Genomic DNA, 51,567 nt, shown 5'->3' with positions numbered 1-51,567 from the left:
GCATAAAGAGTAAAATAATATTTATGCTAAGTTATTTTATAATGTACGCCTGAGTTTTTTGCGCTTACGATGATTCAGCGACCATGATTCAAATGGCTTAATTGAAAGCTGTTTTGATAAGATATTAAGCTCAATATTAACAATATCAGGTTCATTATCTAATATTACATTAGCATAGTGAGAAATGTTTTTTCTTTCATTGAAATCAAATGAGCAGTATAGCTTAAAGAAAGAGTCTAATTCTGCACCAATACTTTGTATTAATAAGGCATATTCATTTGAAAATGTAGAAAAATTTGAAGTAGATAACTCTACATAATTAAATGTAGTCATTAATTTTTTCTCAAGCATTAAGTAGTATCCCCAAAAATTGTTTAGAAAATCTTGTCTACGCATCCTATTTATTCCATTCATTAAACTGATTTTTTTATGAAATTCATATATGGAATTATTTTATTGCATTCAATATGGTCTGTATCATTGGCAGATTGAATAGAATATATGAAGTAATAAGGGCTAGAAAAATACCTACTGCAGAAGAAATCAAGGTTTTGTTTTCTTCATAGCGTGTAAATGAGAGTATGAATTCAGAAATACCCTGAAAAATATCAGTTAGAATCAATAAGATAAGTGCAATAATAAGTATATACACAAGATTTCTGTATTCTTGTGTATCTGTAACATCATTTGGAAATTGTCCTGCTATTAATACAAAAGTATTTAGAATTAATACAAGTAAATTTAGTATTCTAATCATTTAATTGCCTCCTTTCGCAACTTTACTATTATATAGCTACACCATATTGATCAAAAATCCATATTTGACCAGTTTCAATCATTTTTGTTAAATATTTTTGCTTTACTTCCTCTAAAAACTCAGTAATAGCATCCGGATGATTTTTCAAAAACAATTGTATATGATTTTCAATATACTCTATTCTAACATTTGCATCATTTAAATCATTTGGACATCTTTTCATTTTCTCATCAATACTATCAAATCCTTTAAACTCTTCAAGTAGGCGTTCTTCCGTCATCTCTATATATTCTGGATTTATATCTATGCCAACACCCCTACGATTCGTCTGCTGACATACTCTTAAACATGTCCCTGAACCGACAAAAGGATCCACAACTACATCATTTTCTTTACTTGAAGCCAATATCATTCGTTCATACAATCCTTCTGGCTTCTGTGTAGGATGTTTTTTTCGATTTTTGTTACAATAATGCATATGAGAAAATTCCCAAACATTTCCAGGATTCGCACCTCGCATATTATTTACCGATCGATAATATTTTTGCGGAACTCGTATTGCATCTAAATCAAATACAAACTTTTTTGCATTTTTTGTAAACATTAAAATATCATCATGTCTCGGACTAAACCCCTTTGTTTTACCAATTCCTTGTGTATAATACCATGTAATCCAGCTATTAAATGTCATGCCCAATTCTTGTTCCAAGATAATATATATATAAGAAATATATTTCATTCCCATGAATATATATATTGTACCATCAGGCTTTAAAACCCTCTTCGCCTCTTTTAGCCAAAGGCGACTAAACTCAAGATAATCTTCAAACTTTAGTTTATCCTGGCTAGTTCCATAATCTTTATTTAAATTATACGGAGGATCTGTTACTATAAGATTTACAGACTCATTTTCCATTTTCTGGAGTTCTGCAATGGCATCTCCACAGATTGCTTCTATTCTTTTATCCATTTATTTTTCTTTGCCTCATTATAAAAATCTTCTATAGTTCTTTTTGAACTATGTAAATATTTACTATCCAACAATTGACACATTTCCCATGTTGTTCTGTATTGATATGTAATATAATGGATATCTTTTATCTGTATTTGTCCAGTTCCTAATGCTGGATTATAGTTAATATCTGCATCACTAATAAATTTCAAATCATATGCGTTATAATCAACAATTTCCATGATTCCATCCATTAATTTTGTTTTTTCGTTTCTTTGAACATATACTTTATGTTTAATTGAAAGAATTACAAACATAAAATCTGGATCTTTTACATATGCAGTTCTAATTCTACTAAAACTTGTAATATTAGGTCCCTTTCCGCTATTAGGAATATCATCTGCTGTAGCCTTAACATCAACATTTCCAGTAATAACTCTATTACATTTCTTGAACTGCAATATGATATCTGCCATTCCTAAACGTTCTTGTGCCTCAACATTTATAAGCTGAAATGGATTATTCATATCATCACGAATACCTGCAAATACTTCCCCCGCCCATGCTTCAATCATTGGGCCTGCAATTTTGTTTATATTTTCTAATGGCAATCCCATTCTAAGATTTGTGTTAATAACAATTCGATTATCTCCCTTTTGTCTCTGCCTATCCAAAATTTGTGTTATCTGTTCAATAACAAATTCACTATCTTCTTTATATGATTCTGACTCTACAGGTACTTTAAAGTTCATATCTTCGTATTTCATTTTCTACCTCTTCTGATGTTCAAATACTGTTCTTATAATTGTATTGAATAACATTTTTTACTGAATTATTCTTTATAATATTACCATGTATTCTTTATTTCAGCAAGCCTATACCATTCTCTATCAGCAGTGAAGAATAAATTTTTGTAATCATCTACAATATCTCATTTTTTTACAATATTTTTCTATTTCAACATTTCCACATTGATTTCATGCCTTTATCCACAGTCACAAGATATAGTTTCCCATATTTTATATGGATTTTTTTATTTATTTTAAAACTTTTTCTGCACCTACCGCAGATACACTGTTTTTACTGGTACTTTCAATATTGGCTTTGGAATCAGTTCATTCAATAAGATTCCTGTATCAGCATTTTTTATCTGGAATAACTAAGAAATCTTTAAATGCTTTTTATCATGCATGTTCTTATGCTAAAAGAGAATTTTATTGTTTATAATACTAGCAATCTGAAATAGTAGAAATATTGTGGGGGGGGGCTTTTTAATAACTTAAAAGTGGCATAAATAAATGATTTGAGTGGGGCAGCAGAACAATTTTATAAAATGTAATGAGAAGGAACCCGTTAGAAATTGGTGCGATCACGAAAGATGAGTACAATGAATGAAGGTTATAATTATCCGGCGAAGGTATAAGAAACTGGATAATTGCATATTTTAATAATGGAGATAAGGGGAAAGGAAAAGGTTTTTCTTGAAATCATGAAACAATCGTGTTATATTATTAGTAGAAAAGATGCCACCGATAGACGGTTGGCCCAGTAAATTATAAGTGAAAATAGCCGCTCAGTTTACCAGACCGGGGCGGCTATTTCTGTGTCTTATCAGTATCCTTACCAAGGGAATATCCTAATCCAAAGCTTACCACTGCGATAAAATCAATAATACTCATTGGCTCAGCCCTCCTTTCGTCAGATTCCCAAATGGGTTTCTATGTAATCGGAGGGTCACAGTCCCTCCGGAGAGGGCCAACCGCCTACCGTTATGGTGGCATCCAATAAAATTCTAACATATCGTATCGCTTTTTTCAATTATACTTTTAAAATCCGCACGATCTGCACAATTCCAAAATGCAAGGGGAGATGGAACATTACATTTCTTTGGATTCCCAGAGATATTTTGCGCCATCTAACAGTGTAATAAGTGCTTTTAGCATAGCTGTGAAATCTTCCTGCAATTCGTTGATCTCATCTTGAAATAAAGCGACGTCTTTGGGTATAATCTCCTGACTGTCGAAAGAGAAGATGTTTTGCTCCAGATCAAGAAGTCGCTGGTACAGTAATTCGACTTCATCAACTAAAGGAAGGATCGTCTCCTTTTTCCCGACAACACAGATACGGTCGTATAAGCAGCTTCTTGTATAAAAGATTTTCTTAGGAAGTCCGCTTGCTTTGATACGGGCTTCGATTTCTTTGCGCTCATATGGTGATGGGCGAAAACTGATTGTTTGGTTTTTATGCACATTGCTCATAGTCATTCATCCTGAATCAAATGGTGTGATTTATCATTTTGCGTGTTGTCTGTTCATGACCAGATACAACTCGTCGTGAATAGTAAAACAAGTAGATCATATCGAATAGCCAGTAGCAGAAATTGCTACTATTTTGCTACTAAAAATCTGCAAAATAGTGTGTAACAGCAGGAATATGCAACAAAAATCAGAACATTTACCGCAAAATACGAAAGAATATTACGGGATGACTAAACCCCCGGGACGAGTTTGAATAATTTTTAAAAGCTCGCAAAGCCTAGTAAAATTGGCATTTGCGAGCTTGATTTTTGCCTTGTGGTACTATTTTGGTACTAAACAGTAATTATTAGATTAGTCAGTCAATATTTGGATTGATCCAAATTGACGAACGATACTGGGATTTTCTTCTGGATATTCTTTTAACAGTATTTTGTAGCCAGAATCAAAATAGGCTGCAGGGAATAGACTACTAACTGTTAGAAATTCATTTGTACCAAGCCATTTAAATCCTAATTTTGAAGGTATTTTCGCAATGCCAATTATAAGATCACTATAATCAATGGGATATGTATTGGTTTTACGAAGCATATATGCATGTTGTGCATGAGGTCGTAAGAAATATGATGGAAGAGATTTTCTTAAATCAACTAAACGCGACTTTTTGCCTTCGTATACTCCTTTGTATTCAGAAACAGTTATTGCGTCTGTGGCTACAAGAAGAATATATGAGTACTCATTTGGGGTTTTGTAAAAATAAACATACTCATGAGAATTTATTACTTCAGATTTAGCTTGGTGAAGTGCAAACCATAGGGCAACCCAAACATTATCCACTACGTCAATATGAGATGTTTTGATTCCGTAATGCTGTAGTAGAGGTTCTAAAATTTTGCGATCATATTGTTTAAAAGATTTAATGTTTCTTTGAATGAAATTCATCTTTTGGTTATAGCTTGCGGTGATTGAATCAAAACGTGTGCGACCTCTGTATAAGGAAGGTGTGAGCGAACCATTGAAAAGGTCTGTTTGTCCACGTAAGAATACATTGTGTTCCAAATTATTCATATACTTGCCATAGCCAATAAATTGTGTTAAGTCATGAACAGTTTCGATAGTGTAGATGTTAATTGATTCACCACATGATAATATTATCGGTTCAAAAGTAATGTTTGAAGGCGTTTTTTTCTCAAAATTTAGTACTTTGTAGAGCATAGTTAAATCTCCTTTCTTATGCCTGAGGCCATGTAATTTTCCATTCAAAATATTCATTTGGAGAAATCTCTCCGTTATTTAATTTCGTTTTTATTTCACACCATTCCGAAAGGAAATCATTTACCAATCCATATTCAAAAGTTAATGCGACAGGTGAGCCTGCACTTTCATAATCATCTTCATTGTAAGTTGGTCTGGCATCCTCGGAAGGTTTAGCTGGAGTCATTGCAGTCAGATGAATCAGGTTGCCGGGAGCTGTGTACTCTGGGAATCTTGTTCCTTTTCCACGGGCAGGAAGTGATGAGGCACTTTCTTCAGGTCTGTTACTTTATGCATCATACCAGCTCCATTTCATCTTCCATTTTTACAAATCCATATTTTTCATACAATGGCCGCCCCATATCTGTTGCCTCTAAGGCTATCTGCGACACGCCCTGTTCCCTCGCATCATTTACCAGTAAATCCAATGTATGAAATGCAATCCCCTGTCTCCGATATTCCGATGCTGTATACATATTCATAATATAAGCCTTTTTACCTGTTGGATTATGGTAGGTCGGCATAACCTGATAAAAACTCAATCCACCAGCTCCGATAAACTTTCCGTTATCATACACCAAATATGCAATATGCTCACCGCTTTCCAACGCACGCCTATAATAGGCATATGATTCTTCCTCAACAACAGACATATCCTCATCATCTGACAACTTATTTGCTGCACGAAGGACAATTATTCTTGTTCTTACCAATTCATCTATATCTTCCATTGTTGCTCTTTTACATTTAAATCTTTCTACCATCCTACACCTCTACCAGCAAAGACTCTCCTTTTGAATAATCTCCACTTATCCATTGCCATTGTTCAGAAAGTTCTATTTTCTCGTTTTCTTGTACAGTTGGCACACTATGGCACTTACCTGTCTTTATTTGCATATTCTGATTCATGTGGTGATACACAAAATCAAGTTCCCCATTACATAAAACCGATCCAATCAACGAACCTTTTAATATATCTCCACCGCTATATTCAGTCCACAATAGATTTCCATTCTGATGATATGTAAAGTTGGTCTGTTCACCAACCTCACCGTTTTCAGAATTCATTTTGGGAATAAATTTTCTTCCATCATAATTTATATCTGTCGAGATTTTATGAAGTTCCTTTTCCATAACCTCATACGCAAGTATTACTCCATTTTCTACAGGATAACGCTCATGCATTACAGTCACAAATCCGAGCTTTTCATAAAGGGCTGCCACCGGAAGTGACGCATCCAGATATGTCTTATCAAATTTTTCGCCAATCTGTTCTTCAATATTTTTCATAATAAAAGTGCCATATCCCTTTTTCTGGTGTTCCGGAAGGACATAAACTCTTGTAATGTGATCATCCACAAAACAACCTGTTGCTACGATTGTTCCATCTATTTTTAGTACACTTACATAACCATTTTTAATATCCTTTTCTATAGCATCCTCTCTAATCATTTTTTCATCCAATCTATATCTTAAAGTTCCATCAACCCGTTTTCGTCAAAGTAATAAATATTCTCTTTCTTATGTCCATACTTTGAATCTGGAAATGCTATGTGCGGTTCAAATGTAAAATATTTTACATCAGCAAGTTTGGTCATATTACCTTTTTCAATGTAAACTCTATCACCTTTGGTTTTTACAATGGAATGCCCCAGATTGCCCATAAAATCAAGATTCACAAATCCATTTTCTACGATGTACCTATTCATATGATAGTACAATTCCTCAAAGGTTGTTTCCTTCGTGGCAAAACGCAATAATTCTATATGTAATTTTTCTTCCATCTGCAGACCGCTTTTCCATTCCGGATTTTCAATCAGCCCTATATCCTCTACAACCTTACCATTTCCCACAATAATAGTTCTCGCATAATCTCCCCAGATATTCCCCATCTGCGGACTTAAATCAATGGTTATTATATCGTTGTTTCCTATAACTCTATTCGAAGTTACATACTACTTACCAGATACAGAAACAGTTGTTTCATCTCCTGCAAATACAAATGCACCAACATCCCAATACCAGAACGAATCTGCACCCAACTCTAACAGTTTTTCCTCACAAAACTTTCGGATCTCAAGTAAATTCATTCCCGGCTTGATAATTTTTTTAATGTATTCTATAGTCTGTTTCGCTACCAGCTGTATCCGACTGTAAGACTGCCTTTCTATCTGCAGATACTTTTCAATCAATTTAGGCTGAATCAACGGATACGTCCAGTTTTGGGGCAACTCATCCATAAGCTCAACCTTCTCTATCTCACTTTCCAGCTGGCCTGAAAATTCCGTTATTTCCGCAAAACATAATAATCCAAATGTTTCCTCACCGGTCTCATTTACACTATTCTTACCCTTGACGGAATAAACGCATATTGGCTTAATATCAAACTGTATGGCACCTGTTTCTTCCTGAAGTTCTCTCTTAGCAGTTTCCAAAATATCCTCTCCAGTTTCTCTATGCCCTCCCGGCACTTCATATGTATCTCTTTCTTTATGCTTGCAAAATACCCACTTGCCGTTACTCTGTGAAATAATTACTGCAAATTTCAATAGTTCGTCATTAACTGTATCATAAAATCTTACTTCCACCATATTTCCTCTCCATGTACATATCTATAATATTTCATTCTCAATAAAATCCGCAATTCCCTCTTCATCATTTGAACCAATTACAATATCCGCTCTCTCTTTTACCTCATCAATCGCATTCCCCATTGCAACACCTGTTCCACATAATTCAAGCATTCCGATATCTGCATAATCATCTCCAAATGCAATAATTGAATCTGTACTAAATCCACATACTTCCGTAATCTTCATAATTGCGTTTTCTTTCGTCACATTCTTTTTTGTAAACTTGTACCAAAATCCATCAGAGAAACGAATACAATCACAATCAGAGAGACTTCGAGCCAGCTTATCTGCCTTATCTTGATTAAATATCTCAACACACATTTTTAATGAACATTCGTTAAAATCTGAAAAATCTGTATAAATACTATCTCCCCAACTCTTATCTAACTTCTTAGGATCTATTTTATAATTCCAATAATGTGCATCTATTGTGTCTATCGTAATTTCGCAATCATTTCCACAAATATTTCTTGCCATGTCAATCATCACATTCGTTTCTTCTTCGGAAAATTCTGCCCTATAAATATATTCTGTTTTGTATTTTACTAATGCACCTCCACTCGATATTAAAATATCGGGCATCAATTCATTTAAAAATACCAAAGAGTTTTGCTCACTTCTGGAGGTGGAAACACCTATCAATATATCATTTCCCCTGCATTTTTTTAGAGCTGATAATGTTCTGGTTGATATTGTTTTGTCACTCTGTAATAAAGTTCCGTCTAAATCAAATAAAAGAAGTTTGCATTTCTTCATATCATTTTTTCCTTTTCATTCTTCTGAATAATTACATTTGCATCAATTACTCTCCCCACAAATAGAGCCAAACTAGAGCCATTTGATAAAACAAATGCCGGAAACCCGCATGAATACAGGCTTTCGGCATTTCTGTCCGTTATTCAAACTCTACAAAGACTAACGCTTTTTGTTTAGGAATTATTCTCTGTAATGTTTCTCGTTCTTTTGATTATTTGATATATCCATATTATCCTGCCTATACGAGCTAATGTTATCATTTTGTTATCGGCATTGATAACACCTACTCGATAACTGTGGATAATAACTATATGTAGCATGTCAAATTATAAGCTATTTTGCTTAGAGATTCAACACAAAACTGAAATTTTACTTTTCCTTATATTCATCTGGTATTGCTATTTGAAATTTTTCACACAACAGCATCACATCATGCACATCATTTTTATCGTGTTCATATCCCAAATGAAGCATTACCTGACTCAATGGTTCAATACAAGAAACAGTTATATCTCCAACTTTTCCAATACCGGAAAAAGTTTTTGATGGAAATATATCTCCCTCATAAACAATTCCGTCATCTGTAAATTCAAAACAATGTAAATCAATGATTCTTTGTTTATCATCTTTCCAGACAGTATGACCATCCGTTGTATAATCAGTATTTACTTCCTCAAATCCATGCTGCTTAATCACATAAATATAATCATGATAATGTTTCAGTTCAACAAACAAATCAATATCATTGTGTATTCTTGATTCTCTTTTAAGAAGTGCATCAACACCCCATCCGCCATCTAAATATACTTTAATTTCGTTTTGCAAAGCATATTTTATAATTTCACATGCATCTTCTGTACGTACCATAATCTATCCTCCAAATTCAAATCTTTGTATGCTTTCCAACTCACTAAAAGCCTGAAATTTGTCAGTCTTTCATCCTTTTTGTTATCAATCACCAATTAGCTGTAATCCATTAGGATTTAGCTGATATATTTTATCGCACACCTCTTCAATATACTTTCTATCGTGAGAAATGCTAATGACAGCCCCCGGAAATTCTCGGAGCATTTTTCTTATTACCGGACCGGACAATGGTGAAAAATTTCTTGTCGGTTCATCCAGAATAAGAACATTTGCACCACTTAAGCTCATCCTCAAGAGAAGCACTTTCGCCTTTTGTCCGCCTGATAACTCCCGAATCGGATGCTCCATTTCATCTGGTGTGTATTTAAGTGAACCAAGGTATGTTCTAATTCTTGTACGCTCTTCTTTATCTCCTGTTTTATCAAGGTAATCAACCGGTGTAACATCCAAATCCAGCAGGTCTTCATAAGTTTGAGGCATATATTCTGCTTTAATGTCATTCCGATTTAGGAGTTCTTCCGCTATCTTTTTTAGAAGAGTCGTTTTTCCTGCCCCGTTGGCTCCTATCATACAGATTTTTTCTGAACCTTTTATTTTTAAATGAATTCCTTCTGCTAAAATTCTTTTGCCATCCGGAGTCACAAGCTTTGAAAGTTCATATTCTATGACCGTTTTTCCTGCGGGAATGTGTGAGTTTTCATCCCCTAATTTGACAAAGATTGCTTCTTCCTGTTCCGGCATCTGAGTCATATTTTCATCTTCTTTTTCAAATCTTCGTTCCATTGCCTTAACCGTATGCATTTTGTCCTTTAAGTTTTTGGCAACAGACGGTGCTTGTCTGGTACAACTTCTTAATGCACCTTGTACACTCTGCATAACTCTTTGATATTTTTCATCGCGAATCTTTTTCTCCCTACGGTCACTCAGTGCCCGCTGTTTTTGGATTTCAAATTTATGAAGCCGTTCTTCCACATAGCGTCTATAGGGAAGCTTTGCCACGGTATATCTCGCCTTTGTTTTTCGTATAATCTGCTCGATATGTATCACCATGTTGGCAGTACGCTCTATCAGCGTTTCATCGTGTGAAATAAAAAGCACAATGTGCTTCCAGTCATTTATGATTTTTTCCAGTAATGTAAGCGTCGCAATGTCGATGTCATTGGAAGGTTCGTCCAACAACAGCACAGAAACATCGCGAATGAAAAGCCTCATAAGTTGTGTCTTGACTTTTTCGCCTCCTGAAAGACTACCCATTGTCTGGTTACTGTAGAAAAAATCATTTTTCATTCCAAATTTTCCCGCAATAACAGACAATTCTTTAGGCGTTTTCTCCCAGAATATTTCCTCTTCAGAAAAATATTCGTATATTGTTTTTTCCTTATCTTCATCGAGCATCTCCTGCGGAAGATAACCAAGACGTTCGTGTCCCATTATCCTTTCCCCATCTGCTTCTATATAGTTTTCTACAAGCGACGGATTGTATATCCACTTCATTAATGTCGATTTCCCATTTCCCTCTTCTCCAATAATAACTGCCTTATCTCCATCATTTAGCACAAGGTTGAAATCATTAAGAATTATTCTCAGGTCTTTTTTATGTGTTAAATTTAATTTTTTTATCTGCAACATTAAAGTTTCTCCTTTTCGAAGTCTGAGCCAATTATTATTTTGAACACACAAAAACGAGTCTTTTTTGCATACGCAAAAATAGACTCGCTAAATAGACCCTTATTTCTTTTCCAAAAGGAAAACAAAGGAAATGCCTCTTGCGATAATCCAACTTAAGCGTACACAAAACAAACCTATTCTCTACAGGCTCAATAACTATATGTGTCTTACTTAAATCAAATTATCTATTAATCATTTCCTCACCTTACACAAAATGTGCCTTTCTTTCTTCTAATGGCAATACTATCATACTGTATTTTTTGTGTCAATACATTTCACCTTATGGAAGTGCAAATTAAAATTTTCACTTCCTAATTATACATCCAACCATTACGAAATTCAATCTTTCACAACCTCTTTACAACCACAACCACAGCACTCCAGCAAACGCAGGAGCACCATACCGTAAAACGCTTATGTGTAAATCAACTCCGTTCCTACAACTTCCCTCACACAAGCCTGAATATTATTCATTCTTCCAATCCATTCGTAGGGATTATCTTTCTTTAATTGTTCCGTCACATCTTGTCTGTCGGCATATTCCTTTACCAGTCGAAGAAACATATCCTCTGCTTGCTTATCGACTTCTGCAAGATAACTATGCAGCTTTCCGCTTGTCAGCAGGTTCATATATAACACTTTATAGTGTTCCTTTAAATGCCTTGCATGTCGTTTCCCCCATAAACCAATCGGCTCTATTTCTTCTTCGGCTGGTACTGTGATGTTCGGCAATAAATAATCACCCACCTGTCTATAAGTTCCGCCCATTTCTTCAAAAATTGTCTTTGTCATTTTCCTTTTCCTCCTGTGATTTTTGTCTATCGTGATCGTGTATTATCACGCTTGCGACCTTTAACTGTTCTTGCCTGCTCCAACAAATCATCTATCTGTTTGCGACCAAAAACCTTACGGAGCAGGCTGTAATCTTTATTTTCTGCTTTTAGGATTTTGTTTTCTTCGGTCAATCTTTCATTGACTTTCTCCAAACGCTGATTGGTGCGGTATAACTGTGCATTCGCTGTATTCAGCCTATGATAGTTGTCCCACCCCTCAAAGCAGCGGGCAAGCACCGTTTTGACAAGTTGCTTCAATTTCCTTACAACCGGCTCTGCCATTTTGGTTTTATATGCCTTTGCAGTCATAAATTTCTCTGGTTCTGGCAACTGATATTTCGGTGCAGTATCAAGCTCTATTTCAAGATTTGACAGCTCGTCTTTTGCCTTATCATAGTTCAATACTCGTTCCGACAACACATCAAATTCAATCTGTTTCTGCTCGATTTTCGCACCTAATGCCGCCACTTCTTTTTCTCTTTCCTGCTTTTTATAATCCAAAACAGAAAGATGTTTTTCGTGTGTGCCTAAATGTTCCCACTCAATCCCATAACGTTCCATCACCGCCGCAAGCTGTTCTTTTTCGGACTGTATCCATTGCGACCACTCCGTATCGCCACGACTGCCGCCCTTAAAACCTTGCGTTGCAAGAGCCTGCTTTAGTGACACTCTTGTATCAAGTCCACGCTTGCTGCCTGTGGTAAAAGGTACAAAATCTATGTGCAGATGTGGTGTAGCTTCATCCATATGCAGATGAGCCGAGAACACCCGAAGCTGTGGATTTCGCTCCTGAAAACCCTGATAGTATTCATCTAAAATCTGCTTTGCCAGTTCTCCGTTTTCCGTATCGGCGTTCATATTTCCCTTACCGCCCACCTGTAAAATGATTTCGTGGAACGGTTTTTCCTGCTTGGAACTTCGGATTTTTTCATAATAATCTTTTATCTTTCGGTCTGACCTTATCTGCTTGGCATTGTATCTTTCCAATGCTTCATCAAACAATTCGTGATAAACTGTCTTTATATTTTCATTGCAGTAGTCGATATTGAGATGAGTACGAGTTCCGTCTACATTTTCTGCTCGGAACTTTCGGCTATTGTGATTGACCGAGCCTTTACCGACCATTGCACTTATCGTTCTCTGCATTTTTTCATCTCCCATCTGTAAATTTCAACATTCTCAGGTTTTGTTACTTTTGTCAAAAGTAACGCAAAAGCACTTTTGACGGGTACACCCATCAAAAATGCGACCTGTAAACAGGTTTTGCGTTCTCCGAAGGCTCTCCGAGGGGTGAGCGTGTGCCGGTGGCACACACGCCTGCGAACCGACCGAGCCAGCAGGCGAGACCAAAGAGCCGCCTTTGAAAAGGCACTCTCTGCACACTCCCCTAAACTTTATCCGGTGTCAAAGTGTGACGATGGTGACAATGTTTTTCACAGCGTGCTGCTCTCAAAAACATTGACACCTTTGACACCGTTTGTCACGCCGTCTGCTCGGTTTCTTTCCAAAGTGAAACCTTTCTTCCGTCGTGTGTGCGGCTGTTCTGATAACGGATACCGTAATCACGAAACAGCCTGCTTGCGTTGATACTGAGCCTTAAAGAAAGTACATTCGGCTTTATATCCACCGCAAGCCTTTCGCAAAGTTCCGAAGCAGTTCCTTCCCATCTGTCACTTTCCGAAAAGAGCGTATCCGCTATCTTCTCAAGCAGAGGTTCGGGCGGTTCTTTCCACATCTCCGTTTCCGATTTTGCAAAGTTCCACACCAATCGCTCGCTGTCCCTTACAAGATGGATTTTCATATCCTGCTGGTCTCTGCCAGCAACATCAAGTGTGGCATTGTTGGAAGTACGCTTGTCCTTACTGAGAACAAATGCACCGTCTGCCGCACCCATCAGACCATTCGTGCCTGAAATCATATCGAATATATCTTCCGATTTTTGTTTGCGTGTATGATGAACAATAAGCATTGAAACCTTGTAACTGTCTGCCAACGCTTTCAGCCTTGCCACAACATCATAATCACTTGCGTAGCTGTAATCTGCTCCGCCTGCTTCACGCACACGCTTTAAGGTGTCTATGATAATCAAGCCTGTGTCTGGGTGTTCCCTCATAAACCCTCTTATCTGTTCTTCCAGTCCGCCATTGACCGTTTTACATTCCGTTGCGAAATACAGATTGCCTGTCTCCTTTGCACCGAACATCTGAAACAATCGCTTCTGCAAACGTGGGTAATCATCTTCAAGGGCAAAATAAAGCACCGTTGCCTTACGCACCTTATACTCCCAAAGCGGTGTGCCTGTGCTGATATGATAGGCAAGCTGTGCCATCATAAAGCTCTTTCCCACTTTCGGGGAACCTACGAAAAGGTAAGTTCCCCTTTGGAGCAGACCGTCGATAAGTGGTGTCTGAACCTCAAACACCGTATCATACAGCGTTGTCATTGATACTGTTTTCAGATAGGAAGGGTCTAACTGTCTGAGTATTTCCCTTTGCATTTCTTCAAAAGATTGCTCGTACCCCTTGAAATCCGTATCCTGATTGACTATACTATTGTCAGTACATTTGGAAAGTGACTGTTCCGCATCTGTTGCCGCAGATACATTTGGAATAGTCATTTCTTTTTTATTCTCCATTCGCATCCTCTCCTTTCAAACCGCCGAGAATAATGGAAATCAGTTCTATTACACTCAGCAGTTCATCATCCACACCTTTTCCTGCTTCAATCCTTTTCAGTTCCGCAAGGACTGTGGCAAATTCCGTTTTCAACGCCTTATACACTCTCGGATTGCCCTGTACCACCACATCCTGATTTAAGCAACGGCGGTAACAATACTCCTGTTTTGGCAATCCTGATAGAGCTACAGCTCTGTTAATGAGTTCGTTTTCTTCGGGCGATACTCGAAACCCTACTGTGATATTCCTCCAACGATTTTTGTTATCTCTGTTCTTAGCTGACATTTTCAAAATCTCCTTTCCCTAAATCATCTAATTTTTCTGCCATCTCAATCTGCTTTGACGGAAAGAGGTGTGCGTACTGATAAGTAATATCAATACTTTCGTGACCAACTCGGTCAGCAATCGCCACCGCAGAAAAGCCCATATCAATCAAGAGTGAAATGTGGCTGTGACGGAGATCGTGAATGCGGATACGCTTCACGCCTGCCGCCTTTGCCCCTCTGTCCATCTCGTGATGAAGATAGCTTTTCGTCACCGTAAAGATACGGTCTTTCTTCTTCAATCCGTAAAGCATACCGAGATATTCTTTCATTTCCTCACACAGAAACTTCGGCATTTTAATCGTGCGGTTGCTCTTTTTCGTTTTCGGAGAAGTAATCACATCCTGCCCTTTCAAACGCTGATAGGATTTATTGATTGTGACTGTTTCCTTATCAAAGTTGAAATCTGCCGGAGTCAAAGCTAACAGCTCGCCCTCTCGGATACCGCACCAGTAAAGCATTTCAAACGCATAAAAGGAAACAGGCTTGTCCATCATCTCAAAAGAGAATTTCTTGTATTCTTCCTTTGTCCAGAACAGCATTTCCTTGTGTTCCTCACGTCCCATATTTCCCACCTTTGCCGCAGGATTGGAACGCAGTTCATAGTAGCGGACAGCGTGATTGAAAATGGCGGACAACTGATTGTGCAGCGTTTTCAGATACGTCTGTGAATAAGGCTTTTTCTTCTCATCACGATAGGCAAGCATTTCATTCTGCCAAGTAATAATCTCCTTTGTGGAAATCTCGCTGATTTTCAGTTTCCCGAAATACGGAAGTATCTTTGTGCGTATGATATGCTCTTTGGTAAGCCACGTGTTTTCCTTCAAACGGTTCTTCACATCATTGATATAAAGCTCCGTAAAGGCTTCAAAACTCATATCAAGGTCTGAAGAAGTCTGCAATTTGAACATTCTTTCCCATTCCTGTGCTTCTCGTTTGGTAGCAAAGCCACGCTTGCATTTCTGCTTGCGTTCCCCTTTCCAGTTCACATACCTTGCCATCACATACCAAGTACCGTTATCTTCATTCTTAAATACCGGCATTTACATTTCCCCCTTTCCTGCTCCGTAGAGCCTTTCGTAAAAATACTGGCGATTTACACGCCCTGCAATCGTAATAAAGCCCTTTGCTTTCAATTCCTCATTTAATTGTCTGATGAGTTTATATGCATAAGGTTTTGATACGTTTAGTTCCTGAGCCACATCTTCGGCTCGGATAAATCTGTTTTCCATATCCTTTTTCTTCCTTTCTTAAAATAATTTTTTGCTTGCCGCTTTCTCCGTGTTAAAGTTCCAACAGGCACTCCTGCTTGTCGGCAGGCGCTGTGCTGTCCCAATGCACCGCAGTACATCAGGCGCTCGCTCGTATAGGGGTTCCCGAAAAGTCGGAGACTTTTGGGGAAGAGGAGGAGCAGTGCAGCGAATGAGCTTTTGTGCTTGCACACAAGCGAACGATACGGAACTTGCTCCGACGAGGTCTTGGCGGTTTGGCTTTTCGGACGGTCATTCAGTTGTCGCATTAAGCATATTTGTTTAATTCGTAATTTATTTTACTAAACATATTTGCTATTGTCAAGTGGTTGCAAAGAAAATATTAAACATTTTTGTTTCGGTTTTTCTTGACTTCCACTAAACATTTCTGCTATACTTATTTCACTAAATATAAAAGGAGCGTATCATTATGGCTATCAGCGAAAGAATACATTTTTTCAGACTAATGCGTGGTATGACACAAAAGTATCTCGGTACAGCAATCGGTTTTCCAGAAAAGAGTGCTGATGTGCGTTTGGCACAGTACGAAACTGGTACACGCAAACCGAAAGCAGACCTTACAAATGCATTGGCACAGGTGCTTGATGTTTCTCCACAGGCTCTTGATGTTCCTGACATAGACAGCTATATCGGTCTTATGCACACTCTGTTTACCCTTGAAGATATTTACGGTCTTACTGTCAGTGAAGCAGACGGAGAGGTATGCTTAAAGGTCAACAAGGACAAAGGCAGAGAAGCATATGAACTCCTCAAAATGCTGTATGCTTGGAAAGAACAGGCAGACAAGCTATCTTCCGAAGAAATCAACAGAGAAGAATACGATAACTGGCGTTACCATTATCCAGAGTTCGACACCACACAGCGTTGGGCAAAAGTTCCATCACAGGAATTAAGTGACGCTCTCGTGGAAGCATTCAAAGACCACTTGAAAGATAAATAAGCACCTACAGGACCTGCCACTGGCAGCTCCCTACAGATGCTTTGGCAACGACAAAAAAGCCCTTAACTATGGTTATTAACCACAGCTAAGGGCTTAGTTTATAATATGGAATTTGTTCAGAGCCAAGCTCCGAACTTTAGTCTGCAAGCCACCTGTTAATTGTTCCGTTACCCATAAACCACTGGATAACAAGAATAATGGCACTTGCTATGACTGTTATCAATTTGTTATCAAAAGACTAATCGAAATCGCTGAAACCCGCATAAACACTGGCTTTTTTAAGCAACTCGATTTATTCAAACTCTATCGTTCCAGGTGGCTTACTCGTCAGATCATAAAATACTCGATTGACTCCTTTCACCTCATTTATAATTCTACTCATTACTTTCTGAAGCACATCATATGGTATCTCGGCACTGTCCGCTGTCATGAAGTCTACCGTATTTACTGCTCTTAATGCTACTGCATAGTCATAAGTTCTCTCATCGCCCATTACACCTACTGAACGCATATTTGTGAGAGCGGCAAAATACTGTCCGATGCTGCGGTCAAGTCCTGCATTTGCGATTTCTTCGCGGTAGATTGCATCTGCCTCCTGAACTATCTTAACTTTCTCGGCTGTTACTTCACCGATAATTCTGATTCCAAGTCCCGGTCCTGGGAATGGCTGGCGGAATACAAGATTTTCAGGTATTCCAAGTTCAAGTCCTGCCTTGCGCACTTCGTCTTTGAAAAGATTTCTGAGTGGCTCTATTATTTCCTTGAAATCTACGAAATCAGGAAGTCCCCCTACATTGTGATGAGATTTGATTACTGCTGATTCTCCACCCAGTCCACTCTCTACCACATCAGGATAAATTGTTCCCTGTGCTAAGAAATCAACTGCTCCGATTTTCTTTGCTTCTTCTTCAAAGACACGTATAAATTCTTCACCAATGATTTTTCTTTTCTGCTCCGGTTCTGTTACACCTGCAAGCTTGTCATAATAACGCTGCTGTGCGTTTACTCTTATAAAGTTTAGGTCAAACTGACCGTTTGGTCCAAATACATTTTCTACTTCGTCACCTTCGTCTTTTCTGAGCAAACCGTGGTCTACAAATACACAAGTAAGTTGTTTTCCGATGGCTCTTGATAAAAGTCCTGCTGCCACCGATGAGTCTACTCCGCCTGATAATGCAAGTAAAACTTTTCCATCTCCTACTTTATTGCGTATTTCTTCTATTGATTCTTTTACAAATGAATCCATTCTCCATGTGCCTGCACATCCACATACTTCGCGCACAAAGTTGTAAATCATCTTTGTTCCGTTTTCTGTATGAAGAACTTCCGGATGGAACTGAATAGCATAGAGATTTTTGCTTACATTCTGTGCTGCTGCTATAGGACAATCGGCTGTCGAAGCTGTAACCTCAAATCCCGGTGCTGCTTCTGCAATTCTGTCAAAATGACTCATCCAGCATATGGATTTCTTTGGAAGATCTTTCTGAAGCACTGAATTGTCAGTAAAGTTAATCTCTGTCTTTCCGTATTCTCCGACCTCCGGAGTGATTACCTTGCCGCCAAGCACATGCATCATAAGCTGTGCACCATAGCAAAGTCCAAGTACAGGAATTCCAAGTTCAAATAATTCTTTTGAGTATGTTGGCGAATCTTCTTCATAACAACTATTTGGTCCACCTGTAAGAATAATTCCTTTAGGAGCCATCGCCTTGATTTCTTCAATTCCGGTACGATAAGAATATATTTCACAATATACATTGCATTCACGGACACGTCTTGCAACAAGCTGATTGTACTGCCCGCCAAAATCAATGACTATTACTTTTTCCTTATCCATTGATATTCATCCTGCCATTTATAAGTATTTTTTATAAATAGCTTTTCCTTTCCTTAATTTTCGTAAAACCCTTATTAACTATTATAAATTAGGCTCATAACAAAGACAAGAGTTAATTTTAATTTTCACATGACATTGGTAACAGTTCAGCTGCATAGCAGCGACTGACAGCTTGCTAGCAGGTTTACGGATGTAATAAATGAGGGGCTGAACTGTTACTGACATTGACTGTATATGTTATTGTTTACTTACAAACCTGACACTAGCCGTCAAAGTTATGCCAACAAAAACTCTCCAAAAATCAATGATACAGTACACTAATAAACAGCTTAAAATTACTATTTTAATATTCAATTTAAACTATCTGCCTAATTTTCTCCACCAGGCTAACATCTGCCGGCAACCATTCTACCTCATAAATCTGTTCCTTTTGAAGCCATCTTGCCGCCTCATGTTCTTTTAATTCAAGGTTTCCTGACACCACCTCACACCAAAAACATTGCATAGACAAATGAAATTTAGGATAATCATATTCTACGGTTTTTATGTAATCCCCTACTTTTATTTCCGTTGCAAGTTCCTCCATTATCTCTCTTTTTAATGCTTCCTGTGGTGTTTCTCCTTCCTCTACTTTTCCTCCCGGAAATTCCCAGCCTCCTTTAAATTCCCCATATCCTCTCTGCGTTGCAAATATTTTCTTTGGTGTATTTATATTGTCACATATTACTGCTGCAACTACATTTACTATCTTTTTATCTGTTTCCATAATCGATTTTCAATTCCTTTCCACAATTTAAATCATTTTTACATTCTTAATCCACAAAATACTCGTAAATATCCTCACGAACGGAATGTTCCAGCTTCATTTTAAAATTCATTATAGGAAGTTTCTGCCCCTTATCATTTTTTATTTCCGTCTGCATATAATCAACCGGAGAAACTTTTCCCATATAATAAAAATCTGTTCCTTCTCCATCACTTTTCTTGATAAATAAATATATTTTTAACCCGATTTCTTTATAATTTATAATCTTCTGACTCTCCGGACTTTCAAGACTTACCTTGCTTCTTGTCATCCAACTAAATAATTGATTATTAATAAACTGGTCTTCATATTTTGTGCTATTTGCAATGTCCTCTTTCTTCTCATATGTTACAAATATTGGACATGTATTATGCTTAATCCTGTAACCGTAAACTGTTGAGCTGTCATCATGTTCCCAATTTAATATCCTGCATACATCTTTTCTTGAATATTTTTCATATAATACAAGATTGTCCTCATCATGATTTTTAAATAAATCCTCGTAACGCCTCAAACCATATCTGACAAGACACTTCATTTCATTTACAAATCGGGTATTATTAAACAACGAATAAAAGAGTGTAGCCCGTCTTAACATCCCATTTTTTGCTTCATCCGTACTTATAAATTCTATGTCATTATACCGTTTTTTCTCTGCTGGTGCATTTACAAATACTTTTCCCAAAACATTTAATGCCGATACATAATCTGACTCACGATATTTCTCACCTTTTTCTTCGAGAAGTATTTTGTAAGTTTCCAAACTTATCTTTTCATTATTTAAAAGGCTGCTAATCATCAAAAGTTCATGTATCCTTTTTCCATTTACAAGCGATGATATAAATTCCAGTATTGCTTCCTCTTTATCGCTAAATGAAACAGTAAAGTCTTTATCTACTGATTTTACAAACTGGTCATATGATTTTGAATATTGAATAAACAACATCGGGTCAATCTCACCATACTCATAAAAATCAAATACATTTGGTATTCTGCCAAGTTTGTATTTTAGAGCAAAATATTTTTCACGCAATAAATTCTTTGTTGTTTTTGAACTGTCAATAGATTCAAATATTCTTTTTTTACTTATCTCATCAAAATGTATTGTAGACTCACCCGGAATTACTCTTGAGCCTTCTCTTACATATTTGCGGATTGTGTCCTTGTTATATGTTCTGTCACCTGACAATGCAATAGGAATCATAAAATTATTCATATAGTTTCCTATAAAATCAAGTATTACTACATATTCTTTGCCCTCATATTTTCTAAGACCTCGCCCCAACTGTTGTATAAATACTATAGGCGATTCTGTTGGTCTTAACATAACAACCTGGTTTACTGACGGCATGTCAACACCTTCATTAAATATATCAACCGTAATTATATAATCAAGTGCATTTTCAGATTCATCCTGTTCAAGCCTCAAAATAGCTTTTGATAATTATTTGAAATAAATTCCGGTCTATATGCAAGACTTGAATTGTTTGCATAATCGACAAATGCTGTATTAAGCCCTGCTTTAATCTTTTCTAAATTTGTATTTTCTTTCATAACAATTCTCATTTCTGCACACATTTTTCCTTATCAAGATTGTGTCAAGTGTGCTAAAACACAATCTTTCTATTACATATCCATTCTACCAATTTTCACCTTTTCAAGCAACCACAACCACTTTATGCTATAATACTCATAGGTAATTGTAAAAATTTCCACAAAAGGAGGTATTATAAATTGAAAAAGAAACATACAAACCACACATTGAAAAAGGCAATATCCCTAACTGCTGCCACAACAGTTTTATGCACCGGCATTTTTACACCTGATTTTTTCAGCACACAGTCTGTCACGGCGAAAACTATATCACAAAAAACAATTACTGTTACCGATAACTCTTCCTCTACGACAATTTTATGTACAAACATAATACAATCCATCGCCAAAGCAGTAGACACGAATACAACAAATACACCAACAAATGTGACTGCAAAATCTACAACTATCAACATTCAGGACACAATGTCTACAACAGACACAACTACTACAGAAGCCCCGGCTTCAACACCAGCAGCAACTAAGAAACCGACATCTACTAAAACACCGGCAACAACTAAAAAGCCGGCTGCCACAAAGAAACCTGTTGCCGCCAAAAAACCACAGAAAAAGAAATCCAACATAACTAAGATTACTATCAGTGCTGCCGGTGACTGCACTCTTGGTTCTGACTACAAATCGCCATCCGGTGTTAATTTCTATGCCAAGTACAATGAGAAAAAAGACCCGTCTTATTTTTTTAAGAATGTAAAGAGTATTTTTAAGAAAGACAACCTTACGCTTGTCAATTTTGAGGGTACTTTGACTAAGAGAAATACCCGTGCAGACAAGACTTTTGCTTTTAAGGGCAATCCGTCTTATCTCAAGATTTTACAGAAAGGCAATGTCGATGCGGTTTCTTTTGCAAATAATCATTGCCATGATTATGGCGAAGGCAGTTACAATGATACTATTGCTGTTTTTAAGAAAAATAAAATGCCTTATGCTTCTTATGGTAAAGTTTCCGTTTATAAGACTAATGGAAAGAAAATTGGCATGATTGCCGTTAATGGTCTTGATGGTGTTTCATCGAGCGAGCGTTTTATAAGCAGTGGCATTAAAAAACTGAAAAAGAAGAAAGCTGACCTTATCGTCGTGAGTATGCACGCCGGCATTGAAAAGACAAGTGTTATCAATGATGTTCAGAAAACTATCGCACACTATGCTGTTAAGAAAGGTGCAAATCTTGTCCTCGGCCACCACCCTCACACTTTACAGGGCATTGAGAAGTACAAGGGTGCATATATCGTTTACAGTCTTGCTAATTTCTGTTTTGGTGGAAATACAAATCCTGCCGACAAAGATACGATGATTTTCCAGCAGACTTTTACTTTTAAAAACAAGAAGCTTAAGAAAACTAAGGATACTAAGATTATCCCTTGCAAAGTTTCATCTTCAAACAGCATTAACAATTATCAGCCGACACCGGCTAAGGGTGCGGCTAAAAAGCGTATTATTGCAAAGATGAACCGTTTCTGCAAGCCTTATAATTTGAAATTTAAAAACAACGGAAAGCTTCGCTAAACAACCAAACCGAAAGTTGAAAGCAAAAAGTACTTCTTAACTGCAAAACAAAAAGATTATTAAAAACAAATGCACATAAAAGTTTTAGCTGCAAAAAAGATTGCTAAAAACAAATGCACATAATATTTTCGCTTGCTTAACAAAGGTACAATTATAACTGAAACCATAAACAAAACCAGCCGCCAAGTAATAAAAATCTTACCTGGTGGCTGGTTTATTTTTTCATACGATAATTTTCTTAGATAATCTGCTTTATCTTTATCTGATAATATTATCCTATGGCATTGATACCTATTTTTACATTATCAGACACATAACAGTGTGGATTGCAAATATCCGCCTGTTGGCTGATTTTTATACCACAAATCTGCTCATATCATTTACAAGGGCTTCTGCCTGCTGTTCCATCTCATCACAACTCTGTGCAACACCTGTCATAAGAGCTTCAAGTTCCTGCGAAGATGCTGTTACTTCTTCTGTCGATGCTGCCGTGCTTTCCGTTCCTTTTTCTATGTTTGTTACCTTAACTGATATATCCTGAACGGTTTCCGCCATATTTTTTGTTATTCTATTTACATCAACCAGCTTTTCGTTTGTAAATGAAATTCCACTAAATACCTTATCAAACTGTTCTATTACCTGATGGGTATATGCAGCATTTTCCTTGTTGCTGTCGACTACATCTTCTATGTCATTTTTACATTCTTCAAAACTCTTTGTCAGAGAATCTATTATTTCTTTTATGTTACTTAACTCAGATGATGTATTTTCTGCAAGCGTCTTTATATTACCTGCTACGACCGCAAATCCGTGTCCTGCTTCTCCTGCACGTGCTGCTTCTATACTTGCATTTAATGATAACAGATCCGTCTGCGATGCTATTTCTTCTATCACATTAAGTATTTCTGTCATGTGTTTTATGGCATCATTCGTGTTGTTTATCTTTGTGGCAATTCCTGAAATCTGGCTTGTCATTCCCTGACTTCCTGCACTCATAAGTTCAACTTTTTCTTTCATCTCATTACTTGAAACATTAAGTTCATCTACATATTCGCTAATATTATTTACACTGTCGCTCATTTCCACGCCACCCTCTGACATGACTCCGACATTTTTAACTATTTCACCAAGAAGATCCGCCTGATTTGTAACATCCGTTGCTACATGTTCAATAGCTTTTGCAACCTGCGATGTTGCGGACAATGCTGTCTCCGTCTTATCTTTTATTGCATCACTATTATTTTTTACCATATCGGCTGTATCTTTTGCTTTTGATATACTTCCTCTAAAAGACCCTATAGCAATGTTTGTATGCTCAACCATCTGACCAAGCTCATCTGATCTCTTTATAACGGTCTCATCAAGACTGCTTGATAAATCACCATGTGCAACTGATTCAAGTTTACTGCGTACTTTCTCGATTACTTTAACAAGCCGCTTTATGATTACATATGAAATGACAAGCATCACAAGAACCAAAACTATACCAACAACAATAAGGAAATTTGCAGAACCATTGAATATTTTAACTATTCTTCTTAATCCGTCTGATTTATTTACAATTTCGTGAATATCATCGGAGTATATTCCTGTTGTAATAACCCAGTTCCATTTATCAAATTTCTGACTGTATGCAACTTTTGGTGCTACTGTTTTTCCGTCAGATTTTGTAAAATAAAACTCATTAAATCCGCCGCCCGACTCGGCAGTTTTCATAATAGACTGAATTATCTTCACACCATTCTTGTCCGTGAGGTCATATCTGTTTGTCCCCTCCTGTTCAGGCAGGATAGGATGCATGACAAGATTATAATCAGTGTCATCAACCCAGAAATACCCTGAATCATCATCACCATAGCGGAGATTACGCAATGCTTCAAGAGCATCCTTCTTTGCAGTTGCCTCGTCAATCTTTCCCGAATCACTAAGATTATAATAATACTCAATAGAACTTATCGCCGACTGAACCTCTGATTTTACCTCTGTCTTATATGACTGTAATGTATTTTCATACAAGACATCTTTCATTCTGTCCTCAATATTGCCAAATATCATAACAGTCAAACCTACTAATACAAGGCAGGTGATAAATACGATACCGGCAAAAAATACGCTCAATTTTCTGGCAAGTGATTTTTTCATACCTAGTTTTCCTCCTTACTGCCATAGTTTTGTTTTTATAATATGTGTATAATTATACTACCTGTTTTTCAAAAAATCTACACTTTTTTGCCATTTTCACCCATTAATTTGATTATTTCACCTTTTTGATACCTTATATCAAAAAAGACCTGCAAGCTGATAACCATATCTGCCTGTCGTTCTTTCCTTTCAGACATTATTATATCCTGAATAATTTTACTACGCCTTAAATATCTTTTTATACACCGCCTTTTTACTCTTAGGATATGTAAATTTTGCTTTTTTCTTTATTCCTGAAAAAACATTTTTTCCTACGCTTTTCTTTGTAAGTTTTGTTGTCTTTATCGTAATCTTACTTATTTTACTGCTTTTTGCAAATGCCTGTGTTCCAAAAGTTTTTACATTTTTTCCTATTGTGACGGTCTTTAACTTCGTGTACTTATAAAAAGCCTTTTTGTCTATTGCTGTCACCTTAAATTTAATTCCCGAAATGATTACATATTCAGGTATTGACAATTTTGTTATCTTTTTTGATTTACTTCCCGTGCATGACACCTCAAATTTCTTAGTCTTTGCGACAACGCCTGTTACTTTATATCTGATTCCTTTAACAGTAACTTTTTTGCCTTTTTTCGGATATTTCTTTTTCTTGGAAGTATTACTGCCTGGTGAATCTCCACCACTTGTTCCGCTGTTATTATTGTCGCTGTTACTGTCACTGCTATTATTACTGTTGTCGTCACTGCCGTTTTGGTCGTCAGAGCCACCTGTTGCAGGTATTGTCTGAATATCAGTCCTTGCATCACATCTCATACAATGGATTGACTTTTCCCCTGCGGTATTTTTTGTTGCCGGTTTATCTATTGTGTAATCACTCTCCCATGCATGACCCAATGCCGGTACTGTAAAGGCACTTTCTTTAAGCTCTGCTATTCCCTGCTCATCGCAATACAGTTTTCCACATCCGCTGCAACTGTAGTATGCCACTGTTCCTGTTTTTTCACAGGTTGCCGATACCGGTTCATGATATTGCATTGTATGAATATGTCTGCTCTTTAAACCACTCCGCACCGTTACATTTTCTTTTTCACGGATAACATAATATCCCAAAGCATTGCTTAATGTGTTGACAGTTATCTTTGATTTATCCATATCTCCGAAAAGTTTATCTTCTATTACCGGGACTGTCTCAGGATAAAAGTTTATCTCAACAAGGCTGCTGCAGCCTGCAAATGCCTTAGTTCCAATTTTCTCTATCTTTTCAGGAACTATTATCTTTGTAATCTGGCTTTGTCCCTCAAACGCCCCTGTTTCTATGGATGCTACCGGATATTTAACATCACCTATTGCCATTTCTTCTTTTATCTCAACTTCTCCCGTCAATGTTTTTCCGGGAACGGCAGCTGCTTTAAATGTCTTGTTTCCGTTTATATCTTCATCAAATGTATAACGAATACCTGAATCATCGATATAACTTATGTCGCCACATACATTGCATTTTCCGTCAACATATTTATGCCCTGTTTTTTCAATCACATTTTGTGCAGTTATTACTTCTCCACAGACTGAGCAATGTGACCCCTCTGTCAGTCCGTTTTCAATACAGGTTGCTGCTTTTGCACTGTCCGTAACTGCCTGACTTGTATGTACTTCATCAGTTGCTTTTGCTATGCTAAATTCTTTATTTACACTGCCTTTAAAAATGCCTTTACCGTTTATCACTGCTTTTGCAATTCCGGCTGTTTTATTGTTTTCATAGCTAATGGTATAATCAACATCTTTTTCAAGAACGGTATCTCCGTCAACCGTAACCGTAACATCCGGCTTACATTCCCCACCATTGTATGTGTACTGTGACTGCGACAATGTCACATCCGCATCTGCTATGTTAAGACTTCCTTTTTCCCCTATCCTGAATATATAATTCTTTGCAATTCGGCTGTTATATTTTGGATAAATCTTAATACCACAGACTCCGTCTTTTTTTATCTCAAGTCGGTTCACGGATGAATTGACCGTCATCTCCTCCGGAACTGACACTATGTTACTGTTTGCCGTTTCTATCACTACATCATTATAAGTGCTGTCATCCAAAACACTTTCAGGCCAGCAGTATATTTTTGAGCCACTTTTTAAATCCATCGGCAATGTTTCGCTGTAACCTCTCTCCGTATGTGACTCATTATTCCACTTTACATTAAATGATGACGGCGGTGTTATATGCACACTGTCACCACATACCGAGCATACTCCGGTTCTTTTTCCGTCCGACTCCACATCACCGTAAACATAATCATGTGCTTTCTTTGGAATATTCTTTTCCTCCGTATAATCGCATTTGTCACAGTAATAAGTTTTCTTTCCCTCTGTCTGACAGGTTGCAGGTGTATAATTCTTTATTTTTTTGTTGTGTGTGCATTTTACTGTTATATCTTTAGTTGCAACAACCTTGTCACCCGATTTTGCAGTTATCGTAACTGTTCCGTTTTTTATAGCAGTCACTACACCATCATCAGTGACTGTTGCAATACTTGTGTCCGACGATGAAAAACTGTCAATCCCAAGTGCCCAAAGACTTCGCACAGCATTGTTTCTCTGAATTTTTACCCTCACCGTATAATTCGCCGTAGCATCGGTATTTATCTCACTATCGCCCTCTATTGTGTACTCTTTTATGTACTGGTCTGCAACTTCTATTTTCTGCATTACATCTTTCTTTGCTCTAAGCATAGACTCATCAAGTCCCTCTTTTTCCGACAATTCCGTTGCAAGTGTATTTGAAAATCTTCCAACTTTTGAATAGAAATCTCCACAGCCTACATATTTATATTTTGGATTTATTATGCTTTTATAATGTCCTGTCTCCTCACCTGTCGGATTTTCCTTTACCCAATACTGTTTTTCCATATAAAACTGCATGATACCCTCACCCATATCTGTCGTATCGTTGTAGGCAAGGTCCTCAGCACTTCCGGAAATCCCGTTATAACTTATGGAAAATGTATTTTTATCGTTGAGACGGTTATGCCCCGAATCCATAAACGCATATGCTATTCCCGCTTCAACAGCCCTTATCTTAGCCACACTTTCTAAATCTCCTGACCACTTCAACGGCACATAATCATCAGCGGTAAGCATACGCTCAGGATTTCTTGGGTCAGGTACATCTCCCTCTTCGCACGCCTCCTTACGGATTTCGTTAAGCTTATCGAGAGCCTCCATTGCCTGACTGTAATAAGTACCGTACACACCAAGCAGAGTACATCCGTCAGAAGCCTCACTCACATCAGTATCCAAAATCTCAGCCGACTTGACATCAGCTTTAACATCAGCATATCCCACCGGTAAAACAAGCGAGGCACACATAACAAGTGACATAATAACAGCAATAAATCTTTTCTTCATCATTTGCTCCTTCCTTATCTAAATACATATATTTTTTACGATACTATCATAATACGAAATTAAATTCTGAAAATATAGCAAATAACACAGCATATAATAAATTTTACAAGCATATTATCTAATCGATAATACCATGAATTGTTTCCAAAAATACGGCAGGCAGAAACGGTTTTGTAAGATAATCTTCTACACCGAGTTTTCTCGCCTTTTCTATCGTATCATAATCTCTTGTTGCAGTTATAAATGCAACTTTTACATCTGAAAATTCACGTATTTTTGCAAGTGTCTCAAAACCATCCATCTCAGGCATTTCTATGTCGAGCAGTAAAAGAGCGATTTCATTTTCTTGCAGTATCTCTATTGCTTCTTCTCCACTCTCCGCCGTAAGTATGTTATACATAGGTTCATCCTTGCATATTCCCTTTACGAGCATAAGGTTCATTTTCTGGTCATCAACCACAAGTATCGTTCTTTTTAATTCATCCGTCTGCTTCATCTCATAGTCTTTGTCCTCATCTATCATCTGAAGCATAATGTCTGCTATATCAGGGTCAAACTGCGTTCCTTTTCCCTTTTCTATCTCACTTCTGACTACATCCTGTGGAAGTGCATTTCTGTAACTCCTGTTTGATGCCATCGCATCATAACTGTCTGCAACGGCTATTATTCTTGCTATCTCAGGAATATTTTTTCCTTTAAGACCACTCGGATAACCCATTCCGTCATAATGCTCATGGTGATATTTTGCACCTATGGCTAAATCCTTAATCCTGCGTATTCCTTTCAAAATATGATAACCTGTCACGGGATGGAGTTTAATCATCGAAAACTCCTGATCCGTAAGTTTTCCCGGCTTATTTATAATAGCATCGGGTATTCTTATTTTTCCCATATCGTGCAAAAGTGCGACTCTGTATATCTCATCCTGCTCTTTTTTCGTCTTTCCCATTCTTCCCGCTATCATTTTGCTGTACTTTGCAACCCTGACAGAGTGCCCTTTAGTGTATTTGTCCTTTGCATCAATTGTTTTTGCCAAAGCCTGCAGCACACTATCATTTATCTCCTGCAATTCATCATTTGTCTCATCAAGTTCATTGAGAGTGCGTCTTGTCACACGCATCGACATTGTGCAAAATACAACTATTATCATATAGAGTACAACACTCAATCCCACATCATATATAATAAGATTGCTTATTTTTTTATAAAGAACATCATTATTTATTATCATAACCGCATACCACTCGTCCATAACAGAAGTCGCGAATACGGTTATATGTTTTTTGCCCATTTTATAACTAAATGTCTGGTTCTTTTTTGATACAATCTTCTTATATAAAGCAGCCATTTCTCCTTTTGATATATCACTTCCAATATTTTTTTCATCGGAATGTGTTATCACAAGCCCTGAACGGTCACACACAAAACCATACCCCTGTCCGTTTAGTTTTATAGCCTGTGTCTCCTGCTGCAAAGTTCCAAGTTCAATATCAAGAGATATGACACTTTTCTTATCCTCCAAAAGCCGGCTTATCGAAACCATTATTGTGTTAGTCTGTGCATCAAGATACGGCTGAACAAAAGTTGACTCACCATTCGCTTTAACTGCTGCCTTGTACCACTCTCTGTCCTGTGGCACATAATCATTTTCCGGCTGCCATCCTATACCATCGAGATACTCATCGTTAATAACACCATAAATTCCTGTAAAATTTACATCAACATCCTCTTTGTAATACTTTGACTCCTGTTTAAGATAACTGAGTATATCGTCATTACTGTAATTTTCCCTGAGCATATACTCGATATTTATCGCTGTAACTTCGACCGCATCCATACCTCTTGAAAGATATGCATCCATCTGTTCTTTCTGCTGTTTCAATGCACTCTCTCCAAGTGAAAGTGTATCATTTACCGACTTTTTGTAAAATGCCTGTATCGTACAGAAAGATAATATTGCTATCGCCAGAAAACACACGATAAGTGTGGCAATATACTGCCTTATACTAATTTTTTTCATATTTCCTTTTCCCCTCTCAAGTGCTTATCTCCATTTTAAAAATCCAGTTATCCTAAATTATACCAAAATATGCTGATATTTGCCATAAGCTAAACTTACTTTTTATGGTCGAAAAGTGTAACAGTTCAGCCAAAAAAAGATAAGTCTATAATACACGAGCTTGCTCGATGTATTATTGGCTTGTTTTTTTGGGCGGAATAGCCTTTCATTTATGAAATGAAGTAAACACAAGCTGCATAGCAGCGACTGACAGCTTGCTGTCAGGTTTACGAATGTAATAAATGAGAGGCTGAACTGTTACCGAAATGTTACTTTTTACAAGTTAAAATCATTGACATTTTATATATTTTTGATATTCTAATCATAATCTATAGTTAAATAGGAGGTGTTATTTGTGCATGATATTTCAGATATTAAAATCATTATAAAACCAATAGCTATACAATATGAATTAAAAAAGGTGTTTCTATTTGGCTCATATGCAAAAGGCAATGCTACTCCAAACAGCGATATTGACCTTTTGATAGAAAAAGGAAAACCACTTTCTTTATTAAAACTTGCCGGATTACGCCAGACATTTCAAGATAACCTAAATCTCCCCGTAGATTTAATAACAACCTCTGGTATTGACCAAGATTTTTTAAATGAAATTCACGGAACTGAGGTATTATTATATGAAGCATAAAGACATAATCATATTAAAAAAAATCATACAATATTGTAATGATGTTGAAGAAGCCTGCGTTATGTTTCAAAATGATTTTGAAGCATTTAAAAATCAGTCTGTATTCAGAAATGCTACCTGTATGTGCATTTTACAAATTGGAGAATTGTGTAAAATAATATCACCTGAATTAAGAAATACAGAAAAAGAAATTCCATGGAGAGAATGGTGTGGCATACGGGATATTTTTGCACATCAATATTCAAATTTAGACTATGACTCTGCATGGGACACAATACAAAACGACTTACCGGAATTGAAACTAAATTTACTAACAATTTTACTAAAAAATAACTAACAAAGAGTCGCTTGCGACTCTTTCGCGCTTGAGCGGAATGCGTAGCATTTTTTCTTTTCCGCGAAATGCGCATCCTCACGGAGTGTTTTTAATGTTATAGGAAACTTCTCGTTTCCTATAACATTAAAAAACGGAGCTGTTTGCTACAAACAGCTCCGTTTTACTTTTTATAAATCCTCTAAAATATAACTCTATCTTCAAAGATTAAAGACGTTTCATAAGTTCTTCTCTCTGAGCCTCAAATCCAGGCTTTCCGAGTAATGCAAACATATTTTTCTTGTAGCTTTCTACACCCGGCTGGTTGAATGGATTTACTCCGAGGATATATCCGCTGACACCGCAGGCAAACTCATAGAAGTAGAAAAGCTGTCCGAGATAGAACTCGTTCTGCTCCGGTACTTTTACTACAAGGTTTGGTACATTACCGTCTGTATGTGCAAGCTGTGTTCCTTTCATCGCACTCTTGTTGATGAAATCAAGTGTCTTGCCTGCAAGATAGTTGAGTCCGTCAAGGTCAACTGCTTCTTCCTGGATAGTAATATCGTATGAAGGTTTTTCAAGTTCCATGATAGTCTCAAACATGATACGGCTTCCGTCCTGAATGAACTGTCCCATTGAATGAAGGTCTGTTGTAAGGTCAACTGATGCCGGGAAGATACCTTTCTGGTCTTTTCCTTCGCTCTCACCAAAGAGCTGTTTCCACCACTCTGCTACATAATGGAATGCCGGCTCATAGTTTCCGAGAATTTCAACACTCTTTCCTTTGCGGAGAAGAATATTTCTGACTGCCGCATATTTTAATGACTCGTTCTCGTCAAAGTCTTTATTTAAGCAGATTTCTCTCATAGAAGCAGCACCCTCCATAAGTTTTGTAATATCTGCCCCACTTACTGCAATTGGAAGAAGTCCTACTGCTGTAAGCACGGAGAAACGACCTCCTACATCATCAGGTACAACGAATGTCTCGTATCCTTCTTCTGTTGAAAGATTCTTAAGTGCTCCCTTTGCCTTATCTGTTGTTGCATAAATTCTCTTGGCAGCTTCTTCTTTTCCGTATTTCTTTTCGAGCATTTCCTTGAAAATTCTAAATGCAACAGCCGGCTCTGTTGTTGTTCCTGATTTGCTGATAATGTTTACAGAGAAATCTCTGTCTCCGATAACTTCAATAAGCTGTGAAAGATATGTTCCGCTAAGACTGTTTCCGCAATAATAAATCTCAGGTGTTTTGCGTATTTCCTTAGAAACGCTGTTGTAGAAACCATGTCTTAAAAACTCGATTGCAGCTCTCGCTCCAAGATATGAACCTCCGATACCGATTACGAGAAGAACTTCAGAATCAGATTTAATCTTCTCTGCTGCTTTCTGAATGCGTGCAAACTCCTCCTTGTCGTAATCCACCGGAAGATCAATCCATCCTAGAAAATCATTACCTGCACCTGACTTGCTTACAAGTACATCCTTTGCATCCTTTGCAATCTTTGCCATAGACTTAATCTCGTCCTCTGACACAATACCATTTGTTAATGAATAATCAAATTTTACCTGTGTTCCCATTACTCACTGTCCTCCATTTCTGTGTTAAAACACCTTTAATCTAAAAAAAAATCTCATTTATTATAAGCGTGGAAAAAACAAAGCCCACCCTTATATAATATAAATAAACCCTAATGATTTCAAGGTTAATTTTTCAATTTATATTAAATTCCCTTGAGTTTTAAATTAATCATTTCCTATAATCAACAAAATAAACTGTTACGATTTAAAAAGCCATAATCTTATATAAAACATAAATTATGTTTCAAAAATCTACCGTTACTCACACTTACAATTTGTTCATAACAATTCCATTACTTAATATACGCATACCCATATACAATGGCAGCCTTAATACAAAAAGCCATTCCCTGTAAATTCCATACCACAATGAACACTCTCCCATAGCACAGCTCTGAATGAGGGAGAATTATTCTGACCGAATGGCGTTGGAATGCGTCGGCACTTAGCGGGCGTATTTTGCACGCTTATGTGCCGCTACGAATTTCTCCGAGCGAGAGCGTCCATGAGGTGGAATAATCTCCCTCATTCAGAGCGTCCCTTTAGCCATTGTCTACCTCTTGTATTCCAGATTTCCAAATTTCGTGTACTGCGACAACCATGCAAGTTCTACCGGTCCTGTCGGTCCGCTTCGCTGCTTCGCCACAATAACCTCTGCCACACCTTTCTTTTCCGAATCGGGATTGTAATATTCATCCCTGTATATAAACATTACAATATCCGCATCCTGCTCTATCGCACCTGATTCACGCAGGTCTGACAGCATAGGGCGTTTATCAGGTCTTGATTCAACGGCTCGTGAAAGCTGCGACAATGCTATGACCGGAACATTAAGTTCCCTTGCCATAACCTTAAGTGAACGGGAAATATCTGATATTTCCTGCTGTCTGCTGTCACTTTTTCTCTTGCCCGCTCCTGTCATGAGCTGAAGGTAATCTATTATCACAAGGTCAAGTCCCTGCTCTATCTTTAACTTACGGCACTTTGAACGAAGCTCTGACGCTGTGATACCTGATGTATCATCTATAACAAGATTTGAATTACCTATCTTACGCACACTTCCGACAAGCTTGTCCCAGTCATCATCTTCAAGGTCACCTGTACGGATTTTCTGCGAATCGACCATTGAATTCATGGCAAGCATACGCTTTACAAGCTGTTCCTTGCTCATCTCAAGGCTGAAAAGTGCTATCGTACTGTTACTATGAAGTGCAACATACTCTGCAATATTTAAGACAAATGCCGTCTTTCCCATAGCCGGTCTTGCTGCTATAAGTATAAGGTCAGACTTCTGTAAGCCTGCTGTTTTTGCATCAAGGTCCCTGAAACCTGTCTCCAGTCCTGTTATGTTTCCTTTCTGTTTTGCTGCTTTTTCAATGCTGTCAAGAGTTCTTAAAACAACATCCCTTATCGGCTCAAACTCACTTCCGCCACGCTGCTGTATAACATCAAACACACTTTTTTCCGTATCTTCCAAAATGTCCTCTAACGGCTGGCTGTCCATGTAACAGTCTTTTGTGACCTGCTCGCTGACTCTTATAAGCCGTCTTAAAACTGCTTTCTCATGAACTATCTCCGCATAAAACTTTACATTTGCTGATGTCGGCACACTCGCCAAAAGTTCTCCGAGGTACTCAACACTGTAAAGTTCCGGTGTAACTTCCTTTTCACGAAGCTTGTTTTGCAATGTGACAAGGTCTGCACCGACCCCGTCTTTATACATTTCCACAAGTGCATCAAAAATAATGCCATACTGCTGCTGGTAAAACTCATCCGATGTCAACAACTCGGAACATACCATTATGGCATCCGCATTTAACATCATGGCTCCGATAACGGCTCTCTCCGCTTCCACATTATGAGGTGGCAGTCTCTTTATAACTTCTTCTTCCAATTTTTTACCCCTTAAGCTTGTTTTACGACAACTTTAAGTTCTGCCGTTACTTTCTGGTGAAGCTTTATCTTTACATTGAAAGTTCCCGGACTCTTGATAGGTACATCAAGTTCCATCTTCTTTTTGTCGAGTTCGTAACCAAGCTGACTCTTTGCTGCTGCCGCAATTTCCTTTGTCGAAACAGAACCGAAGCTTCTTCCGCCCGAACCTGTCTTTATCGAAACTGTCACCTGTTTTTCTTCAAGTTCTTTTGCAAATTCTTTCGCTGCATCAAGCTTTTCTTTTGCTATTCTTTCCTCATTTTTCTTCTGAAGTTTAAGCTCATTTAAGTTGTTTGATGTTGCTTCAACACCGAGCTTTTTCTTTAATATAAAATTTCTTGCATAACCGTCATTTACCTTAACAATCTCGCCTTTTTTTCCAAGAGATTTTACATCTTCTAATAATATAACCTGCATTTTATCCTCTTTTCTGCACACTTATTTTGTGCATCCCAAGTTTGTGTCAAGTGTGCGCAGACACAAATCTTGTATGTGAAAAATGTATTTTTCACATTTTATATTTCTCCTTCCTCTATCATCCTATCTATTTCCTGTTTTATCATGTTTTTGGCTTCTTCAACCTCGACATTTTCAAGCTGTGCACCAGCCATATTTATATGACCACCGCCGCCGAGTCTTTCCATCATAACCTGCACATTCACTTCATCTATTGAGCGTGCACTTATGTAGACCTTTCCTCTGTATTTTGTGAGCACAAATGATGCCTTTACATTACTTATGTCAAGAAGCGAATTTGCTATCTTTGACGCAAATACCGTTGGCGACTCGATTCCCTCACTCTTGCTCTCAGCAATCGCAAATACACCCTCATAAAGCTCGGTATCCTGTATAGCTGCAGCTCTTATCTTATACTCGTCAATATCCTCCCTGAATGCTTTTCTGATACGGACGGCATCGGCACCGTTTCTTCTGAGATATGCCATTGCTTCAAAGGTCCTGACACCTGTCTTGTTGGAAAAATAATTTGTATCTATCATAATGCCTGCATACATTGCTTCAGCTTCGGCAGATTTTAATTTAAGACCACTGCCAATATATTGAGATATTTCTGCAACCATCTCACTCGCCGATGATGCATACGGCTCAATATAAAACAAAACTGCTTTGTCTATTGCATCCCCCGCCTGTCTGTGATGATCTATAACCACAACAGACTGTGCCTGCTCGATAAGTTCCGGACACTCCGTATAACTCGCCCTGTTTACATCCACGATGACAAGTACAGTATTTTCATCGACGAGTTCTTTCGCTTCATCGCCTGTAATTATCATATCTTCTTCATATTCTTTTGTATAAAATCTGTCTCTTATAGGCTTGACAGACTGGCTGACTTCATTTAATACAACATTTGCCTTTCTGTTAAGAGTCTTTGCTATACGGTATATTCCTATTGATGCTCCGAACGAATCAACATCACCTATAGAATGTCCCATTACGACAACTCTTTCCTTGCCCTCTATCAGTTCTTTCAGAGCATGGGCTTTCACTCTCGCCTTAACCCTCGTGTTTCTCTCTATCTGAACACTCTTTCCACCATAGAATTTTTCCTGGTCGATTGATTTAACAACTGCCTGGTCGCCGCCTCTGCCGAGTGCAAGGTCAATAGCTGCACGGGCAAGATCGTATCTTTCGACAAAGGTATCTCTGCCCACACCTATACCGATACTTATCGTTGCACTTGACTCATTTCCAAGATTTATATCTCTTATTTCCTCTAAGATAGCAAAACGGTTTGAACAGATTTCCGAAAGGTAACTCTGCTTAAACATAAATAAAAATTTATCCTTCTCGAGTTTTTTGGAAATTGCATCTATGCCCTGCATATATTTGTTTATTTTTCTGTCAATAAGAGCCATTATAAGCGACTGTCTTATCTCGTCAATACTGTCGATAAGTTCATCATAATTATCAATATACAAAAGACCGACAACAAGATTTTCAGCTTCACGCTTCTGTTCAAGCTCCATAATATCAGTTTCATCATACAAAAATACAGATATGAGCCTGCTGTTGTCCATAAGCTGATTTATATCCGTCTTTACAGTATCGCCCTCTCCTGCATTATCCGACTCAACAAGCTTCATGACAACACGATAATATTTATCTTCGGTTCTTACATGAACCACCTTGACCTCATCGGAATCCGGAAGACTGTCTAAAGTAATCTCCTCAAATATATTTGCTATATTTCTCCTTGCAGCTTTTTTATTTACAATGACTGATACAAACTCATCATTTCCCCAGAGCATATGACCGTCTTCACTCAATATGGCAAACGGAACAGTAAGTGTTTTCATCATACGCATCTGCATTTCACCGTAATTCGTAGCAAACTCGATGAGGTCTTTTTTAAGTTTTCTTCTGCCTGAAAAATTGATAAGCCCCGCTATCATAAGATATAAAATCGTATATCCGATACCTATCACACCACTTCTCACTGATACCGAAAAAAGCTGTATCGTCATCAGAATAAGTAATATGCCAAAAAACAGGGGCCATCTAAGATAAGTCTTAAGATTCCCCCTAAGCCTCATTCTATGTTTCATTCTATACATCAATCTCCATTCCTGTGCATAATCAATTATATGATAATGCACATACTACTGTTAGTCATAGTATAACATTAACAGTTATTTACCGTCAATCAATGTGGATTTAAGCTGTTTTTGCACTGTAACTGCTTCACACCCAAAGTACAGCCACAATAGCTTTAAGCTGCTATTTTTCCCATCTGCCCGAAGCACCACACGGAAGTACAAGACCATTTGATGACACCGGAAGTCCTATCTCCTCCGCCTCAACTTTACCGCCTATTTTTTTTACAAGTTCCGTATTTAACATATATGAAAGAACTGCCGGCTGAAGTCCTGTTGTATAAGAATTTATCAAAAAGAAAAGTGGATCATCCGACAAAATCTGCGTACAAAGCTGTATGAATGGATGTATCTTTTCCTCTATTTTCCAAATCTCACCTTTAGGACCTCTGCCGTAAGATGGCGGATCCATGATAATCCCATCATACTTGTTGCCTCGTCTTATCTCTCTTTCCACAAACTTAACACAGTCATCCACAAGCCAGCGTATAGGTGCATCTGAAAGTCCCGATGCCGCTGCATTTTCCTTCGCCCATGTCACCATGCCTTTTGATGCATCAACATGTGTAACACTCGCTCCTGCCGATGCTGCCGCAAGTGTTGCACCGCCTGTATATGCAAAAAGATTTAAAACCTTTACCGGTCTTTTTGCATTTTTTATCTTCTCTCCAAACCAGTCCCAGTTTACCGCCTGCTCTGGAAAAAGTCCCGTATGTTTGAACTTAAACGGCTGGAGATTAAACACAAGTTTTCCATAATTTATCTGCCATGTATTTGGAAGATTGAAAAACTCCCATTCACCGCCACCTTTGTTGCTTCTGTGATAGTGTCCGTTCATCTTCTTCCAGCCTTTCACCTTTTTAGGTGTGTCCCAAATAACCTGCGGGTCGGGTCTTACAAGAATATAATCTCCCCATCTCTCAAGCTTTTCTCCACCTGATGTATCTATCACCTCATAATCTTTCCAATTATCTGCTATCCACATATATTTTCCTCCATTTCATAGTTATATGTACTCCTTTTAGTTTTGAAATTTCAGTTGACTCCTCCTTTTTCTGAGCCGTATATTCTTCACATTCCTCTTCGTCAGGATATGGAAGACTGATTTCAAAGCAAAAATCAGAGCCCTTTCCCGGCTCACTCTGAACTTCAAGTTTTCCACCCATAAGATGAACAAAATCGTTGCATAAACTCCTATATGGTACTGTGTCAAATATTTCTTCTTAGTTTTTATTCAGAAATTATTCTTCTTATACCATCACTTTTTATTATAACATTTTGATGCACAAAAAAAAAGATATAGACACCGCAATGCCTATATCTTTGTAACAGTTCAGCCTTGCATTTCTTACATTCATAAACCTGCCAGCGAGCTGTCAGTCGCTGCTTTGCAGCTTTTGTTTATTTCATTTCAGAAATGAAAGGCTATTCTACCATAAAAAGCTACTTAACAATACAATGAACAAGCTCATTGTATTGCCAATTATCTTTTTATGGCTGAACTGTTACATATCTTTTAAATTTGATTACCGGCAAGTCAGGCAGATATTCACAATCCGCTCTGCTGCCTGCTTAAAACAGGATTAGTGTGCAAGTATAACTTTCTTAGGACATTTAGCTGCACAAGCCCCACATCCCTTACACTTACTCTGGTCTATATGTGCAATATTATTCTCTACATGAATCGCATCGAACTTACAAGTCTTTTCACAAAGACCACATCCGATACATCCTGTATCACATACTGCCATAACCTTAGGTCCCTTATCTTTATTTGAGCAGGCAACCGCCCATTTTGCATCATACGGTACAAGCTCGATAAGTCCGTTTGGACATTCCTCTGCACACTTGCCACACGCAACACATTTTTCTTTATCAACTATTGCAACACCATGTTCTACATGAATCGCATCAAATTTACAGGCTGCCACGCATGAACCAAATCCCATACATCCGAATGAACAAGCCTTATCTCCGCGTCCCGGTATTGCTGCTGCTCTCTTACAATCTGAAATTCCATAGTAGTTTGCCTTGATGCCTGCCTTGTCACAAGTTCCTGAACATTTAACATATGCAACCATCTTTACGCTGTCTCCTGCTGCAACACCCATGACATTTCCTATCTTTTCGGCAACTGCTGCACCACCTACAGGACACGCATTTACAGGTGCTTCACCTGCTGCGATAGCCTTTGCCAAAGCATCACATCCTGCATATCCACAACCACCACAGTTATTTCCCGGAAGAAACTCTCTCACTTCGATTTCTTTCTCATCAACAGGAACTGCAAATGCTTTTGCCGCAAATCCTAAAAGGAGTCCTATAAGAAGACCTATCAAACCAACAACTACCGCTGCCATTATTACGCCTGTCATTTATACTCCCCCTTTCTATACAAGACCTGCAAAGCCGCAAAATGCTATTGCCATTAAGCTGGCTGTTACAAGTACGATTGGTGTTCCCTTGAAAGAATGTGGAATATCATTAAATTCGATTCTCTCACGGATACTAGCCAATATAACAATAGATACAAGGAAACCAAGTGCCGTAAAAAGACCTGTAACAACACTTTCTATAAAATTGCAGCCGTTTGTGATGTTGTTAAGTGCCACACCTAAAACTGCACAGTTTGTTGTGATAAGAGGAAGATAAACACCAAGTGCCTCATAAAGAGGTGGCATAAATTTCTTTAATACCATTTCAACAAACTGAACAAGAGCCGCAATTATAAGGATAAATGCGATAGTTTCCAGATACGCAAGTCCCAAAGGAACAAGAATAAAATAATATATCGGATAAGTAATGGCAGATGCTATCGTGATAACGAATGTAACTGCCGCACCCATACCTGCTGCCGTTTCAACTTTCTTTGATACACCGAGGAAAGGACAGATACCGAGGAACTGACTAAGTACAACATTACTTACCAACATTGATGAGATCATAATCACAAATAAATTCACTTAAATCAATCCTCCTTTTTCTGAGCTTCGGCTGCTTTTGCGGCCGCCTCTTTTGCTGCTTTAGCCTTTGCTGCTGCTTCCTTAGCTGCCTGAGCTTTCGCTGCCTTTGCTGCAACTCTCTCAGCTTCAACAAGACCTTTGTTTGCTGCACAGCTTGAACCTATACAGCTTGCACAGTTACCGCCACAGGCGATATTTGTATCATTTGTCTCAACATTTGTTGCAGAAGGCATCTTGAGTTTATTCTGCAATGCCGTAAGGAATGAGAGCACAAGGAATGCTCCGGGTGCAAGTACGAAGAATGTAATATGATAATCCTCAGGAATGAACTGATGATTAAATATAGCACCACTTCCCAAAATTTCACGGCAGATACCGATACATGTAAGACCAAATGTGAAACCAAGTCCCATACCAAGTCCGTCAAATATTGATGGAAGTACAGGATTTTTAGAAGCATAAGCCTCTGCTCTACCAAGAATGATACAGTTTACAACGATAAGCGGAATATAAACACCTAATGCTTTGTTGAGTGACTGCATATATCCCTGTAATAAAAGCTGTATTATCGTTACGAATGAAGCAACGATTACGATGAATGCCGGAATACGAACCTTATCCGGAATAACTTTTCTAAGTAATGATATAAATGCATTGGAAAGTATAAGAACTGCCGTTGTCGTAAGTCCCATGCCAAGTCCGTTTATGGCTGAAGATGTAACGGCAAGAGTAGGACACATACCAAGCATCATTACAAAAGTCGGATTTTCGGTAATAATACCGTTTTTTAATCTCTCTGTACAAGAACTCATGTCTTTACCCCCTTACTTTCCAGTCTGAGCTGCGACAAATTTCAGAGCTACATTGACAGCTCTTGTCACGGCTTTACTTGTAATGGTAGCACCTGAAATAGCATTAACTGTGCCGTTGTCTGCACTTCCGCTGCCATCCTTTACAACTGATAATGTTTTGTCTGATTTCATTCCTACATACTGGCTGTTCCAAGTCTCTTTTGTCGAATTCTGACCAAGACCAGGTGTCTCGTTGCTCGCATCAAGAATCTGAATGCCTACAACCTCGCCCTCATTTGTGATACCAAGTGCAATAGTTACTGCTCCGCCGTAACCTTTTCCGCTTACTTTAAGAACATAACCTGTCTGTGAACCGTCTTTAGAAGCTGTTCTTGCCTCGATAAGTTCTTCGCTTGTATATGAGAATGTATCATCATCGATCTTACCTGCTGCAACATCCTTTTGGAATGATTCAACAGCTTTTGTAAGGGTGTCATCTGCTTTAAACTCTGCATCCTTATAAACAGCAGCATACGCTTCATTTGTAGCTTTCTCGTCTGCGGCTGCTATAGGTCCTTTTGTAATTGTATAAACTCCACCGAGCAAAACACCTGCTATAATTGTTATAACAAAAAGCATAATCGCATCATGCATAAGCGTTGATTTGTTTTCATTATTTGCCATCTTTAATTCCCTCCTTTCCAAATGGAACAGGAATAGTCACCTTTTCAATCAATGGAACTAACAGGTTACAGATAATGATGGCGTAAGAAACACCCTCTGCTGATGCTCCGAAAATACGGAATATTCCCGTAAGAACACCGAGAAGTACACCGAATACAATCTGTCCCTTTGGTGTGATAGGACTTGTAACATAGTCTGTTGCCATGAAAAATGCACCGAGCATAAGACCACCGCCACAGATTTCAGCAGCGAGATATGTAAGGTCAAATCCGCGTCCGCCAAATATAAGTGCAAATATTGCAAATATTCCGATATAGCATACCGGAATTCTCCATGTGATAACTTTCTTTATAAGAAGATAAGCTGCACCAATAAGAAGTGCAAGTGCTGAAGTCTCACCTATAGTTCCTCCGATAGTACCGAGGAACATCTTGAGAACACTTGTGGCAACCTGTGTCTTGCCGTCACCTGATGCAAGAAGATCGGCAACCGCTGTAGCCTTGTCTCCGTTTTTGATGATTGCAAGCGGTGTAGCTCCCGTAACACCATCATATGTAAATGAAGTCATCTTTCCGGCAAATGAAATCATAAGGAAACATCTTGCTCCGAGTGCCGGGTTCATAAAGTTCTGACCGAGTCCTCCGAAAAGCTGTTTTACGATGATTATCGCAAATACACTGCCGAGGATAGCCATCCATACCGGGAATGTTGATGACAGGTTGAGAGCCAAAAGCAATCCCGTAAGTGCCGCACTTCCGTCACTTACCGTAACCGGAAGCTTCATAGCCTTCTGCCAGATGTACTCAGTAAGTACAGCCGTAGCAACACAGGCTACAATAAGTATCGCTGCCTTTAAGCCGAAGTTAAATATACCAACGGCAGTAGCAGGCATAAGTGCGAGAAAAACATCCCACATGATACTCTTCGTAGAAGATTTGTCACGAACATGTGGCGATGATGAAATATTTAATAAATTACTCACCTTTTATCCCTCCTATTTCTTTCTTCTCTGAGCTGCCACATACTGACGAGCCTGCTTGAATGTCTGTGTAAGAGGACGCTTCGCCGGACATACATATGTGCAGCTTCCGCACTCATAACACTCCATGCCGTTCAGTTTTACAAATGTATCATAGTCATTGTGCATAGCAGCCTGCGCCATCTTCTGAGGTACAAGGTTGCCCGGACAGGCCTGAACACATCGTCCACATCTGATACAAGCTGTCGGCTCATTCTCTGCAACTTCATCTCTTGTAAGTGCCAAAATAGAAGAAGATGTCTTTGTAACAGGAACATTGAGATCAAACATTGCAAATCCCATCATAGGACCACCTGATATAATCTTTGCCGGTTCCTGCTTAAATCCTTCACCCTCTGCCACAAGGTCTGCATGATTGCATCCTATACGCACATTTACATTGATAGGTGTTTTAAATGCATCTCCCGTAAGTGTCATGACTCTCGTGATAAGAGGTGTCTGTTTACAGACAGCTCTGTAAATAGCGATAACAGTAGATATATTATCAACGATACATCCCGCATCAGCCGGAAGTTTTGCAGAATAAATCTTTCTGCCGGTGATAGCTGAGATAAGAGTACGTTCACCACCCTGTGGATACTTTGTCTTTAAAGGCATAACCTCTATACGGCTTTCTCCCTGGGCTGCCTGCTTCATCTTCTCGATGGCATCAGGCTTGTTATCCTCGATTCCGATAACTCCCTTTGCTTTGTCAAAAAGTTTGAGTATTACCTTAAGTCCTCCGATAATCTCCTCCGGACATTCAAGCATCTGTCTGTAGTCAGATGTAAGATAAGGCTCACACTCAGCACCGTTTACAAGAATATAATCAATCTTGTCAGGCTCTTTTGGTGTAAGTTTTACATTTGTCGGAAAACCTGCACCACCCATACCTACAATACCAGCTTCCTTTACGATGTTGCGAATTTCATCGTTTGACAGCTTGGTATAATCTCGATCTTCACCAAGCCCCTCAATACCGGTGTATTCTCCATCATTTTCAATAATCACGCAAGTTGCCTTAGAGCCGTTTAAGAGCATCCTCGGTTCAACTGCCTTTACAGTTCCAGAAACTGAGCTGCAGATATTTGCTGAAATAAATCCGCTAGCTTCACCAATTTTTTGTCCAACGAGCACTTTATCACCTTTTTCAACAACAGGTGTTGCCGGTGCACCGATATGCTGTGACATAGGAAAAACCATATCACCCTTAGGCATAACAGTCTTTATAGGCAGGTCTTTGGACAATTCCTTTCCCTCGTAAGGATGAACACCCCCACGAAATGTTGCTTCACTCATTCTGGTTCCCCTTTCTTTATAATTTTTTATATTTTTTGCCCCATATCACCAAATAATATATGTATGAAACATATGCATATTCAATGATTTTCATATGTACATTCACCCTATTGTTCCTTATGACAAAAAATATAATATCCCGACTTTTATTGTACCATTTTACCGAGAATTGTCAATCTGAATGGTGAAAAGCTAAACATAATCGCCAAAAACCATTTTAGCAACTGTCAAAAATATATCAATAGACACAGGCAGACCATCAACTTGCCATAAAAGTAATTATTACAAATGTAACCAACACCATCTAAAATACGATATGATTAGTGAACGGCTAAATACAGTAGGAAAGAAGGTGAAAATTTGGAAGACGAAAAAATCGTTCAGTTGTATTTTAATCGTGATGAGAATGCAATTAAATATACAGCAGATAAGTATAGCTCAAAACTCTGTAATATTTCTTATAAAATAATCAGAGATACATGTACGGTGCAGGAGTGTGAAAATGATACATATATGGAAACTTGGAAACGAATACCACCGAGCAATCCAAAGGATTATTTTTTTGCTTTTCTTGCCCGGATTATTCGTACTATCTCCATTGACAGATACAGGAAAGAAACCAGCCTTAAAAGAAATTGCAATATTGTTGAACTGTCTAAAGAGCTTGATAACTGTATTCCTGCAATTGATAGTGTTGAAAGTGAAATTGAAGCAAAACTTCTAGGTGAAATGGTTAGTCGTTTTTTATATACATTATCAGATGAAAAACAGATAATGTTTGTGCGTAGATACTTTTATATGGAGAGTATAGCTGAAATTGCAAAACATTTGTCAATTACCGAAAGCAAAGTGAAAACTTCACTGTTCCGAGTACGCGGCAAGCTTAAAATCTATCTTGAAAAGGAGGAATTTCTATGAATATGGACAAATTATATTGTATTGGTTATATTGATGACGAACTCATTGAAAAAGCTGATAAGTATATTTCAAAAAAAAAGAAGTGTACTTTTAAAAAATTGACTGCTCTGGCAGCAAGTTTTATAACAATATTTCTTATCTTTGCAGCTCTTATTTCATTTAAGAACAAAAATACCATAACAGCATATGCATATGTAACAAATGAAAAAATCACTTCAACCGCAGCAGTAATAAAAACCGGAACCATTAGTGACAGTGGTGAAATGAAAGGCCATCAGCTTATTTTTTATATTTTAGGAGAAAATATAGAAAAAATCAGATTTTCCTGCAAAAATCAGCAGCTTGATTTCAAAGACTGGACAGAAAAAAGAAACGAATATGCAAATGCACAGAATTTTGAAATTTCGTATGGTAATAATAAAAAAGAATACAAATACCTTACAATTTCATGGATACCAAATAAAACTATTAGTGAATTAAGTGATAATGAAAATGCAAAAATCAAAAATCTTGCAAAAGAATTGAAAGAAGATATAATTGTCATGGAGGTTACTTTTAAAAATGGAAATACAGCAACAAAAGCTATATCAATTTCACTATCTGATAATGGAAAATTTTTAGCTTCATTTAGTGATTACAAAATCAAAAAAACAGATAAATTTGTCAGGCGTTCAAATGATAAACCTCTCAATAGTACTTATATTGATAAAAATGAAAATACAAACAAAATATCTTCAATAAAAAATGAAAGGAAATCAGTATATAAATTATCAAAAAAACAAATTAAAAAAGCTGAAATTGCCGCAATCAGATACTATTCAAAAACCATCTTTACAGTAAATTACATTAAATTTGATAAAAAAGGCAGTGCAAAACTGCATGGTAAAAAATATCAATTTATCGTAAATGTGAGCAAAGAAGGTATTATACAGAACCCGGACAGAATGATAATTTTGAAAAAAAATCGCAAAGGCATATGGAAAGTTACAAATGAAGGTTATTAGCGAAAAGTCAAGATGAACTCCCCTGATAGTGTAAAAACAGGCATAAGTAACATTGCGTATATGATGTTCTGCTTATGCCTGTTTTTATTATTTACTAAGCTGCTAACGGGATTTGAACCCGTGGCCTCCGCCTTACCAAGGCGACGCTCTACCTCCTGAGCCATAGCAGCAATCACAAACAACATTATATATTATTTTGTATTGTATTTCAAGTATTTTTTCTCATATTTTAAATTTTCCGTAACAGTTCAGCCATAAAAAATAATTGACAATACTTGGGCTTGCTCATTGTATTGTTGATTATCTTTTTATGTTAGAATAGCCTTTTATTTCTTAAATTCATAAACCTATAAACAATTTGTCAATTTTTGCAATGCTTCTGTTCTTAATTTTCTATGTATTCTTTCTTTATAAGTAATAATAGAATAATCTAAGCTGCTTATACCATAAACTGGAAGTTATAGTTTTCCTTACTTCTATAAATCTTCATCTTCTTCATCTTCTTTATCTTTTTTTCGTTTACTGCTACGTGAACTATCTATTCCTGCTCCAACGGCTACACCGATAGCAATTCCCAAAGGAAGATTATCTAAGACAGTTCCAAATGCAACACCTAAACATAAACCAATTGCCATATACATAATGACACCTCCATAAATCCCGATTTGTGCCAATTCATCCCATGAACCTAAAAGTTCAGAAAGTTCTTAACACTTTGCTCTAAAAACTAAGTTCCTCGTGCACTTTATGTTTGCACATATACATATTCTTGTCTGCTGCCGCAATGACATCCTCCAGATATTTTCTTTCACCGATTGCATACCCGACAGATGCGGAAACCGGAAAATTACAGCCTTCTGCCGCCTTTCCTATCGCCGACTCCCATCTTTTTAAAATTTCCTGCACTATCTCCACTGTTCCATCGTTTATTATCATAACAAACTCATCGCCGCCATAACGAAAAGCCGCATCCTCTTTTCTGGCTGAACTGCGAATGGCTTCTGCCACTTTTATGATAAGCCTGTCTCCTGCAATATGACCGAAATTGTCATTTACATATTTTAGCCTGTTTACATCCCAATAAATAACCGCTATATTTTGTGAATCATATACTTTTTCATCCAAAAGTGCAAGCAGCCTGTTTTTATTATATAAACCGGTCATTTCATCCATACTTGCCTTAAGTTCCATCTGAACAGCCTTTTTCTGCGAATTTCTTATAACCTTATTAACACTGTTTGAAACATAAGCAAAAGCAACCGCAAGAAAACAACGCGGCAGGACAAAATATAGACCAATAGTAAAGAAAGGATTCGGATTTACCTGAGTCATCAGAAACTTTCCGTCCTTTTCAAGATGTCCTATCGAAGTAGCCGTAAGAAGTGTCATGTTTGCATCACAAACACCATAAAAATAGCCCGCATAAGTAATGAGAATTATGCTGAAAATAGTAAGTACAAATGTAAATACCGATATTCTCTTTGATGTGTACATTCCCGCTATAACAAGCGGTATCATAATAATGATAATCATATGATAAGTCAGTGAAATACTTGCTGCATTAAACACACATATAATTGCAAATATACTTAAATACTTTGTTTTTGGATTATCCAACCCTAGTACCAGCAAAGATACTATATGTATCAACAGAAAAAAACAAGCGATAATATAACCTGTAAAAAAAATCTTTTTATCTACAATAAAAATACCTGTCGCATTTAAAATTTCTTCAAATGTATATATAATCATGCAAAATAACACAAAACGAAATGTGTAAATGTTTTGTGCCACATCTTTTTCATCACTTATAGGACTTTTCCCAAATATCTGACATAAAATGTCTTTACATCTGTCCATTACTGCTCCTTATATTAATATAATACAATCATCTGACACTGCTGCAAAAATAACTTTGCTCCAACTGATGTCACATAAAACTATTACAATAGTACTAAATCAACATACATAACTTTTCTAATTACAATGAAGTTGCTATAACTATAATAAAAACTGCCGCTATAAAAACAAGACTGAGTATGGCTGCCATACGACGCCTTTTTTCAAATCCCATTGATGGTGTATAATCCTTTTTACTAAGCAGTTTCTTAGCCTTGTCCGCCTCCCAGTCATCAACAAATATCTCAAACTCTACCTCTGTATTTCCTGCCATCACACTAAAGTTTTCTTTGTGTCTGCACGAAGCATTTATGCCGTTTTGTGATAGTTTATTCACGACAGAGTCTGCCTCAACCGAATTTGATGCTATGTAAATATTTTTCATAATAATCTCCATTTCTGCACAAGTTTTTCACACTACCATCTGCTTTACCCCTTGCTATACTTCCATGTCTTTAAAGCAATTATGCTTTACCCAAATTATGTTAGGAAACTCCACCGTCTCCAGCCGATAGGAGTATAATATTTTCCGTTTAATAATATATCCGGATTTCTATATTATTTTTATTTTACTACATAATGATAAAATTAGCAATTTTTATTTTATCCAATCTTACCTTTTATCCTTTGCAATGCGTTGTCTATTGATTTAGGAGATTTCTCCATATCTGCCGCAATCTCCTGATATGTCATGCCTTCAAGATACCTTTTTAAAACTTCCCTTTCCATTTTACTAAGCTTATCAAACATCTTATTCTGCATATCAATGGCATTTTCCCTGTCTATCATGATTGCTTCAGGGTTTGCTATGTTATCACTTCCCGATGATATTACCGTTCTGTCACCTGCCAGCTCGTCCGCATCGCTAAATTCGTCAGAATATATTGATACATATGAATTTAACGGCTGATTTTTTAGTCTGTTGGATTTTTTTATTGCTGAATAGAGCTGTCTTGATATGCAAAGGTCGGCAAAGGTCCTAAACGCTGCATCCTTTCCAACCTGATAATCCCTGACAGCCTTAAAAAGACCTATCATCCCCTCCTGAATAAGGTCATCCTTATCTCCGTCTATAAGAAACAATTTTCTTGTTTTCTGGCGTACAAGCGGCTTATATTTCTCCAAAAGATACTCCATCGCAGCATTTTCCCTCTTTTGTGCTAAATTTATTATGTCATTTTCAGACATTTTTTCAAACTCCATCATTTCCCCCATTTCTTAAATAATTTATTTGATTTCACCCTTTTTTAGCCATTCTTTGTCTTACTATTTCATATGAAAGCACACCCATAGCTACTGATGCGTTGAGCGAATCAATATCTCCGAACATAGGTATTGTTGCAACAAAATCACAATTTTCTTTCACAAGGCGGCTCACACCCTCACCCTCATTTCCTATCACGACACCCATCGGACCTGTAAGGTCAAGCGAGTACATGCTGTCACCACCCATGTCACCGCATACAAACCACATTCCCTGTTTTTTTAGTTCATCCATTGTCTTTACAAGATTTGTAACTTTTGCGACCGGTGTATAATTTATCGCACCTGCCGATGCCTTTGCAACCGTAGCCGTAAGTCCTACTGCTCTCCTTTTCGGAATGATAACTCCGTGTGCCCCAACCTGATTTGCTGTTCTTATTATAGAACCGAGATTATGCGGATCTTCGATATTATCAAGCAAAATAAGGAATGGCTGCTCATTCTTTTCCTTTGCTCTTTCAAGCATTTCCTCCACCGTTCCATATTCATATGCCGCTGCATAAGCTATAACACCTTGATGTTTTCCTGTCTCAGACATTTGGTCAAGTCGTTCTTTCTTCACGAAATTAACTATACAGTCTGTCTTTTTTGCCTCTCTCAAAATAGTGCGTACCGGTCCGTCCTGACAGCCGTCAAGCACAAACAGCTTGTCTATTGTTTTTCCTGCTCTAAATGCTTCTAAAACTGCATTTCTGCCCTCTATTGTCAATTCTTCGTATCTCATATTTTCCTCGCTTTCTATTTTTATATTTCTATCAAATTAATTAAGACAATGTATATGGAAGTAACTCCGTTTTTGTAAGCCCTTCTTTTACAAGTTCCATTGCCCTGTCCATCTCATGTGACAGATACAGATACCCTATAAGTGCTTCAAACCCGGTTGCTATCCTGTAATCTGTTATTGATGCATTTTTAGCTGATGTAGCCGATTTTGCGTTTCTTCCATGTTTGAATATCGCCATTTCTTCATCTGTCAGACTGTCTAATATAGCATTAACTACTTTCGCCTGTGACTCCGCTTTTACGATATTACTTGTCATTCTGTGAAAATTTTTCACCTTGCCATTTCCAAGATCAAGCACTATCGTTCTTATTATTAAATCATAAACGCCATCGCCAATATAGGCAAGCCCCAAAGCCGAATACTGCGATGGTTTAAGTTTTCCTTTTCCAAAAGTGTCCTGCACACTCTGTAGAAAGTTCTTTTCAGTCTTATTATCTTCTTTATTGTTTCTTTCCTGTTTATTTTTTTCTTCGTGTGTCAACTCAGTTATATTTTCTTTTTCCATACATATCCTTTCCATCTTTTAAACTTAACTTTTTATATATTCTTTTTAACTGTTTTAATTATTTCACTTTGTTGATTTTTGCAATCTCCTTTTTAAGCATTTTAGCTATTTTATGTTCTTGATTTTTATAATCTCTTTTTACTTTAACTGTTATATGTCCTTTTCTAATTTGTAATTATATTTTTTATTTATCTCTTATCAAAACGATAAATTTTTTATTTTTAAATATAACACAAAAGACCCCAATGATCTATCATTGAGGTCTATATAGAGGCGACTAACGGATTTGAACCGATGATCAGGGAGTTGCAGTCCCATGCCTTACCACTTGGCTAAGTCGCCATAACAAAAAAGTGACTCCAACGGGAATTGAACCCGTGTTACCGCCGTGAAAGGGCGATGTCTTAACCGCTTGACCATGGAGCCATAAATATTATTATATTAAAAATAAACTCCCCGAGTTGGGCTCGAACCAACAACCCCACGGTTAACAGCCGTGTGCTCTACCATTGAGCTATCGAGGATTAGGTTTATACCCTAAAAACTGTATATTGATTATATCATGACTTCCTTTTGATTGCAAGAAGAATCTTCGTTCTATACTCGGATAAATGACTTTTCGTTTCACTCAAAGCCATCTGAGCTGTATGTCATTCGTATGCTTCGCATACTTCATGTCATCCCACTCAGATACTATATGACCCTCAATTCAAAATTGAAAACAAGTTTTCATTTTGAATTTCTGCTCATATATTTATCCTCGTTCCTTTGGTCAAGCCCTCGACCTATTAGTGACAGTCAGC

Annotated in this window: 50 protein-coding genes, 4 tRNA genes and 1 pseudogene; 6 read left to right on the top strand and 49 right to left on the bottom strand. The window is 37.5% G+C overall.

Annotated features, from left to right (window positions below; all coding sequences use genetic code 11):
* Nucleotides 1-36: 36 nt before the first annotated feature.
* The 20 genes and pseudogenes from DWZ63_RS14110 to DWZ63_RS14010 form a co-directional block, all read right to left on the bottom strand.
* The gene (locus DWZ63_RS14110; RefSeq protein ID WP_055940457.1) at nt 37-351 is read right to left on the bottom strand and encodes a hypothetical protein; all 315 of its coding nucleotides are present in this window, start codon (nt 349-351) and stop codon (nt 37-39) included.
* Nucleotides 352-448: 97 nt separating this feature from the next.
* Entirely contained in the window at nt 449-757 is a 309-nt protein-coding gene (locus tag DWZ63_RS14105) for a hypothetical protein (RefSeq protein ID WP_055940454.1), read from the bottom strand.
* A gap of 28 nt (nt 758-785) precedes the next feature.
* Entirely contained in the window at nt 786-1,727 is a 942-nt protein-coding gene (locus DWZ63_RS14100) for a site-specific DNA-methyltransferase (RefSeq protein ID WP_055940450.1), read from the bottom strand.
* Nucleotides 1,712-2,476, bottom strand: a complete 765-nt coding sequence (locus tag DWZ63_RS14095; protein ID WP_055940447.1) for a hypothetical protein — start codon at nt 2,474-2,476, stop codon at nt 1,712-1,714. The genes DWZ63_RS14100 and DWZ63_RS14095 overlap by 16 nt, the downstream gene beginning before the upstream one ends.
* Nucleotides 2,477-3,586: 1,110 nt before the next feature.
* Nucleotides 3,587-3,967, bottom strand: a complete 381-nt coding sequence (locus DWZ63_RS14085; protein WP_055940444.1) for a hypothetical protein — start codon at nt 3,965-3,967, stop codon at nt 3,587-3,589.
* A gap of 351 nt (nt 3,968-4,318) precedes the next feature.
* The gene (locus DWZ63_RS14080; RefSeq protein ID WP_055940441.1) at nt 4,319-5,179 is read right to left on the bottom strand and encodes an FRG domain-containing protein; all 861 of its coding nucleotides are present in this window, start codon (nt 5,177-5,179) and stop codon (nt 4,319-4,321) included.
* 16 nt (nt 5,180-5,195) lie between these two features.
* Nucleotides 5,196-5,405: a hypothetical protein gene (locus DWZ63_RS14075; RefSeq protein ID WP_055940439.1), complete on the bottom strand. Its 210-nt coding sequence runs from the start codon at nt 5,403-5,405 to the stop codon at nt 5,196-5,198.
* Nucleotides 5,406-5,514: 109 nt separating this feature from the next.
* Nucleotides 5,515-5,982, bottom strand: coding sequence for a GNAT family N-acetyltransferase (locus tag DWZ63_RS14070; protein ID WP_118500215.1), 468 nt, complete (start codon nt 5,980-5,982; stop codon nt 5,515-5,517).
* A 1-nt stretch (nt 5,983) separates the two neighbouring features.
* Nucleotides 5,984-6,670: a GNAT family N-acetyltransferase gene (locus tag DWZ63_RS14065; protein WP_118500214.1), complete on the bottom strand. Its 687-nt coding sequence runs from the start codon at nt 6,668-6,670 to the stop codon at nt 5,984-5,986.
* 20 nt (nt 6,671-6,690) lie between these two features.
* Nucleotides 6,691-7,161 (bottom strand): annotated as a pseudogene (locus tag DWZ63_RS14060) (M24 family metallopeptidase); the annotation flags it as partial.
* 12 nt (nt 7,162-7,173) lie between these two features.
* Nucleotides 7,174-7,809 carry an NUDIX domain-containing protein gene (locus DWZ63_RS16240; RefSeq protein WP_312032747.1) on the bottom strand — a complete coding sequence of 212 codons (636 nt, stop codon included), beginning with the start codon at nt 7,807-7,809 and terminating at the stop codon, nt 7,174-7,176.
* Nucleotides 7,810-7,830: 21 nt separating this feature from the next.
* Nucleotides 7,831-8,607, bottom strand: a complete 777-nt coding sequence (locus DWZ63_RS14050; RefSeq protein ID WP_007882255.1) for a Cof-type HAD-IIB family hydrolase — start codon at nt 8,605-8,607, stop codon at nt 7,831-7,833.
* A gap of 369 nt (nt 8,608-8,976) precedes the next feature.
* Nucleotides 8,977-9,474 (bottom strand): aminoglycoside nucleotidyltransferase, encoded by a 498-nt coding sequence (locus tag DWZ63_RS14045; RefSeq protein WP_118500212.1) that lies wholly within the window; start codon nt 9,472-9,474, stop codon nt 8,977-8,979.
* Between the two features lie 84 nt (nt 9,475-9,558).
* Nucleotides 9,559-11,103, bottom strand: a complete 1,545-nt coding sequence (locus DWZ63_RS14040) for an ATP-binding cassette domain-containing protein (protein WP_009247522.1) — start codon at nt 11,101-11,103, stop codon at nt 9,559-9,561.
* 453 nt (nt 11,104-11,556) lie between these two features.
* A complete protein-coding gene (locus tag DWZ63_RS14035; protein ID WP_009247523.1) occupies nt 11,557-11,934 on the bottom strand; it encodes a TnpV protein in 378 nt (125 codons plus the stop codon).
* 26 nt (nt 11,935-11,960) lie between these two features.
* Nucleotides 11,961-13,121 carry a plasmid recombination protein gene (locus DWZ63_RS14030; RefSeq protein WP_009247524.1) on the bottom strand — a complete coding sequence of 387 codons (1,161 nt, stop codon included), beginning with the start codon at nt 13,119-13,121 and terminating at the stop codon, nt 11,961-11,963.
* A 334-nt stretch (nt 13,122-13,455) separates the two neighbouring features.
* Nucleotides 13,456-14,610, bottom strand: coding sequence for an AAA family ATPase (locus tag DWZ63_RS14025; protein ID WP_009247525.1), 1,155 nt, complete (start codon nt 14,608-14,610; stop codon nt 13,456-13,458).
* Nucleotides 14,600-14,935, bottom strand: a complete 336-nt coding sequence (locus DWZ63_RS14020; RefSeq protein WP_009247526.1) for a hypothetical protein — start codon at nt 14,933-14,935, stop codon at nt 14,600-14,602. The genes DWZ63_RS14025 and DWZ63_RS14020 overlap by 11 nt, the downstream gene beginning before the upstream one ends.
* The gene (locus DWZ63_RS14015) at nt 14,925-16,016 is read right to left on the bottom strand and encodes a site-specific integrase (RefSeq protein ID WP_009247527.1); all 1,092 of its coding nucleotides are present in this window, start codon (nt 16,014-16,016) and stop codon (nt 14,925-14,927) included. Before DWZ63_RS14015 ends, DWZ63_RS14020 begins: the two co-directional genes overlap by 11 nt.
* A complete protein-coding gene (locus DWZ63_RS14010) occupies nt 16,017-16,205 on the bottom strand; it encodes a transcriptional regulator (RefSeq protein WP_009247528.1) in 189 nt (62 codons plus the stop codon).
* A 448-nt stretch (nt 16,206-16,653) separates the two neighbouring features.
* Between DWZ63_RS14010 and DWZ63_RS14005 the strand changes: the two genes are divergently transcribed.
* Nucleotides 16,654-17,184, top strand: a complete 531-nt coding sequence (locus DWZ63_RS14005; protein WP_009247529.1) for a helix-turn-helix transcriptional regulator — start codon at nt 16,654-16,656, stop codon at nt 17,182-17,184.
* A 292-nt stretch (nt 17,185-17,476) separates the two neighbouring features.
* Here the strand turns inward: DWZ63_RS14005 and guaA are convergent, their stop codons facing one another.
* The 4 genes from guaA to DWZ63_RS16165 all read right to left on the bottom strand — a co-directional run bounded on the left by guaA (nt 17,477) and on the right by DWZ63_RS16165 (nt 21,380).
* Nucleotides 17,477-19,021 carry a glutamine-hydrolyzing GMP synthase gene (guaA, locus tag DWZ63_RS14000; RefSeq protein WP_055940433.1) on the bottom strand — a complete coding sequence of 515 codons (1,545 nt, stop codon included), beginning with the start codon at nt 19,019-19,021 and terminating at the stop codon, nt 17,477-17,479.
* 355 nt (nt 19,022-19,376) lie between these two features.
* Nucleotides 19,377-19,787 (bottom strand): (deoxy)nucleoside triphosphate pyrophosphohydrolase, encoded by a 411-nt coding sequence (locus DWZ63_RS13995; protein WP_118500211.1) that lies wholly within the window; start codon nt 19,785-19,787, stop codon nt 19,377-19,379.
* A 46-nt stretch (nt 19,788-19,833) separates the two neighbouring features.
* Nucleotides 19,834-21,255: a DUF3427 domain-containing protein gene (locus DWZ63_RS13990; RefSeq protein ID WP_118500210.1), complete on the bottom strand. Its 1,422-nt coding sequence runs from the start codon at nt 21,253-21,255 to the stop codon at nt 19,834-19,836.
* Nucleotides 21,252-21,380, bottom strand: coding sequence for a hypothetical protein (locus tag DWZ63_RS16165; RefSeq protein ID WP_279217389.1), 129 nt, complete (start codon nt 21,378-21,380; stop codon nt 21,252-21,254). Before DWZ63_RS16165 ends, DWZ63_RS13990 begins: the two co-directional genes overlap by 4 nt.
* A gap of 180 nt (nt 21,381-21,560) precedes the next feature.
* Between DWZ63_RS16165 and DWZ63_RS13985 the strand changes: the two genes are divergently transcribed.
* Nucleotides 21,561-22,943, top strand: a complete 1,383-nt coding sequence (locus DWZ63_RS13985; RefSeq protein ID WP_118500209.1) for a CapA family protein — start codon at nt 21,561-21,563, stop codon at nt 22,941-22,943.
* Between the two features lie 354 nt (nt 22,944-23,297).
* On the opposite strand, the gene DWZ63_RS13980 is transcribed toward DWZ63_RS13985, so the two are convergent.
* From DWZ63_RS13980 to DWZ63_RS13970, 3 genes are all read right to left on the bottom strand, one after another.
* Nucleotides 23,298-25,085: a methyl-accepting chemotaxis protein gene (locus tag DWZ63_RS13980; protein WP_118500208.1), complete on the bottom strand. Its 1,788-nt coding sequence runs from the start codon at nt 25,083-25,085 to the stop codon at nt 23,298-23,300.
* Nucleotides 25,086-25,304: 219 nt separating this feature from the next.
* On the bottom strand, nt 25,305-28,493 hold the full coding sequence (locus DWZ63_RS13975) for a leucine-rich repeat protein (protein WP_118500207.1): 3,189 nt from the start codon (nt 28,491-28,493) through the stop codon (nt 25,305-25,307).
* Nucleotides 28,494-28,608: 115 nt separating this feature from the next.
* The gene (locus DWZ63_RS13970; protein ID WP_118500206.1) at nt 28,609-30,510 is read right to left on the bottom strand and encodes an HD domain-containing phosphohydrolase; all 1,902 of its coding nucleotides are present in this window, start codon (nt 30,508-30,510) and stop codon (nt 28,609-28,611) included.
* Nucleotides 30,511-30,904: 394 nt separating this feature from the next.
* Here DWZ63_RS13970 and DWZ63_RS13965 point away from each other — a divergent pair, with 394 nt between their 5' ends.
* Nucleotides 30,905-31,195, top strand: a complete 291-nt coding sequence (locus tag DWZ63_RS13965) for a nucleotidyltransferase domain-containing protein (protein ID WP_055940414.1) — start codon at nt 30,905-30,907, stop codon at nt 31,193-31,195.
* Nucleotides 31,185-31,532, top strand: coding sequence for a HepT-like ribonuclease domain-containing protein (locus DWZ63_RS13960; protein ID WP_055940411.1), 348 nt, complete (start codon nt 31,185-31,187; stop codon nt 31,530-31,532). Before DWZ63_RS13965 ends, DWZ63_RS13960 begins: the two co-directional genes overlap by 11 nt.
* A 204-nt stretch (nt 31,533-31,736) precedes the next feature.
* Here DWZ63_RS13960 and DWZ63_RS13955 read toward each other — a convergent pair whose 3' ends face one another.
* The 12 genes from DWZ63_RS13955 to rsxC form a co-directional block, all read right to left on the bottom strand.
* Nucleotides 31,737-33,086 (bottom strand): glucose-6-phosphate isomerase, encoded by a 1,350-nt coding sequence (locus DWZ63_RS13955; RefSeq protein ID WP_022013610.1) that lies wholly within the window; start codon nt 33,084-33,086, stop codon nt 31,737-31,739.
* A 553-nt stretch (nt 33,087-33,639) separates the two neighbouring features.
* Entirely contained in the window at nt 33,640-34,980 is a 1,341-nt protein-coding gene (gene dnaB / locus DWZ63_RS13950) for a replicative DNA helicase (protein ID WP_055940409.1), read from the bottom strand.
* A gap of 11 nt (nt 34,981-34,991) precedes the next feature.
* A complete protein-coding gene (gene rplI, locus DWZ63_RS13945) occupies nt 34,992-35,438 on the bottom strand; it encodes a 50S ribosomal protein L9 (protein WP_022013608.1) in 447 nt (148 codons plus the stop codon).
* Between the two features lie 98 nt (nt 35,439-35,536).
* Nucleotides 35,537-37,588, bottom strand: a complete 2,052-nt coding sequence (locus DWZ63_RS13935) for a DHH family phosphoesterase (RefSeq protein ID WP_055940407.1) — start codon at nt 37,586-37,588, stop codon at nt 35,537-35,539.
* 172 nt (nt 37,589-37,760) lie between these two features.
* Nucleotides 37,761-38,621, bottom strand: a complete 861-nt coding sequence (locus tag DWZ63_RS13930) for a class I SAM-dependent methyltransferase (RefSeq protein ID WP_055940404.1) — start codon at nt 38,619-38,621, stop codon at nt 37,761-37,763.
* Nucleotides 38,605-38,802, bottom strand: a complete 198-nt coding sequence (locus tag DWZ63_RS13925; RefSeq protein ID WP_055940401.1) for an ATP-binding protein — start codon at nt 38,800-38,802, stop codon at nt 38,605-38,607. Before DWZ63_RS13925 ends, DWZ63_RS13930 begins: the two co-directional genes overlap by 17 nt.
* A gap of 417 nt (nt 38,803-39,219) precedes the next feature.
* Nucleotides 39,220-40,011 (bottom strand): RnfABCDGE type electron transport complex subunit B, encoded by a 792-nt coding sequence (locus DWZ63_RS13920; protein ID WP_055940399.1) that lies wholly within the window; start codon nt 40,009-40,011, stop codon nt 39,220-39,222.
* Nucleotides 40,012-40,026: 15 nt separating this feature from the next.
* On the bottom strand, nt 40,027-40,599 hold the full coding sequence (gene rsxA, locus DWZ63_RS13915; RefSeq protein WP_022013603.1) for an electron transport complex subunit RsxA: 573 nt from the start codon (nt 40,597-40,599) through the stop codon (nt 40,027-40,029).
* 5 nt (nt 40,600-40,604) lie between these two features.
* Entirely contained in the window at nt 40,605-41,411 is an 807-nt protein-coding gene (locus tag DWZ63_RS13910) for an electron transport complex subunit E (RefSeq protein ID WP_022013602.1), read from the bottom strand.
* 12 nt (nt 41,412-41,423) lie between these two features.
* On the bottom strand, nt 41,424-42,074 hold the full coding sequence (locus DWZ63_RS13905; protein ID WP_055940397.1) for an RnfABCDGE type electron transport complex subunit G: 651 nt from the start codon (nt 42,072-42,074) through the stop codon (nt 41,424-41,426).
* Nucleotides 42,064-43,056 carry an RnfABCDGE type electron transport complex subunit D gene (locus DWZ63_RS13900; protein WP_022013600.1) on the bottom strand — a complete coding sequence of 331 codons (993 nt, stop codon included), beginning with the start codon at nt 43,054-43,056 and terminating at the stop codon, nt 42,064-42,066. The genes DWZ63_RS13905 and DWZ63_RS13900 overlap by 11 nt, the downstream gene beginning before the upstream one ends.
* A 12-nt stretch (nt 43,057-43,068) precedes the next feature.
* On the bottom strand, nt 43,069-44,391 hold the full coding sequence (gene rsxC / locus DWZ63_RS13895) for an electron transport complex subunit RsxC (protein ID WP_055940393.1): 1,323 nt from the start codon (nt 44,389-44,391) through the stop codon (nt 43,069-43,071).
* A 360-nt stretch (nt 44,392-44,751) separates the two neighbouring features.
* On the opposite strand from rsxC, the gene DWZ63_RS13890 reads away from it, so the two are divergent.
* Together DWZ63_RS13890 and DWZ63_RS13885 are read left to right on the top strand one after the other, a co-directional pair.
* Nucleotides 44,752-45,309, top strand: a complete 558-nt coding sequence (locus tag DWZ63_RS13890) for a sigma-70 family RNA polymerase sigma factor (RefSeq protein WP_055940390.1) — start codon at nt 44,752-44,754, stop codon at nt 45,307-45,309.
* The gene (locus DWZ63_RS13885; protein WP_055940387.1) at nt 45,306-46,313 is read left to right on the top strand and encodes a hypothetical protein; all 1,008 of its coding nucleotides are present in this window, start codon (nt 45,306-45,308) and stop codon (nt 46,311-46,313) included. The genes DWZ63_RS13890 and DWZ63_RS13885 overlap by 4 nt, the downstream gene beginning before the upstream one ends.
* A gap of 97 nt (nt 46,314-46,410) precedes the next feature.
* Here the strand turns inward: DWZ63_RS13885 and DWZ63_RS13880 are convergent.
* The 10 genes from DWZ63_RS13880 to DWZ63_RS13835 all read right to left on the bottom strand — a co-directional run bounded on the left by DWZ63_RS13880 (nt 46,411) and on the right by DWZ63_RS13835 (nt 51,288).
* A tRNA-Thr gene (locus tag DWZ63_RS13880) sits at nt 46,411-46,483 on the bottom strand.
* 306 nt (nt 46,484-46,789) lie between these two features.
* The gene (locus DWZ63_RS15820; protein WP_182431539.1) at nt 46,790-46,954 is read right to left on the bottom strand and encodes a hypothetical protein; all 165 of its coding nucleotides are present in this window, start codon (nt 46,952-46,954) and stop codon (nt 46,790-46,792) included.
* A gap of 79 nt (nt 46,955-47,033) precedes the next feature.
* Nucleotides 47,034-48,173 (bottom strand): GGDEF domain-containing protein, encoded by a 1,140-nt coding sequence (locus DWZ63_RS16015; RefSeq protein ID WP_243020643.1) that lies wholly within the window; start codon nt 48,171-48,173, stop codon nt 47,034-47,036.
* Nucleotides 48,174-48,294: 121 nt separating this feature from the next.
* On the bottom strand, nt 48,295-48,597 hold the full coding sequence (locus DWZ63_RS13865) for a DUF2007 domain-containing protein (RefSeq protein ID WP_182431538.1): 303 nt from the start codon (nt 48,595-48,597) through the stop codon (nt 48,295-48,297).
* A 218-nt stretch (nt 48,598-48,815) separates the two neighbouring features.
* The gene (sigH, locus tag DWZ63_RS13860; RefSeq protein ID WP_312032741.1) at nt 48,816-49,415 is read right to left on the bottom strand and encodes an RNA polymerase sporulation sigma factor SigH; all 600 of its coding nucleotides are present in this window, start codon (nt 49,413-49,415) and stop codon (nt 48,816-48,818) included.
* Nucleotides 49,416-49,449: 34 nt separating this feature from the next.
* Entirely contained in the window at nt 49,450-50,199 is a 750-nt protein-coding gene (gene rlmB / locus DWZ63_RS13855) for a 23S rRNA (guanosine(2251)-2'-O)-methyltransferase RlmB (protein WP_055940378.1), read from the bottom strand.
* A gap of 40 nt (nt 50,200-50,239) precedes the next feature.
* The gene (locus DWZ63_RS13850) at nt 50,240-50,764 is read right to left on the bottom strand and encodes a ribonuclease III domain-containing protein (RefSeq protein WP_022013105.1); all 525 of its coding nucleotides are present in this window, start codon (nt 50,762-50,764) and stop codon (nt 50,240-50,242) included.
* A gap of 271 nt (nt 50,765-51,035) precedes the next feature.
* Nucleotides 51,036-51,106: transfer RNA gene (locus DWZ63_RS13845), tRNA-Cys, on the bottom strand.
* A gap of 12 nt (nt 51,107-51,118) precedes the next feature.
* Nucleotides 51,119-51,190: transfer RNA gene (locus DWZ63_RS13840), tRNA-Glu, on the bottom strand.
* Nucleotides 51,191-51,216: 26 nt separating this feature from the next.
* Nucleotides 51,217-51,288, bottom strand: a tRNA-Asn gene (locus DWZ63_RS13835).
* Nucleotides 51,289-51,567: the final 279 nt, after the last annotated feature.

Origin of the sequence: Clostridium sp. AF34-13 (assembly GCF_003477845.1) — a bacterium.
Classification (GTDB): domain Bacteria; phylum Bacillota; class Clostridia; order Lachnospirales; family Lachnospiraceae; genus Butyribacter; species Butyribacter intestini.
This window is presented reverse-complemented; position numbering and strand designations above follow the sequence as displayed.

Bases quoted from the DNA above. Each gene is read 5' to 3' on its own strand.
- DWZ63_RS14040 (WP_009247522.1), bottom strand. From the start codon at position 11,103: ATGTTGCAGATAAAAAAATTAAATTTAACACATAAAAAAGACCTGAGA.
- DWZ63_RS14070 (WP_118500215.1), bottom strand. From the start codon at position 5,982: ATGGTAGAAAGATTTAAATGTAAAAGAGCAACAATGGAAGATATAGAT.
- DWZ63_RS13995 (WP_118500211.1), bottom strand. From the start codon at position 19,787: ATGGAAACAGATAAAAAGATAGTAAATGTAGTTGCAGCAGTAATATGT.
- DWZ63_RS13865 (WP_182431538.1), bottom strand. From the start codon at position 48,597: ATGAAAAATATTTACATAGCATCAAATTCGGTTGAGGCAGACTCTGTC.
- DWZ63_RS15820 (WP_182431539.1), bottom strand. From the start codon at position 46,954: ATGTATATGGCAATTGGTTTATGTTTAGGTGTTGCATTTGGAACTGTC.
- rplI (WP_022013608.1), bottom strand. From the start codon at position 35,438: ATGCAGGTTATATTATTAGAAGATGTAAAATCTCTTGGAAAAAAAGGC.
- DWZ63_RS14105 (WP_055940454.1), bottom strand. From the start codon at position 757: ATGATTAGAATACTAAATTTACTTGTATTAATTCTAAATACTTTTGTA.
- DWZ63_RS14025 (WP_009247525.1), bottom strand. From the start codon at position 14,610: ATGGAGAATAAAAAAGAAATGACTATTCCAAATGTATCTGCGGCAACA.
- DWZ63_RS14095 (WP_055940447.1), bottom strand. From the start codon at position 2,476: ATGAAATACGAAGATATGAACTTTAAAGTACCTGTAGAGTCAGAATCA.
- DWZ63_RS14015 (WP_009247527.1), bottom strand. From the start codon at position 16,016: ATGCCGGTATTTAAGAATGAAGATAACGGTACTTGGTATGTGATGGCA.
- DWZ63_RS13930 (WP_055940404.1), bottom strand. From the start codon at position 38,621: ATGTGGATAGCAGATAATTGGAAAGATTATGAGGTGATAGATACATCA.
- DWZ63_RS14080 (WP_055940441.1), bottom strand. From the start codon at position 5,179: ATGCTCTACAAAGTACTAAATTTTGAGAAAAAAACGCCTTCAAACATT.
- DWZ63_RS16015 (WP_243020643.1), bottom strand. From the start codon at position 48,173: ATGGACAGATGTAAAGACATTTTATGTCAGATATTTGGGAAAAGTCCT.
- DWZ63_RS14065 (WP_118500214.1), bottom strand. From the start codon at position 6,670: ATGATTAGAGAGGATGCTATAGAAAAGGATATTAAAAATGGTTATGTA.
- DWZ63_RS13955 (WP_022013610.1), bottom strand. From the start codon at position 33,086: ATGGGAACACAGGTAAAATTTGATTATTCATTAACAAATGGTATTGTG.
- DWZ63_RS13910 (WP_022013602.1), bottom strand. From the start codon at position 41,411: ATGAGTTCTTGTACAGAGAGATTAAAAAACGGTATTATTACCGAAAAT.
- guaA (WP_055940433.1), bottom strand. From the start codon at position 19,021: ATGGATAAGGAAAAAGTAATAGTCATTGATTTTGGCGGGCAGTACAAT.
- DWZ63_RS14005 (WP_009247529.1), top strand. From the start codon at position 16,654: ATGGCTATCAGCGAAAGAATACATTTTTTCAGACTAATGCGTGGTATG.
- DWZ63_RS14100 (WP_055940450.1), bottom strand. From the start codon at position 1,727: ATGGATAAAAGAATAGAAGCAATCTGTGGAGATGCCATTGCAGAACTC.
- DWZ63_RS13935 (WP_055940407.1), bottom strand. From the start codon at position 37,588: ATGAAACATAGAATGAGGCTTAGGGGGAATCTTAAGACTTATCTTAGA.
- rlmB (WP_055940378.1), bottom strand. From the start codon at position 50,199: ATGAGATACGAAGAATTGACAATAGAGGGCAGAAATGCAGTTTTAGAA.
- DWZ63_RS16240 (WP_312032747.1), bottom strand. From the start codon at position 7,809: ATGGTGGAAGTAAGATTTTATGATACAGTTAATGACGAACTATTGAAA.
- DWZ63_RS14075 (WP_055940439.1), bottom strand. From the start codon at position 5,405: ATGACTCCAGCTAAACCTTCCGAGGATGCCAGACCAACTTACAATGAA.
- DWZ63_RS13920 (WP_055940399.1), bottom strand. From the start codon at position 40,011: ATGACAGGCGTAATAATGGCAGCGGTAGTTGTTGGTTTGATAGGTCTT.
- DWZ63_RS13905 (WP_055940397.1), bottom strand. From the start codon at position 42,074: ATGGCAAATAATGAAAACAAATCAACGCTTATGCATGATGCGATTATG.
- DWZ63_RS14110 (WP_055940457.1), bottom strand. From the start codon at position 351: ATGCTTGAGAAAAAATTAATGACTACATTTAATTATGTAGAGTTATCT.
- rsxC (WP_055940393.1), bottom strand. From the start codon at position 44,391: ATGAGTGAAGCAACATTTCGTGGGGGTGTTCATCCTTACGAGGGAAAG.
- DWZ63_RS14030 (WP_009247524.1), bottom strand. From the start codon at position 13,121: ATGCAGAGAACGATAAGTGCAATGGTCGGTAAAGGCTCGGTCAATCAC.
- DWZ63_RS13885 (WP_055940387.1), top strand. From the start codon at position 45,306: ATGAATATGGACAAATTATATTGTATTGGTTATATTGATGACGAACTC.
- DWZ63_RS14050 (WP_007882255.1), bottom strand. From the start codon at position 8,607: ATGAAGAAATGCAAACTTCTTTTATTTGATTTAGACGGAACTTTATTA.
- DWZ63_RS13925 (WP_055940401.1), bottom strand. From the start codon at position 38,802: ATGGGTGGAAAACTTGAAGTTCAGAGTGAGCCGGGAAAGGGCTCTGAT.
- DWZ63_RS14085 (WP_055940444.1), bottom strand. From the start codon at position 3,967: ATGAGCAATGTGCATAAAAACCAAACAATCAGTTTTCGCCCATCACCA.
- DWZ63_RS14035 (WP_009247523.1), bottom strand. From the start codon at position 11,934: ATGACAAAGACAATTTTTGAAGAAATGGGCGGAACTTATAGACAGGTG.
- DWZ63_RS13970 (WP_118500206.1), bottom strand. From the start codon at position 30,510: ATGAAAAAAATTAGTATAAGGCAGTATATTGCCACACTTATCGTGTGT.
- sigH (WP_312032741.1), bottom strand. From the start codon at position 49,415: ATGGAGTTTGAAAAAATGTCTGAAAATGACATAATAAATTTAGCACAA.
- DWZ63_RS13850 (WP_022013105.1), bottom strand. From the start codon at position 50,764: ATGGAAAAAGAAAATATAACTGAGTTGACACACGAAGAAAAAAATAAA.
- DWZ63_RS14010 (WP_009247528.1), bottom strand. From the start codon at position 16,205: ATGGAAAACAGATTTATCCGAGCCGAAGATGTGGCTCAGGAACTAAAC.
- DWZ63_RS14020 (WP_009247526.1), bottom strand. From the start codon at position 14,935: ATGTCAGCTAAGAACAGAGATAACAAAAATCGTTGGAGGAATATCACA.
- DWZ63_RS14045 (WP_118500212.1), bottom strand. From the start codon at position 9,474: ATGGTACGTACAGAAGATGCATGTGAAATTATAAAATATGCTTTGCAA.
- DWZ63_RS13975 (WP_118500207.1), bottom strand. From the start codon at position 28,493: ATGATGAAGAAAAGATTTATTGCTGTTATTATGTCACTTGTTATGTGT.
- DWZ63_RS13960 (WP_055940411.1), top strand. From the start codon at position 31,185: ATGAAGCATAAAGACATAATCATATTAAAAAAAATCATACAATATTGT.
- DWZ63_RS13980 (WP_118500208.1), bottom strand. From the start codon at position 25,085: ATGAAAAAATCACTTGCCAGAAAATTGAGCGTATTTTTTGCCGGTATC.
- DWZ63_RS16165 (WP_279217389.1), bottom strand. From the start codon at position 21,380: ATGAAAGAAAATACAAATTTAGAAAAGATTAAAGCAGGGCTTAATACA.